The sequence below is a fragment of the Pseudomonas sp. NFACC02 genome (assembly GCF_900110765.1).
Lineage (GTDB): Bacteria > Pseudomonadota > Gammaproteobacteria > Pseudomonadales > Pseudomonadaceae > Aquipseudomonas.
The window spans coordinates 1-56,530 of record NZ_FOEO01000003.1; the positions used below are offsets into that span (position 1 = coordinate 1).

A 56,530-nucleotide genomic window follows, 5' to 3' on the forward strand; every position below is an offset into this window, starting at 1 on the left:
TCCCAACGGTCTGTACTGGCTAGAGTCAGATTCGGCTTTCCGTCCCTCCCACCCCATCAAGTCTAAACATACAAGCCGGCTTGCTGGCGAAAGCGGCGGATCGGTGACGATGACGGTGAATGACACCCCGCATTCGTCCGAAGTGCGGCCCAGACCCTCGTAACCTCGGACGGCTCCTACAGGTCTGTCGGCGCGAATAAGATGCTGATCTCGGCGTAAAAGGGGGTAGGCCGATCAGGCAACAGGAAAGACCAGCGCAAAACAGATCCGGCCAGGGGTGGGCTGGCTCACTGTCACGTCGCCGCCATGCAACCGCATGATGGCGGCGACGATTGCCAGGCCGAGGCCGTTGGAGTCTGAGCTCTGGTGGCGTGAGGCGTCGCCCCGGTAGAACCGGTCAAACAGCTTGCCCAACGCCGACTCACTCAGGATGGGCCCCTGATTCTCCACCTCGATCCGGCAGGTCTTTTCCACGTTAACGACGCGGATGTCGATCTCGCTGCTTTCATCGGCATAACGAATCGCATTGGCGACCAGATTGCTCAACGCTCTGCGCAGCAGCAGAGGGTCTGCCGTCAACTGACCGCCACCCTCGGTGCGCAAGGTCATCTGCCGCTCTTCGGCCAGGCCTTCGAAATACCCCGTCACCCGCTGCAATTCGTCCTCCAGACTCAACGTCTGGTGATTGAGCGCGGCCTGGGCATCGTCGGCGCGGGCCAGGAACAAAATGCTTTCGACCATCCGCGAAATGCGCTCAAGTTCCTCAAGGTTAGAGGCCAGCAACGCTTGATAGTCATCGGCGGTCCGGGGTTGACGCAGCGCAACCTGGCAGTGGCCCATCAAGGAGCCGACGGGCGTGCGGATCTCGTGCGCCAGGTCAGCCGAAAACTGGGTCAGGCGCTGATAACCGTCGGCCAGACGATCCAGCATGCCGTTATAGGCATCACTCAATTGCTGCAATTCTACCGGCGTGTCGCGGCTGTCCATGCGGCTGTCCAGCCGGGCCGGCGTGATAGCGGCGGCGTGATCGGCCATTCTGCGAAGGGGCCGCAAGCCTCGCCTCAACAGCAGATAACCGAGCAATGCCGTGAGCACGAACGCCAGCGCGACGGCAAACAGAATGCGGTTGCGGAAATTCGCCAGCGTCGCCATCTCCTTGACCGCCAGATGCGCGGCGGTCAGGTGCACGACCTTGCCGCCGGAAATCGCCTCGACCGTGGCGGCGCGCATCGGCACATCCGTAGCCGATCCCGCGTTGACCCTGCCACTGCGCAGGGCGTCGGCGCTGAGCGGTGCATTGGCTTTGACCACCGGCATGTCCGGTAACGGCGCGTGCAGCGGGTTGACCATGATCACCGGGGCCTTGCCGGGCTCGGTGATGATGAAAATATCGTCCTCGCTGTCGAGCATGTTTTCGAACAGTTGAGGGCTGCTGCGCAGGGTGTCGAGCGTCAGGTCGTACTGCAGCAGTTTGCGGAAGTGATCCAGCCGGGCCAGCACCGCGTGGTCGCTGCGGGTCATCACCGAGGCTTTCAGGGTCTCGTAGAGGTACATGCCGGCACTGGCCACGGCGAGCATCGCCACCACGGAAAACGCCAGGGTCGAGCGCAGGGTCAGGGATGGCTGGCGTCGGGCTCGCATGGCCGCACCTCGCAGACGTAACCGATGCCGCGCACGGTGTGAATCAGTTTGACCGGGTAGGGCAGGTCGATCTTGCTGCGCAGGCGTTTGATCGCCACGTCCACGACGTTGGTGTCGCTGTCGAAATTCATGTCCCAGACTTCCGAGGCGATTTGCGCGCGGGACAGAACGTCCCCTTCGCGCCGCAGAAACAGATGCAACAGGGAGAATTCCTTGTTGGTCAGGGTGATCACCTGCTGCTGGCGCGTGACCCGGCGTCGCAACAGGTCGAGCTCCAGGTCGGCGAGGTGAAAATGGTCGGCCTCGCGCACCACACCACGGCGCAGGATCGTGCGGATGCGCAGCAGCAGTTCGGTAAAGGAAAAGGGTTTGACCAGGTAATCGTCGGCGCCCAGTTCCAGCCCGCGAATCCGGTCCTGCAATTGATCGCGCGCGGTCAGAAACAGCACCGGCACGTCCTGTCTGGCGCGCAGGATTTCAATGATCTGCCAGCCGTCGATGCCCGGCAGCATGACGTCCAGCACCAACAGGTCGTAGCGCTGTTCCAGCGCCATGTGCAGGCCGTCGGTGCCGTGCTGTGTCCAGTCGACCTTGTAGCCGGACTCGCTAAGGCCCTTCTTCAGGTACTCACCGGTCTTGGTGTCGTCTTCGATAAGCAGGATGTGCATCGTCAGTCTGGCTCGCTTCACGTCATTGGCGGCGCGGCCGACACGTGGCATCAGGTGTTGAGTTGAAGGGCACCGAACGGCTGGGCGCCGTGTCGTACGTGCAGTGTAACCAACGGGCGCTGTCCGGTCGGTTACATTTTTGTCATCGGCACGGGGCGCCCGGGGCCAGCCCGACGAATGACAAAAATGTCATCGCCCGGTCATCGTGCAGTGCCGGTTCGCGGCACAGGATGGTCGTCATTCAACCCGCACCTCCAATCGACAAGGATCCTCACAATGAAGATGAAGACTGCTCTGTCCACCACCTTCGGCATGTTCATGCTCAGCGCTGCGGCCATTGCCTCGGCCGCCGACATGCCGGTGGTCAAACCCCTTCGCGGCACGGTGGACAGCGTTGAAAACAACACCTTGAACTTCACCACCCGTTCCGGCGCTCACCAGAGCATTGGCCTGACGGACAAAACGGGTATTCGCTCGGTGTCCAAGACCAGCGTCGACTCGATCAAGTCGGACAGTTTCATCGGTTCGGCCGCCACGCCGCAGCCGGACGGCACGCTGAAAGCGCTGGAAGTGACGGTCTTCGAAGCGAGCCTCAAAGGCAGCGGCGAAGGTCACTACGGTTGGCAGAACGCCGATGGCAGCACCGGCACCATGACCAACGGCACCGTGGGCAAGCTGACCCAGGCCAACGGCCGTACCTTGAGCGTGAGCTACAAAGGTGGTGAGAAGCAGTTGGTCGTGCCGGACGACGTGCCGATTGCCTATGTGCAGGCAGGCAAGGTAGATGAACTGGTCAAAGGCGCCAAAGTGGTGGTCTTCCCGGCCGAAGACGGCAAGACTGCTCGCGGTGTCGCCGTCGGCAAGGATGGCTTCCAGCCGCCGATGTAAGCGATTGCGGTGTGTCATCAGCACCGCGTTGCGTTCATTGTAGGAGCGCGCTTGCCCGCGATTGCGAGCTGTCTGATACCCCTATGTTTCTGACACACCGCAATCGCGGGCAAGCGCGCTCCTACAGGCGCCGGATTACCGAATTCATCCGTGATGAGCCTTACACCATGAAAAAAACCAGAATTCACCCATGGCCTATTCGCCTCACGCACTGGATCAATGCCTTCGGCATGGTCTGCATGTTCATGAGCGGCTGGGGCATCTATAACGCATCGCCGCTGTTTCGCTTCTCTTTCCCTCGGGATTTCACCTTGGGTGGCTGGCTCGGCGGCGCGCTGGCCTGGCACTTCGCGGTCATGTGGCTGCTGGTCATCAACGGCCTGATCTACGTGTTGTACAGCCTGCTCAGCAAACACTTCAAACGCGACTTTCTTCCGGTCACACCGACTGCGGTCAAACGCGACCTGGTCGATGCCTTGCGCTTTCGTCTCAAGCACGAGAAGGGCGTGTACAACGCCGTTCAGCGCTTGATGTACTGGCTGGTGCTGGCGGCAGGCGTGCTGATCGTTGCCTCGGGGCTTGCGATCTGGAAGCCGGTGCAGTTGCAGGAGTTGACCGCGCTGTTCGGTGGTTATGACTTCGCCCGCTTCGTCCACTTTGCTGCGATGGCGGCGATCGGGGCCTTCGTCGTGGTGCACCTGGCGTTGGTGCTGTTGGTGCCCAAAACCCTGTTGCCGATGATCACCGGTGGCGTCAAAACGGTTGAAAGCGGGAAGGTCGAACATGATTGAGCCGAAGAAACGCGCGAGTCAGCGAATCATTCTGGAGCCGGCGCAACGGTCCCAGCTGGAAAGCATCCAGCGCCGGAATTTCTTGAGAGGCGGGCTGACCGTGGGCGCGATGGCGATGCTCACCGGCTGCAACTTGCAGGACGGCGATCAGGTGGACAAGGTGCTCTGGGCCATGTCGCGCTGGAACGACCGGGTGCAGGCGTGGCTGTTCAGCGGACAGAAGCTGGCGCCGACCTTTCGCAAGGAGCAGATCCGCAACCCGTTTCCGTTCAACGCGTTTTATAGCGAGGACGACATCCCCGATCTGGACGTCGCGGACTGGAAGCTCGGTGTCTCGGGGCTGGTGCGCGACAAGGCGCCCTGGACGCTGGATGGCTTGCGCAAACTGCCACAGCGGACTGACATTACGCGGTTGATCTGCGTCGAAGGCTGGAGTGCGATCGGTCAGTGGGGCGGTGTCCCGCTGCGAACGTTCCTTGAGCACGTGGGCGCGGACACGACGGCGAAGTTTGTCGGGTTCAAATGCGCTGATCGGTATTACTCGAGTCTGGACATGCCGACCGCGCTGCACCCTCAGACCTTGCTGGCGCTGGACTTCGGCGAGGTTGCTTTACCGCCCGACTATGGCTATCCGCTGCGGGTGAGGGTGCCGACCAAGCTGGGGTTCAAGAATCCGAAGCACATTGTCGAGATCTTCGTGACCAATGATTATCCGGGCGGGTACTGGGAGGATCAGGGGTACAACTGGTTCAGCGGGATTTGAGGTTTTTTTGCGCTGAAGGCGGCTCTTTGATCGTTCCCACGCTCTGCGTGGTAATGCATTTGAGGACGCTCTGCGTCCACGTTGACGCAGAGCGTCGGTCGCTGCGTTACCACGCGGAGCGTGGGAACGATCTAAATCCCGAACCGCAAATAAAAAGCCCGCCTGCCGATCACTCGGCAGGAGGGCTTTTCACTGCGTTCAGACTCAGTTCAGACCGAGTTTGCCACGCATCTGCGACAGGTCTTCCGCCAGTGTGTTAACCGGACCCGCCAGGGCCTTACGGTCGTTTTCCTTGACCTTGTCATAGGTTTCGTAACCACCGTCCTTGGTCTTGTACTTGGCCAGGATCTTGTCCACGGTGGCGAAGTTCTTCTCGACTTTGGCCACGAAGGCCTTGTCCGACTTCTCCAGCTGCGGCTTGAACAGGTCGACGATTTTCTTGGAGCCGTCAACGTTGCCCTGGAAGTCATACAGGTCCGTGTGGCTGTAACGGTCTTCCTCACCGGACAGCTTGGTCGCGGCCACTTCTTCCATCAGCGCGGCGGCACCACCGACCACTTTCTCGGGCGGGAAGGTCATATCGGCAATGCGCGATTGCAGTTCCTTGACATCGGCCATCAGCTTGTCAGCGAAAACCGCCTGGTCCTTGGTGGTGTTTTGCGTGAACAGCGCGTACTCCAGACGGTGGAAGCCGGTGAAGTCGTCGGCTTTCACGCCGTTCTCGTGGTCGTCTTCACGGGAGTCGATCGAGGCGTCCAGGTCGCTGAACAGCTCGGCAATCGGCTCGATGGACTCATAGGAAACGCGAGTGGTCGGGAACAGTTTCTTTGCAGTCGCCAGGTCGCCTTTCTTGATGGCGTCGGTGAACTTCTGGGTATCTTCGGCCAGCTTGTCGACGTTTTCGGTGACGTAGATCTTGTAGTCCGAAACCGGGGTGACCAGGTCCAGCGGGGCGGTTGCCGCAAACACGGACAGTGGGGTCTGCAACAAGCCGAACGTAAGCAACAACGCGAGAGGCGACTTTTTCATGGAGCTCTTCCTGTAGGTAAGGGTTGTCAGGCAGTTTTTGTTGTTGGAGCAGAGGCAGCCAGCAGCGACCGGCCAATGAAATCGTTGCTATCCACGACGCCCGGCAGGGTGAAGAAATAACCGCCGCCGATCGGCTTCAGGTATTCCTCGAGCGGCTCGCCGTTGAGGCGGGTCTGGACGGTGATAAAGCCTTTTTCCAGGTCCGACTGATAGCAGATGAACAGCAGGCCCATGTCCAGCTGTCCGTTTTTGTTCACGCCGTTGGAGTAGTTGAACGGGCGACGCAGGATCAGGTTGCGCTGGGTTTCCGGCGTGCGCGGGTTCGCCAGGCGGATGTGCGAATCCAGTTTGGTGATCTTGCCTTCCGGGTCTTTCTTGTAATCCGGGACGTCGGTTTCGGTCTTGCCGTCCATCGGTGCGCCAGAGGCCTTGCTCCGGCCGAAGATCGATTCCTGTTCCTGCAATGGCGTGCGGTCCCAACGCTCGACGAAGTTGCGGATGATACGCACGGCCTGATAACTGCCGTTGGCGGCCCAGGCGGGCTCGTCGCTGCCTGGTTGCACCCAGACCAGCTCGTTCATGGTCTTCTGGTTGTTCGAGTCGGGGTTGGCCGAGCCGTCACGGAAACCGAGGAAGTTGCGGGCGCTTTCCGGCGGTTGACCTGGCTTGAGCGGCGCCTGGGCGGGTACGGTGCCTTCCTGTTTCCAGCGCACCAGCAGCAGGTCCGGCAGGTTCTTCACGATGTCGCGCAGCGCGTGGATGTTGCTGTCCGGGGCGTTGGAGCAGAACTGAATGCTCAAGTCGCCATGGCAGCAGTCCGCTTCCAGCGCGTCGTTGGGAAACCCGACCATGCGTTGCAGGCGTTTGGGTTTGACGTGTTCCAGGCCAAAACGCTCGTCGAACAACGAGTCGCCCACGGACACCGTGATGGTCAGGTTATCGGGCGTCACGACCGGGCCGAGGATGCCGGAGTCCAGCGGCGGCAGTTTCGGATCGACCTGGGGCACCGGGCCGCCGGTCATGAGGAACGCGATGCGCTCATTCAAGGTGCGGAACAGACGCTCCAGGTCTTCGCGATCCTGCGCGAGCACATCGAAAGCCACCATCATGCCCGCCGCCGGGCGCGGTGTGACGATGCCGCTCTGATGCACGCCATGGAAGGCGTTGTGGTCCTGGGTCTTGTCGCTTTTCGGGGCTTCGGTCACTTGCGCCGGGGCAGTGGCGGCCAGGGCGTTACCGGTCAGACTGGCACCTGCGATGGCGGCGCCGGCTGCGCCCAGGCCCATCAGGACACGACGGCGCTCAACGGAAAGGGGGGCGTTGGATGAGTCGGAGTCTTTCATGTGAATGCTTACTTCGCTGTGGTTTCAGGGCCTGGCGGCGCATCGGGCGTCCGCCAGGGCACGCTTAAAGGCCGGTGAGGCCCAGGGCCGGGTCGATGCCTTCGAGGGCATCGGCCAGCGCCTTGGCCTTGTCTGCGATTTGTTTTCGTTGTTCGGTACTGACCTGGTCGTACGGCGTGAAACCGTCGTCGGTCTTGAGCATCAGCAACTGGTCGTCCAGCGCGGTGGTCGCGTCATCGATCTTCTTCAGCACCTCGCCCGAGGTCTTGGCCAGAAGCGGACGCAGCAGTTCGATGACCTTGCGGGTGCCTTCCAGGTTGGCGGCGAAACCGTTGACGTCGAGGTGGCTGTAGCGTTCTTCTTCGCCGTTGCTGCGGATGTCGGCCAGGCTGCGCATGTTGCGCACGACCATGCTCGCCAGTTGTTCCGGGGCGATGCTTTGGGCCAGCAGCTGTTGTTTCAGGGACGCGATGTCGGCTTGCAGTTTCTGCACGACCGGCAACAGGCCGTCGACGGACTTTTGCGAGAACAGCCCGAACTCGATGCGATGGAAACCGCTGAAGCCTGGATCCTGTTCGCGCTTCTCGAAGTAGTCGGCACGGGCGTTGATCGCGTTGTCCAGTTCAGCCAGACGCTGGGCCGCCGGGGCAATGCGCTGATAGGCCGCGCGTGCTGGCGCATAGGCTTGCTGCGCGGCAGCCAGGTTGCCGCTTTCGATGGCCTGCTGCAGATCGTTCACGGCACGGATCAGGGCGCTGCTCTTGGTGCTCAGGTAGACCCGGTATTCCGAGAGCGGGCCGATGAACGCGACCATTGAAGGACGTGCCTTGGCGGCGGCCTCGGATTCGGCGGTCGCAGTCACGTGCAGTGTGCCGCGCGGGTTGCTGAGCAGGCCGCAGGTAATCGCGTAATCACCCGGCTGCAGATTGGCATTGATGATCTGGCTCAGACCTGGCGCGATGTTCTCGCGCTCTTCGATGACCAGCACGCCGTCCAGGATTTCCCATTCCACCGCGCGTTCCGAGGCGTTGACGATGCGGAAGGCATTTTTACCGGCGGGTACCGTGATCGCGTTTGGCTCACAGCTTTTGGGGTGGATGGTGACCACGGTTTCGGCGCTGTTGTTGGCCTGACGTTTTTTCTGCGCCTGCTGTGAGGCGTAGTAAAACAGGCCACCGGCAGCGATCATCAGGATCACCGATCCGGCGACAGCCATTCGCAATGCGCGGGGAGGCTTGGCTTGCTGAGAAGGAAGCCCGGTGGGACTGCTGGTCATGGATGCCCTTATTTATTCATAACTGAAGAGGAGTGGCCGTGCGCGTGCGCAGGTCGCGTGGGAAGGCTCACCACGCGTGGCTGCGGCAGGAAGAACAACACCAGCGCGAAGATCAGGTAGGCGACGTACACCGTCAGCACGCTGACGGTCGGCGCGTCCTGGTAACCGAACATGCCGGCGAGCACCGAACCCGTCGGGCCGTCCATCGGCAGGATGGCGCTGATGTCGAAGACCACCGTCTGGAAATGGTTCCAGAGGCCGGCCTCATGCAGGGCTTGAACCGAGTTGGCCAGAATGCCGGCAGCGACTACCAGAATGAACAAGCCGGTCCAGCGGAAGAAACGTCCGAGATTCAGGCGCATGCTGCCTTTGTAGATGGCAAAGCCAATGCCCACGGCAATGATCAGGCCGAGGAGGGCGCCGATCGGGGCGCTGGCGCCTTCGCTCTGCTGGAAAATCGCCAGCAGAAAAAACACGGTTTCCAGGCCTTCGCGGGCGACGGCGAAGAACACCATGCCGATCAGGGCGTAGGTCTGGTTTTTCGACCCCGCGAGCGCGGCGTCCAGTGATTCGTGGAGCTCATGCTTGATCGAGCGCGCGACCTTGCGCATCCAGAACACCATGGAGCTGAGGATGATCACGGCCAGCAGTCCGACCAGACCTTCGAACAGTTCCTGTTGCTTCTGCGGGAATTCAGCACTGACCAGTTCCAGACCGCCACCGACGAACAGCGCCAGCGCTGCGGCGAGGAAAACCCCGATCCAGACGGCCGGCATCCACTCGCCACGGCCGGTCTGACGGAGGTAGCTGGCAATGATGCCAACGATAAGCGCGGCTTCAATCCCTTCGCGCAGCATGATCAAAAAAGGAACGAGCATTTATCACCGGTGCAAATCTGATAGGGTGTGAGCCGTGAACGCTTCGGTAAGTCATTCGCATTCAGGCATGTGTAACATAATGATACTCATTATTGAATGAGCATACTTGTTTTTTTGCTTTTTTCCGGTTTTGTGCAGGTGTTCAGGTGACGTTCAGCTACGGCATTTCGCAGGACCTGTCAGGGCCTGTGTAAGAGCGCGCTTGCCCGCGATTGCGGTGTGTCATTCAGTGAAGAGGTGACAGGACGGACGCATCGCGGGCAAGCGCGCTCCTACACGGGGTGCGTTGACATGGCGTCTTTCATTATCTCGACGAAGCGCGCTGCCGCAGGACTCAACTCCAGACCTGCACGCGTGATCAAGCCGATCTCCCGGTTCACGCCGTCATGTTCGATACGGACCTGGACCAGATCGCCACGGCCTTCGTCGGCAGATTCCGGTAACAGCGTCACACCCAGTCCCTGACGCACCATCGCCATGACCGTCGACATGTAATTCGCTTCCAGGCCCGGCGTCAGCGTCAGCCCTTCCGCTGAAAACAGTTGTTCGACCCGTTCGCGCACGCTGCTGTCGCGTCCGGTGAGGATGATCGGCTCGCCCGCCAGTTCCGACAGGGTGATCGATGGGCGGCTGGCGAGTGGATGCTGGGCCGGCACGAACACCGTCAAGCGATCAACCATCACCACCTGAAAATCCAGCCCGTGGCTCATTCGCGCCCGAACGCCGACGCCGAAATCCACTTCCCCCTCACGCACCAACGCATCGATACGCTGCGCCACGACATCGCGCAGCCGTATTTCCACGCCGGGGAACTGGTCACGGAAGGTTTTCAACACCGGCGGCAGCGCCCCGGAACACAGCGAAGGCAGGGCGGCGATGGTCACCACGCCGCGGCGCAACGCGGCCAGATCCCGTGAGCCGCTGACGATGTTATCCAGGTCCAGCAGCAGTTTTTCCATCGGCCCACGATTGTTCTGCCCGGCGTTGGTCAGGCTGACGTGACGCGGGCTGCGTTCAAGCAACGTGACACCTAGCCATTGCTCCAGTTGCTGGATCTGCACGGTCAGGGCAGAAGGTGACAGGTTCAGTTCGGTGGCCGCCTTGGCAAAACTGCCGCTGTCGGCCACGGCCAGAAAGGCGCGGATGTGCTGGATGGCGTTCTTCATGACGAGTGTCCGTGAGGTAACCGGTGATTCAACGTTCGGTTTTTCAGAACGTAAGACCCTGAACATTTCAATTTACAACGTCCGGGGCTGTTTCGATACTCGCTGAAAACAACAACAGTTCATTCCGCCGCCTGCCGGTCAGGGATGACGAAAGGATCCCTTCATGCTCGCCACTCTGGGTGTCATCACCATTCTCTGTTTGCTCGCCGCTGTCATGAGCAAACGTCTCTCGCCTCTGGTTGCACTGATCGCTTTACCGATCATTGCGGCATTGATCGGTGGCTTCGGCCTTCAAACCAGCGGTTTCATCATTACCGGCATCAAGAACGTTGCGCCCGTGGTCGGCATGTTCGTGTTTGCCATCCTGTTTTTCGGGGTGATGACCGACGCTGGCATGCTCGATCCAATCATCGACCGAATCCTGCGTACGGTGGGCACACGTCCGACACGCATTGTTGTAGGCACTGCACTGCTGGCCTTGCTGGTGCATCTGGACGGTTCGGGCGCCGTGACCTTTCTGGTGACGATTCCGGCGATGCTGCCGCTGTACACGCGACTGGGCATCGATCGGCGGATCCTGGCGTGCGTCGCCGCAATGGCGGCGGGGGTCAATTTCCTGCCATGGACCGGCCCGGTGCTGCGCTCTTCGGCCGCCCTGCATGTGCCGGTGGCCGACCTGTTCCAGCCCCTGATTCCGGTGCAGATCGTCGGCCTGGCGTTCGTGTTCTTCAGTGCCTGGTGGCTGGGGCGCCGTGAAGAGAAACGTTTGGGGTTGGGCGCCGGGGCCAAGGTCGATGTGGTGCCGGAACGGACGCTGTCCGAGCAGGAAGCGGTGCTGCGCCGTCCACGCCTGTTCTGGCTCAACCTGTTGCTCACCATTGTGGTCATGGCGGTGATGATCGCCGGCTGGGTGGATCCCGTGGTGATGTTCATGGTCGGCACGGTGCTGGCGCTGTGCATCAACTACCCGAACGTGGACGCACAACGCGCTCGTATCGATGCCCACGCCAAAACCGCGCTGACCATGGCCAGCATTCTTCTGGCAGCCGGCGTGTTCACCGGCATCATGCAAGGCACCGGCATGCTCAAAGCGATGGCCGAAGTGGCGGTGGCGCAGATTCCGGCGGGTCACGGCAAGCTGATTCCGATGGTCGTGGGTTTCCTGTCCATGCCGTTGAGCCTGCTGTTTGACCCGGACTCCTTCTATTTCGGCGTGATGCCAGTGATTGCCGAAGTCGGTCGTGCGTTGGGTGTGGATCCGTTGCAAGTGGCGCAGGCATCTTTGCTGGGCGTCCACACCACCGGTTTCCCGGTCAGCCCGCTGACCCCCGCGACCTTTCTGTTGGTGGGCTTGTGCAAGGTCGAACTGGCCGACCACCAACGTTTCACCATCCCCTTTCTGTTTGGCGCATCGGTGCTGATGACCCTGACCGCATTGCTGCTGGGAGTGTTCTGAATGACAACCTTACGTATCGGCTCGGGCGCCGGATATTCCGGTGACCGCATCGAGCCGGCGGTGGAACTGGCCGATAAGGGCAATCTGGATTTTCTGGTGTTCGAATGCCTCGCCGAACGCACCATCGCCCTTGCGCAGCAGGCTCGATTGGCCGACCCCGACGCCGGGTTTGACCCCTTGCTCAGTGAGCGCATGCGCCAAGTGCTGCCGTTCGTGGCCCGAGGGCGTGAAAACGGACAGCGACGGTTGCGCATCATCAGCAACATGGGCGCGGCGAATCCCCTGTCGGCGGCCCGTGAGGTACGACGTATCGCGGCCGAACTGGGTCTGCAGGGGCTGAAGGTCGCTGCGCTGACCGGTGATGACGTGCTGGCGGCGCTGCACAACGACCCCCAGGCGTTGCTGGACAACGGCGCGACGGTGGGGTCGTTGGGCGCTCGACTGATCTCGGCCAACGCCTATCTGGGCGCCGAGGGCATCATCGAGGCGTTGAAAGCCGATGCCGACGTGGTGATCACCGGCCGCGTGGCCGATCCTTCGTTGTTTCTCGCCCCGCTGGTATTCACCTTTGGCTGGGCCCCGGACGACTGGACACGCAGGGGGCGCGGCACACTGATCGGGCACTTGCTCGAATGTGCCGGGCAGATCACCGGCGGTTACTTCGCCGATCCGGGCGTGAAGGAGGTGCCTGACCTTGCCCGATTGGGTTTTCCGTTGGCCGAAGTGGATGCCGAGGGCAGGGCGGTGATCAGCAAGGTGGCAGGGTCCGGCGGACGAATCGACACCGCCACCTGCACCGAGCAGATGATCTACGAGGTACATGATCCCAAGGCGTATTTGACGCCGGACGTGACCGCCGACTTTTCGAACGTCTCGTTCTCGGTTGTGGGGGCCAACGAGGTCCGTGCTGTCGGCGCAGAGGGCCGCGCGCGCCCCGACACGCTGAAAGTATCGGTCGGCTACCTGGATGGCTGGATCGGCGAGGGGCAGATGTCCTACGGCGGGCCGGGCGCGTTGGCGCGAGCCCGGCTGGCACGCGAAGTCGTCCTGGAACGCTTGAAGCTGACCGGTGTGGTGGCCGATGACGTCCGCGCGGAACTGATCGGTGTGGATTCATTGCACGGTGCGACGTTGGGTTCGCGCACGCCTGCCGAACCGTGGGAGGTCCGTTTGCGCGTGGCGGCCCGGTGCGCCGACAAATCAGAAGCCATACGCGTCGGCAACGAAGTCGAAACCCTCTACACCAACGGCCCGTATGGCGGTGGCGGTGCGACCAAGAGCGTACGGCAAGTGGTGGCGGTGGCGTCCTTGTTGCTGCCCCGTGATGCGGTCACACCGCAGGTTCATCTGGAGGACGCCTCGTGAGCACGATCAGACTGCGGCAACTCGCGCATTCGCGGACCGGTGACAAGGGCGACACGTCGAACATCTCCGTGATTGCGTTCAAGCCGGAAGATTACCGGCGTCTGGTGGAGCAACTGACGGTGGAGCGGGTGACGGCGCACTTTGCCGAGTTACTCGACCCGACGGCGGGACCGGTGCGGCGCTACGAATGGCCGAACGTCCATGCCCTTAACTTCGTGCTGCCCGGCATCCTCAAAGGGGGCGTGACCCGCTCCCTGGTGCTGGATGCCCATGGCAAAGCGCTGGGAGCCGCGTTGCTGGACATCGAGATGACCGAATAGGCGCGCCGTCTGCCGTGGGTTTGGCATGACAACGTGGTGGGCGAGGTGAGTCGGGAAGGGTAAGCTGTCGCGTCATCGTGCGCTGTTTCTGCCCCACGCCGTCGCGTTTATCAGGACGATTGCCCCGTAATGAGTTCACCCGCTCCGTTTGCTCCAATCCCCTCGCTGTTCTTGCCGCTGACCGAAGAGACGGCCAAAGGTCTGGCGGCCGGCGAGTCGCTGGACGATTTTCTCGCCGAAGCGACCCGGGCGCAGCTCTCCGCCCTCATGCTGTTGATCAACCTCAACGCACTGGTCGAGCAAAACACCCCCATCGAGAAACTGGAGCGCATGCTCGACGATGTCATGCGTGCCGCGCTGTCGATGGAAGAGGCGGGCGGGGCGTTCGCCGATCTGCTGCGCATGCGCTTCAACCCTGGCAACCTCGCGCAAAGCCTGAGTGTTCTGGAAGTGGCAGGCATCAGCTTGCTTGAAGCCCACGAAGTCGAACAGGAGGACTACCTCGATCAGGATGGTCATTGGGACTTCGGTTTTGGCAAACGCCATCGACGCACGCTTGAGCCCCTGACCCGCGAAGTGGTTTTGCCGTCGGGTGACCTGTTGTACCTGAGCGACCAGCAGAGCCGGATCTTCGACGAGTTTCGCGGCTGCCAGGATGAGTCGTTTCATTTGCAGGCCTACGCGGGCGTTGGCAAGACCTTCCTGCTGGCGAAGTTCTTCGAAACGCTGCCCGCTGAAACGACGCTGCTCATGGCGACCTATCCGCAACAAGTCAAGGCGCTGGAGGATCGCGTCAGGCAGAGTGATCCGGGTCGAAAACTTCACGCCTGCACGTTCGGTCACATGGCCAACCTGCTGCTCAATCGCGACCAGACCTCGGCCGGATGGCGCAACACGGGCAGACAGCGCACCGGCGCCGACTCGCTGGTGTCCGATCAGCAAATCGCCCAGTGGCTCAACCTGCAAACGGTCGGCAGTCTGTCTCCACGCCAGGTGGCCTGGGTCTGTCGTACCACCGTCTACAGTTTCTGCCTGTCGCCGCTGCACACCCTCGAGTCGCGGCACCTGCCGTCGCTGGGGTATGCCGCCAGTCAGGCGGACATCGCCATGCTGCTGGAGTACAGCCGGTTGCTTTGGCGCGAAACCGTCAGGCCCTCTGCACCGCACATAGGTTTGCCGGTGCGTAACAGCCATCGCATCAAGTTCCTTTCGATGACCTCGGAGGTGGTCTTCGAACGCTTCACCCACATCATTGTCGATGAAAGCCACGAACTGACCGCGCCCATGGTGCAGATCCTCGACCGCAGCCCGCAAGCGGTGATCACGCTAGGCGATGAGTTTCAGCAGCTCAGCGGCAAAGCACCACGCCATGGTGGCTCGATTCGTCAGCGTTTCATGACCCAGTCGATTCGTGCCGGACGGCAGATGGCCGACGTCTTGAACCCGCTGATCCAGTTGCACCCCAGCGACATCAAGGAAGGCTTTGTCGGGCGCGCGCCTTACCCGACCCGGATCATCGGCCACAGTGTCATGCCGATCCCGGACAAACCCACCACGATTCTGGTCGCCAACGAATGGGGCCTGTTCGCCTGGTTCAAGCGTTTGACCGAGGCCGGCGCACGGTTTCAGTTGCCGGCCGGCACGGCACAGAACCTGACCCTGTTCGTCAAGGGATTGGTGCTGCTTTACCGTGAAGACCTGCGGCCGCAACATCGCCTGATCTTTCGTTACACCCATTGGGACGCGCTGGCATCGGCCATGGGCGGCAGTCATGAGTTCAAGGCGATGCACGAGTGGCTGGGGCAGGGCAACACGGAGCAGCAGTTCGCCGATACGCTGCAACGTTTCTGCAGCGATCCTGGCGCCATCCTCACGCTGGCAAAGGTCGAAGACGTGAAGAACCAGGAGTTCGACACCGTGCTTTTGTCCCGCGACCTGATGCGTCCGCCGCGCTCCGGTTCTGCGCATTCATTGGCCAGCGTCTGCTCGCTGCTGTACACCGCCAGCTCGCGGGCGCGGCACGAACTGTTGTTGCCGGGAAACCTGAATGACTGGCTGCAGGACATCGGGCGCAAGGCGTCGTGAGTCTGTCCCACCGCCGATGGCAGAAAGCCCTGAGCGAATCCTGAGTAACGAAAAACTGAGCCACCCCTCAGTTTCGCCGCCGCGGTCGCAGCTTAAAAGGGCGTACTCCTTTTCGACCGATTGCTGTCACAGGAAATCAGCCGCAACATGGGCATGCTTGGCGTGTGCTCGCTGGACGAATTGGCTTGATCCTGGCTTCTGAATTCGAACGCTTGGCGCTGCAGGCTATTGATTGCCATATTGGCAATCATGAACCACCGACTTCGATTCTGAAGAACATCCTGCAGGACTATCTGGAGACCGCAGATGACCCAACCTTCTGATCGCCACATTCTTTCTGAAGCATTGGACAGGCTAGGCAAAGGCCCATTGAGTCTGGCCGATGATCAGACCTTGATAACTGCCGCCCAAGAGGTTTGGTATGAGCATTCGAGCCTTGAATCCGAACTTCGGCTTTTTCTTGCGCGTAGCCCCGATGAGGTAGCGGTGCGCAGAGCGGGTTATTTTTTGGAGAAACTGACGCGATTTACTTGCCTCAGTAATGAACGCGCTTCTGAAGCGCTCTACTCACTGAGTTTGCTGCTCAAGCGTTATCGCAGCCAGGATGAACCGAGTGACACGCCTGGAACGCGGCTACGTGAGCGGCGTGACAAGCTTGCCTTCTGTTGGGGGTTGGATGAAGGACTTGGATTGAAAATCCAGACCCTGTTGCCTTACCAGACCCGCCACTACGCAGCCTCTCGGAACAACGCGTTCAAGTAACCTCTGGGTTTTCGTCTGCGTTGCACCGTCCAGAGCTGCTTTTCGGTGATCACGATTGGCGACCCACGTGGCGTGCGCCGTTGCGCCAGCCTGATCGCCGAACTCGACGAGAGGCATGGCATAAGGTGCCAATGGAGTCGCCCGCGCCCCTATTGAGTATTGATAGCCGCGCTGCGCCACTGCTTCGGACTCAACCCGAACCAGCGCTTGAACGCCCGAGAGAAAGCGCTGGTCTCGGAGTAACCCAGTAGGGAGGCGAGTTGGGTGACGCTGAGATGCTGTTGTTTGAGATGGGCGATGGCCGAGTCCTGGCGGATCTGGTCCACCAGTTGGGTGAAGCTCAGGCCCTGTTCGCGCAGCTTTCGCTGCAGGGCCCATTCGGCAAGGCCAAGGTGGTGGGCGATTTCCTCCAGGGCAGGTTCACCCAGGTGCAACGTCGCGAGAATGGTCTGCCGCGCACGATCCAGTAGCGTGATTTCGCTGCCGTTGTCGCCCAACTGGCGAATGGCGTCCTTGATCAGCATCAGAAGGATCGGATCGCTGCCTGGCATGGCCTTGCCGATCAGTTCCTGCTTGGGAATCAGCAGCGAATTACAGCCTTGGCCGAAGCTGACGTCGGCTCTAAAAGTGTCGCGGTGTTCGTGCCATTCATGAGGTCTGGCATGCTCGAAGGCCACTTGCCGAGGCGCCCAGTCTGGGCCCAGCACATGGCGCACCAGATTCATGGCCATGCCCATGGTCAGTTCGGCGTCCTGGCGACGTTCATGGATGGCGCCGTGTCGGACCTGATAGTCGAAGCGGTAGCAGTCCCCTTGATCCACCAGCTCGATCAAGGTGCTGTGCTGGTGAAACGGAAAGGCCTGCGAGAAGTTGATGAGGGCATCTTCCAGCGTAGCGGAGCACAACCCGATGTAGCCCAGAAGGCCCAGTGCCTGAGGTTGAAATTGCTGGCCGTAACGCAGGCCGAAGTTATCGCAACCGGTTTGCCGGGCGGCTTCTTCGAGCACGTTGCAGTAGTTGGTCAGTGGCAGGCTGAGGGTGGGGTGAAGCAGTTGCTCAGGGTCGATGCCCGCGCAGCCGAAGACCCGATCAAGGTCGCCGCCGTGTTGCACGATGAAACCGTCCAGACCGTTGGCGGCAGCCGACAGCACGCCGCGATTGCTGGCGGCGGGGGAGGTCGGTGCAGCGCTGGGAATGAAGGTCTGAAGCATCGAGATCAAGGGTCGTCAGGGGCTGTATGAATTTTATTCAAGCAAATGTCGTACCTTGTTACGAATGACGGGAGCGTATCGCGATTTTCTGTAGGAGCGTGGCTTGTCCCGCGATCGGCTGCGTAGCAGTCGTAAAACCGACGCACGCTGTACGTCCTGTATGTCGTGGTTATCAGGTTTACGACGACTTCGTCGCCGATCGCGGGACAAGCCACGCTCCTACAAATGGCCTGCACTTCGCTAACTGCTACGCAACCACTCACCCATCTGGGTAGTGTGGTGTCATAAATCGTGACCTCCTATAAAGCACATCACCCATTTCACGCGCCGCCTTGGCGCACCCGGACCCATCAGCCCGAAAGTTGACCGCACATGACAACCGGCGTCCTGTAAGGTCAAGCCTTGCCGGTAAATCAGTGGCTATGCTCGACCTTACGCAAATACCGTCGCTTGGCTACCGGAGTGCACGCTCATGACCGCTACACAACTCAAACCGACATTGGGAACCCTGCATCTGTGGGGGCTGGCCGTCGGCCTGGTGATTTCCGGCGAATACTTCGGCTGGAGCTACGGCTGGGGCACGGCGGGGACGCTGGGTTTCCTGGTGACCACGCTGATGGTCGCGGTGATGTACACCTGCTTCATTTTCAGCTTCACCGAACTCACCACGGCAATCCCTAATGCTGGCGGTCCCTTCGCCTACAGCCTGCGTGCCTTCGGCGTCACCGGCGGGATGATTGCCGGGCTCGCGACCCTGATCGAATTCGTGTTCGCGCCGCCGGCCATCGCCATGGCCATTGGCGCCTACCTCAACGTGCAGTATCCATCCCTTGATCCTCGCGTCGCGGCGATCGGGGCGTACATCGTTTTCATGACCCTCAACATCCTCGGCGTCAGCATCGCCGCGACGTTCGAGTTGGTGGTGACCGTGCTCGCCGTCGCTGAATTGCTGGTGTTCATGGGCGTGGTCGCGCCGGGGTTCAGCTTCAGCAATTTCGTACTCGGCGGCTGGGCCGGTTCCGACACGTTCAGCCTGCCCGCGATCAGCGGCATTTTTGCGGCGATTCCGTTTGCCATCTGGTTCTTCCTCGCCATCGAAGGCGCAGCCATGGCGGCTGAAGAAGCCAAAGACCCGAAACGCACCATCCCGCGTGCGTACGTCGCGGGGATTCTGACCCTGGTGGTGCTGGCGATTGGCGTGATGATTTTCGCCGGTGGCGTGGGCGACTGGCGTGCGCTGTCGAACATCAACGACCCGCTGCCGCAAGCAATGAAGGCCGTGGTCGGTAACAACTCCAACTGGATGCACATGCTGGTGTGGATTGGCCTGTTCGGTCTGGTCGCCAGTTTCCACGGCATTATCCTTGGCTATTCGCGCCAGTTCTTCGCACTCGCTCGGGCCGGTTTCCTGCCACCCAGCCTGGCCAAACTCTCGCGCTTCCAGACCCCGCACCGTGCCATTCTTGCCGGGGGCGTCGTCGGCATCCTGGCCATTCTGAGCGACGGTCTGGTCAACCTGCAGGGGATGACCCTGACAGCGGCGATGATCACCATGTCGGTATTTGGCGCTATCGTGATGTACATCGTCAGCATGCTGAGCCTGTTCAAACTGCGTCGCAGCGAGCCGGATCTGGAACGCAGCTTCCGTGCACCGGGCTACCCGATCGTGCCGGGCATCGCGTTGGTGCTGGCGGTGGTGTGCCTGATCGCGATGGTCTGGTTCAATCTGGTGATCTGCGGCATCTTCCTGTGCCTGATGGCAGTGGGTGCGCTGTTCGTCAAAGGGGTGCGCAGCCGTGGCGCAGTGGTTGCAGTGGCCCGTTGAAGTCACTGTCGTGGCCGGTTAATCAAGTGAGTCGATAGAAGGAAGGTTACGCATGAGCTTTTCCCACAGCATCGGTGGCATGGTCTGGCGCTTCGACAGCCTGCGGGAACTCATGGCCAAGGCCAGTCCTGCGCGTTCCGGGGACTTTCTTGCCGAAGTCGCCGCCACCAGTGACGCCGAGCGTGCGGCGGCGCAAATGGCTCTGGCCGAGGTGCCGCTCAAGCGCTTCCTTGACGAGGCATTGATTCCGTACGAGCAGGACGAGGTCACGCGCCTGATCGTGGACAGTCACGACCTGGCGGCGTTCTCGGTGGTCAGTCACCTGACGGTCGGCGGTTTCCGTGACTGGCTGCTGGGCGATGAAGCCACCGAGGCCAGCCTCAAGGCACTGGCGCCGGGATTGACCCCGGAAATGGCGGCGGCGGTGTCGAAGATCATGCGCGTGCAGGATCTGGTGCTGGTGGCGCAGAAAATTCGCGTGGTCACCCGTTTTCGCAACACCGTGGGCCTGCGCGGGCGGATGTCCACCCGCTTGCAGCCCAATCACCCGACCGACGACCCGGCGGGCATCGCGGCCAGCGTGCTCGACGGTTTGCTGTATGGAAACGGCGACGCCATGATCGGCATCAACCCGGCGACGGACAGCATCAGTGCCATCACCGAATTGCTGAAAATGCTCGACGGCGTGCTTCGCCGCTACGACATTCCCACCCAGTCCTGTGTGCTGACTCATGTCACCTCGTCGGTGGCGGCCATCGAGAAGGGCGTGCCGGTCGATCTGGTGTTTCAATCCATCACCGGCACCGAAGCGGCCAACAGCAGCTTCGGCATCAGCCTGGAAATACTGCGCGAAGGCTACGAAGCGGGCCTGAGCCTGAACCGTGGGACGCTGGGCAACAACCTGATGTATTTCGAAACGGGGCAGGGCAGCGCGCTGTCGGCCAACGCTCATCATGGTGTCGATCAGCAGACCTGCGAGGCGCGCGCCTATGCCGTGGCTCGGCATTTCAACCCGTTCCTGGTCAACACCGTGGTCGGCTTCATCGGGCCGGAATACCTGTACAACGGCAAGCAGATCATCCGCGCGGGGCTGGAAGATCATTTCTGCGGCAAGCTGTTGGGCGTGCCGATGGGCTGTGACATTTGCTACACCAATCATGCCGAAGCCGATCAGGACGACATGGACATGTTGCTGACACTGCTCGGTGTGGCCGGCATCAACTTCATCATGGGCATTCCCGGCTCCGACGACGTGATGCTCAATTACCAGACCACCTCCTTCCATGATGCGCTGTATGCGCGCAAGACACTGGGCCTGCGTCCGGCACCGGAGTTCGAGGCGTGGCTGACGCGCATGGACATCCTGCGTCAGGACGATGGCGGCGTGCGTCTGGGGCAGGGCGTGCCGCCGTTGTTCCGACAGGCACTGGCGCAGTTGAAATAATCTACGTACTCGATCCGACAGTGGCAGTGAACAGAGAGAAGAATGGGCCATGAGCGATGACGACCGTAAACCACCCGCGCAAGCCGATGCCTGGCATCAGTTGCGTTCGCTGACTTCGGCGCGGATTGCCCTGGGGCATGCGGGCACGAGCCTCCCGACCGCCGCGCAACTCGATTTCCAGTTTGCTCACGCGCAAGCCAGAGACGCGGTGCACTTGCCTTTCGATCACGCCGCCCTGAGCGAACAACTGGCAGCGCGCCAGCGCGAAACGCTCACGGTCCACAGTTCCGCGTCGGACCGTAACGTCTACCTGCAACGGCCCGACCTGGGACGTCGTTTGTCGACGGACTCGGTCGAGCAACTGCGCGCCTACTCCGAAGCACATCCTGACGGCTTCGATCTTGCGGTGGTCGTGGCAGACGGCTTGTCGTCGCTGGCCGTGCAACGGCATAGCCCGGCGATGCTTGAACGCATCGATGAACTGGCGGCGGCCGAGGGCTGGAGCGTTGCGCCGGTGGTGCTGGTCGAGCAGGGCCGGGTCGCGGTGGCGGATGAGGTGGCCGAAGTGCTCAAGGCGCGGATGGTGGTGATCCTGATCGGTGAGCGGCCGGGACTGAGTTCGCCGGACAGCCTGGGTCTGTATTTCACTTACGCGCCTCGGGTCGGCCTCAACGACGCAGCGCGCAATTGCATCTCCAACGTGCGTCTGGAAGGCATGAGCTACGCCATGGCCGCGCACAAGTTACTGTACCTGATGCGCGAAGCCTGGCGGCGGCAGTTGTCCGGCGTGAACCTCAAGGACGACGCGCAGGTGCCGGTGCTGGAAGCGGGCGAAGGGGGGCGGTCTGGTAACTTCCTGATTGGCGAGTGACAGTCGACAGTCTGCTGCCCGATGAGGCTTGTAGGCGCTGGCGCGCAGCGGGCCGGCGCCTAAAAAACGCCTCCACGTTCGGGCCCTCACCGCTGCAACACCCATATCCGTGACAACAATTCATCCCGATCCACGTAGCACCCCTGAAAATGCCGCGCGCCGCTGGCAGGGTCGAAGGCGTCTCGGGCGTGAAGGGTGCGGCGGTTGTCGAAACACCACAATTGCCCGGCCTCCAGGCGCTGACGAAATTGGAAGCGTGCCTCGCGGGTCATTTCTATGAAGCGCCGATACGCGCGGTAATACGGCAGCATCAGCTCAGGTGTGAGATTCAGTGGTCCGCGAAGGAAGTTCGCCATACGGATTTCAGCGACCTCGCCCGTGGCGTCCAGCGCGATCACAGGGGCCAGGCAGCGGTAGTCGCTGCGCCGGTCCTTGTTGCGAAACTCCACCGGAATTTCGCACAGCAAGCGGTAGGCGTCCGGATCCTCCAGACGCAGTGTCTCGGCAATCGCGAAGCCATCGACGAACCGACTGTCACCGCCCTTGGCGTCGTTCACCAGGCAATGCAGAAACTGCAAGCCGGGCTGCAATTCACGGGTCGGCAGGTCGGTGTGCAGCGGCAGGTTGAAGGCGGTGTAGGCGTTGCTGTCGGCATCGGCCCTGGATTGCACGTTGAACAGCACGCCGAAATTGCTTTCGCGAATGAACGAGATGCGCTGCGCCAACAGACTGAGCGAACCCGGCGCGGTGGGCACGCCGCGCACCTGCGTCAGCCCGATGTCGCGCACCGCCAGCAGCCAGTCGAGCAAGGCCTTGGAGTCTTCCATCACCGCCTGATACTCGAACACGGGCAATTGCAGTCCAGCGACCCAGCGCTGCTTGCTCCCGCGTCCTGCCTGTTGTTCGGCGCGCGATGCTTCGTCGTAGGCATGGGCGCGTAACCAGCCGGGGTCAAAACGGCTTTCGTGACCGTCCTCCCATTGAACGTGCAGTGCGCCTTCGCGATCGACTTCGACGCTCAACGCCTGAAGGTTTTCCGGAACGTCGGCAATCTCGAACACTTGTTCTCGGGTGACGCTGTACACGCACTGCGGACACGGACAGTTGTCACGCAACCACAAGTGATGAAAGGGGCTACGGCGTTGATCCGCCCACGTCACCTCGATCAGGTCGGGTGCCAGCGTTGCGTGAAGCAGCGGGCTGATCAGCGGATAAGTGCGGTAATCGGCGATGGCGTTCATGGGTTGAGCTCCCGGAGCGGTGTTTTTCAAGTGAGCCTGATCGCGGGCATCAGTGGACGGCGGGTCGGCAGGTCTCGGATCGCCGAGGCCCGAGGATGATGCGCACCGAATACACGGTGCCAAACAGAATCAGCGCCAGGCCGATGGCTTCAGCCAGGGTGGGTAAACGCCCGTGAAACGCCAGGCCCAATACGGTGGCGAAAAACGACTCCAGTGCAATCAATTGCCCGGACAGCACCATCGGCAGACGTCGGGACGCGAGGTTCCAGGCCCAGGCGCCAATCACGGAAGAGAGCAGCGCGATCAGCAGCGCCCAGCCGTACAGGCGCAGCGCGGCAGGGGTGTCGATGCCTTGAACGGGAAGTTGCAGCCAGTCCCAGGCCCACGCCATCGGTGTCAGCAGTAAGGCGGCAAGGCCTGCGCCGATCATCATCAGGCAGGTCCAGGCGCTGGTGGCATGGGTGTGCAGGTGTTCCATGGCGGCCTGATTGAAGACGCTGAACGAGAGCCAGATCAGCACGGCACCCAACGAAAAGGCCAGCCCCGCCCACAGATAAGTATGGGCATCCGCCGGGTCGCGAAGCACTTGCAGGTTGATCAGTCCCAGACCCAGACACAGCAGCGAAATCGGCAGCAGCAACTGGCCCCAGCGCAACGCCCGGTCGCGGGCGTTACCCAGCAGCGCCTGCAACACCGGGACAGCGCCGATGAAGGCGGCGATCATCAACGGACCGCCGTAGATCACGCCGCCTGCGATGCAGCTGCTGTAGGCCAGATACCCCAATGCGCCCAGCCCCATGCCGGTCAGCCACTGGCGCAGACTCAGGCCGCGCAGTTGCGAGCGATACAGAGGCAACAGCAAGAGGCCCAGCGCACCGGCCATCATGAAACGCACCAGCATGAAGTCCTGAATGCTGTAACCCTGCAGCACGTACGGGGCGATGAAGTTGCAGGCCCAACTCAACGTCGCCAGCACTGCGAATGCCACGCCTTGCAAGAGGATTGAACGGGGTGAGGTCATGTGGACTCCTTTGAACACCCGGGCGGTGAATCATCTGTGAGCAAGCTCACTCACACAGGTTTTGCGTACACTCAGGGGCATCGCAGTGACGGTCATCTTGCCGATCCAGACCGGTGTGCTACAAATGATGTCTTCGTCACGATGCATTACTGGACATTATGAATAAGCTCGGTAAATCCTTGCCTCCGCTGGCAAGTCTTCTGCCATTCGAAGCCGCTGCCCGGTTGTTGAGTTTTTCCCGTGCGGCCGAAGAACTGAACCTGACCCAGGCGGCGGTGAGCCGACAGATCCGGGCGCTGGAGGAGGATTTGGGCGTCAAGCTGTTCCAGCGGCGCAACCGGGCGGTTTTTCTGACGGATGCCGGGCGCGAGTTCAGCCTCACCCTGGGTAATGCATTGCGCGATGTGGGCAGGACGGCGGATCGCCTGCGAGGGGTGGCAAGGAAGAATGAAGTGGTGCTGCTGTGTCAGCCCTGCGAAGCCTTTCACTGGTTGATGCCCAGGCTGTCGAATTTCCATCAGCAGTACCCGGAAATCGAACTGAAGATCGTCACTTGGGCCCCTCCGCTCACGGACTTCCAGGGCTATTTCGACGTTGCGATGCAGAGCAGCAACCGCGACCACGGCTTGCATCCCTTGCTGTTCACGGCCGCGGACGAGGTCTTCCCGGTGTGCAGCCCGCGCTATTTAGAAAGGTCTGCCTCCCTCGTCGCGCTCGATAAGCTGGGGGCTCACACCTTGTTGCATCACGACGCCTTGCCCGCCTATCAACTGGAGTGGGATACCTGGCTGGCGACGTTCGGCCACGAAGTGCCACGCCATGCCCGTGGGCTGGCCTTCGACAATTATTCGCTGATGCTGCACGCCGCCGTTGAGGGACACGGTCTGGCGATGGGCTGGCGGCGCACCGCGCAACGCATGCTCGACAGCGGCGTGCTGATTGCGCCGTTCGCCGAAAGCGTTCACTTGAGCGAGGCGCTGTCGGTCTATCGCCGCCACGGGCAGGCGCGCCGGGAAGAGGCGAACCTGCTGGTGGAGTGGTTGCGCGCTGAATTGAGCTGAGCGCGGATTCAGAAGCCGGCGATCATCAGGTCCAGGTTCTGCACGGCGGCACCGGCAGCGCCTTTGCCCAGGTTGTCGAACACGGCGGCCAGCAGCACGTGTCCGGCGTTTTCGAACACCATCAGACGCAGCTTGTCGGTGTCGTTCATGACCCGAGGGTCCAGCCCGGTCAGCGCCTGCGAGGCGTCCATCGGCATGACCTCGACAAAATCACTGCCCGCGTAGTGCTGCGCCAGGCACGCATGCAACCGGGCGCCCGTGACACCCGATTGCAGCAAGCGCAGTTGCAAGGGGATGGTGAGTACGATGCCCTGACGGAACGAGCCGTAGGCCGGGATGAACATCGGGCGTTCGCTGAGACCGCTGTATTGCTGGATTTCCGGGACGTGTTTGTGCGCCAGGCTCAAGCCGTAGACCTGAAACGGTGTCGCCTGACTGGCGTCCGGCCCCTCGAATTCATCGACGCCGGAACGGCCTTTACCTGAATAGCCTGACACCGCGTTGATGCTGATCGGGTAGTCCCGAGGCACCAGGCCGTTATCCAGCAAGGGGCGCAGCAGTCCGACAGCGCCGGTCGGGTAACACCCAGGGTTGGTCACCCGGCGTGCGCTGGTGATGAGCGCTTTCTGCTGTTCGCTCATCTGCGCGAACCCATAGACCCAGTCCGGGTGCGTACGGTGGGCAGAGCTGGCGTCGATCACGCGCACGTCGGGATTTTCAATGCTTGCCGCGGCGTCGCGGGCGGCATCATCGGGCAGGCACAGGATCGCGATATCGCAGGCGTTGATCGCCGCTGCCCGGCTTTCCGGGTTTTTGCGCTGCGCGGCGGGCAACGTCACGACTTGCAGGTCGGTCCGGCCGTGCAGTCGCTGGTGGATTTGCAGGCCGGTCGTGCCTTGGTCACCGTCGATGAAAACAACAGGTAGGGTCATGAGGTGCGCTCGCAGTCAGTCATTCATGGCGAGCATCTTCGAACAGGGCGTAAGATAGGGAAAGTTGAATTTATTGACGATTAGATTCAGGTTTCATGAAGGAGAAATGTTGTGCGTGAGATCAGTCTCGACCGTTTGCGCACACTGGTGGCAATCGCCGACCATGGTTCGTTTGCCGAAGCCGCGCGGGTGTTAAACCTGGCGCCACCCACGGTGAGCCTGCACATTGCAGACCTGGAGCAGCGCGTCGGCGGGCTGTTGTTGTCACGCACCCGGGGTCGCGTCCAGCCTTCGGCGATTGGGGAAACCCTGATCGAGCGAGCCCGGCGCTTGCTGGCCGATGCCGAACAGGCGCTCGAAGATGTGGAACGTCAGGTTCAGGGGTTGGCCGGGCGGGTCAGACTGGGCGCGTCCACCGGCGTCATCGCGCAACTGATACCGCAAGCGCTGGAAACCCTCAGTCACGCGCACGCGGGCATCGACGTGCAGGTGGCGGTGCTCACCTCCCAGCAGACCCTGCAAAAACTGGCCGATGGCAGTCTCGACATCGGCGTGATTGCGCTGCCGCAATCGCCGGTCAAGGGCCTGCAGATCAAGCCGTGGCGACGTGACCCCGTCATGGCGTTTCTGCCGGCGCGCTGGGCGTGTCCGGACGTTGTTACGCCCGCCTGGCTGGCAGCCCAACCGCTGATTCTCAACGACAACAGCACGCGCCTGTCGCGTCAGGTAGGGGAGTGGTTCGCAACAGAGGGGCCGCAGCCGACGCCGCGCATTCAGCTCAACTACAACGACGCGATCAAGAGTCTGGTGGCGGCCGGGTATGGCGCGACGGTACTGCCCCACGAGGCCTCCACGCCGTCGCCGGAGCACCGCATCGTCATGCGTCCCTTGCAGCCGGCGTTGTGGCGGGAACTGGGCATCGCCCACCGGGCCGGAGAGGTCGAACGTTCGACCCGGCATGTGCTGGAGGTGTTATGGGGGCTGGAAGCGTTGTAACGATGGAGGGGGGACCTGTGAGAGCAACGGCAGTGACACGCCGCCTCCCACAGGTGGATCAGCGGTCAATCAGAACTTGAATGCCTGACGACCGATCAGTTGCCATTTCCCGTGCTGCTTTTGCCAGACCTGGAAGTTTTCGATCTCGGTCGGTACTTCGACGCCGCTGTTTACGGCCTGGGCGGAGAAGTGGTTGCGAACCAGCGCGGTGTCGCCGTCCATGGTGATTTTCTGATTGAGCATCTGCAGGGTCTTGAAACCGCTGCGGCCGGTTTCGATGTCAGCGATGAATTCCTGCTTGTTCTGAATCTTGCCGCTGGAATGGCCGTAGGTGACGTTGTCTGATGTCAGTGCGTTCAGGGTCTTGAGGTCTTTGTGCAGCATCGCCTGGGTCATCTGGTCGACGGCCTTGGCGACATTTTGTTCATCCGCAGACGGTGCAGCGAAGACATAGCCTGAAAACAGGCACACAAAACCTACCGCCAGTTTGAGCTTGGTCATGGATGTTTCCCTTTTTATTGTGATCGGACAGAAACAGAATCCCCGTCCGGGCGCCGGCAGAGCGACCCATGAGACGAGTTTTCGTACGTTATCATACAACTGCAAAACACGGGTCAGTGTCCGCTGAGCCCTGACGCGATCAAGCACCTCACGCCTGCCACGCTCCCCCGGAAAAGCCGCATCCCGCCTTGGGAGACATCCGAGGTTACGAGGGCAGCGAGTGCGGTGGTTCATTCAGCCTTGATGGTGCCAAGCTGTCGCCTTCGAGCAAGCTCACTCCTACAGGTGTGAGGTCCACACGGAGGATGTGCTTCAACCCGCTTGATCTGCCGAGGGGGTTAAACACTGCTTTAATGAACGTTCTTGACGCGCCAGCGAGCCGTAAGGCCGGCCACGGTGACCACACGACAATCAATGAGGAAGTGCACAGATGACCCGTCTCACGGCCAAGGATTTCGCCCCTGAATTGCTCGAGCTGTATGACTTCTATGTTCACGGGAAGATCAACCGGCGTGAGTTCCTTGATCGGGCGGCGGTGTTTGCCCTGGGTGGACTCACGGCGACCGCGATTCTGTCGTCGCTGAGCCCGAATTACGCGCTGGCTGAACAAGTCGAATTCACCGACCCCGACATTGTCGCCGAGTATATTTCCTACCCATCCCCCAAGGGGCACGGCCAGGTTCGTGGGTATCTGGTGCGTCCGGCCAAGGCCGGCGCGAAAGTACCGGCGGTGCTGGTGGTGCATGAGAACCGGGGTCTCAATCCTTACATCGAGGATGTCGCCCGTCGTGTGGCCAAGGCCGGGTTCATCGCCCTGGCACCCGATGGCCTGTCCTCGGTCGGCGGCTATCCGGGCAATGACGATAAGGGGCGCGAACTGCAGCAGAAGGTCGACCCCGAGAAACTGATGAACGACTTCTTTGCGGGCATCGAATGGTTGATGGCGCACCCCGCATCGACCGGTAAAGTCGGCATCACCGGGTTCTGCTATGGCGGTGGCGTGGCCAATGCGGCGGCCGTTGCTTATCCGGAGCTGGCGGCGGCGGTGCCGTTTTACGGGCGGCAACCCAAGGCGGAGGACGTCGCGCGTATCAAGGCACCCTTGCTGCTGCACTACGCTGAACTGGACAAACCCATTACCGACGGCTGGCCTGCGTACGAGCAGGCGCTGAAGGCTGCCGGCAAGACCTATCAGGCGTACATCTATCCGGGGATGAATCACGGCTTCCACAACGACTCGACGCCACGCTATGACGATGCAGCGGCGCGGTTGGCGTGGGGCCGGACGCTGGAGTGGTTTCGCAAGTACCTGGTGTAGCGTGTACCTGATGAATAACGGGAGGCACCAAAACCACGCACGGTTGCCTTCTTGGCGGGCATTTCCTTGTAGGCTGCCGCAGTTGAAATTGTTCTAACGTCCCGTAAAACGAGGTCTTGACCCAGATGGCCTGCGTTTTGCTTTTGCTGGATTCAAACTTGGATACAAGATGGAATCCACAATGCGCAACGCTCAAAACCCCTTGTTTGGCTGGACCGTAAACGAATGGATCGCTGCGTATCAGCGCGGTGAGATGACCCCAAGCGGCCTGCGGGACCTGCTTGATGCCTTTCCCGCAGCGGATAACGCCTGGATCTCTCGCGTCAGCCCTGCTCAGCTCGATGCGCAACTGGCCGAACTGTCCGCGCTCCTGGAGGCCGTCGGCGGCGATATCGCGAAGCTGCCGCTGTATGGGGTGCCGTTCGCCATCAAGGACAACATTGATGCGGCAGGCTGGCTCACGACTGCGGCGTGTCCGGAATTTGCCTACACCGCCAGCGCTGACGCGACCGTGGTCGCCAGGCTGCGCGCGGCCGGTGCGATTCTGATAGGCAAGACCAACCTCGATCAGTTCGCCACAGGGTTGGTCGGTACCCGTTCTCCCTACGGCGCGGTGGCGAACAGCTTCAATCCCGATTACGTCAGTGGGGGTTCCAGCTCGGGCTCGGCGTCTGTCGTGGCGCGGGGGCTGGTGGCGTTCTCTCTTGGCACCGACACCGCCGGTTCCGGCCGGGTACCCGCCGGGTTCAACAACATCGTCGGCCTTAAACCCACCAAAGGGCGGTTATCGAATACCGGGTTGGTGCCAGCGTGCCGCACGGTGGACTGCATCTCTGTCTTCGCCCTGACCGTTGAGGATGCCGAGTGCGTGGCCGGGATCGCCGAAGGGTACGACGCCACCGACGCCTATTCCCGTGCCAATCCCGATACCGCGCCCGTTGGCTTCGGCGCGTCGATCAAACTGGCGGTGCCGGCAACGCTGGAGTTCTTTGGCGATGCGCAGAATCAGGCCGTCTATGAGCAGGCATTACACACCCTCACCGACATGGGCGCCGAGATCACGCGCATCGACTTCACGCCTTTTCAGGCGCTGGCCGAGCAGCTGTATTACGGCCCGTGGGTCGCGGAGCGGACCGTGGCCCTTGAAGCGATGCTCGCCTCCAGCCCGGAGGCGATCAACCCGGTGGTGCGCGGGATCGTTGAAAATGGTCTGGCCTACAGCGCCTGCGATGCCTACAAGGCCGAGTACCTGCGCGCAACGCTGAGCCGGCAGATCAACGACGCACTGGCCGGTTTCGACGCCCTGGTCGTGCCGACCTCGGCGACGATTCGAACGCTCGCCGAGATGGCGGCGGAGCCGGTGCTCTACAACTCCCAGTTCGGTTTCTACACCAACTTCACCAACCTGGCGGACCTGTCCGCACTGGCGCTGCCTGCGGGTTTGCGCGCGGACGGCTTGCCCGCCGGCATCACCCTGATCGCCCCGGCCTGGCATGACGCGGCGCTCGCGCGTTTCGGCAAACAGTGGCAAGCGCATCTCAACCTGCCGATGGGCGCAACAGGACGCCCGCTGCCTGCGCCATCCACCGCAGCGCAACCGCGTGGCAGTGTCCGCGTGGCCGTGGTCGGTGCACACCTGACCGGCATGCCGCTGAATGTTCAACTGACCCGTCGCGATGCGGTGTTCGTCGAGCAGACGTTGACCGCGGGTGACTACCGCCTTTATGCGCTCCCCGGTACGGTGCCGCCCAAACCCGGACTGGTCAAGGCTGACGGCGGGCAGTCGATCATCGTCGAGTTGTGGGACATTCCGCTGGCGCGTTTCGGCGAGTTCGTTGCCGAGATTCCCGCGCCGCTGGGCATCGGCAACCTCACACTGGTGGACGGGCGCAGCGTGAAGGGTTTCATCTGCGAGCCGTGGGCATTGGCAGACGCAAAGGACATCACCGCATTCGGTGGCTGGCGCGCTTACATCGCCAGCTTGAACAATGGCTGACGCTCGTCAATACACATCGGCACGTCCTCGTGTCGACCCGGATAACCGCTCGGACAACACCATGCAGATCGCCACGTCGCAAAAGCCCAAGGGCCGCCCGGAAAACATGGTCGAGCGGATCTATCAACAGCTCAAGGACGACATCTTCGAGTTCCGGTTGTTGCCGGGCGATCGCTTCAGCGAAAGTGAGGTGGCCGAGCGTGTTCAGGCCAGTCGCACGCCGGTGCGTCAGGCGCTGTATCGGCTGGAACGCGAAGGTTATCTGCAGGTGTATTTCCGCAGCGGCTGGCAGGTGAGGGCGTTTGACTTCCAGTATTTCGAAGAGCTCTACGACCTGCGGATCGTGCTGGAAAACGCGGCGGTTGCACGCCTGGAACAAATGGATGTCGAGGCCCACCCGGTGATCGCTGAACTGACACGCACCTGGCGGGTGACAGAGGCGGAGCGCTTGCAGGAGGGGGCACGGGTCTCAGCCCTGGATGAGCGATTCCATTGCGCGCTGGTCGAGGCCGCAGGCAACCGCGAAATGGCGCGCGTGCATTTCGAGATTACCGAAAAAATCCGCATCATCCGGCGTCTGGATTTCACTCAGGCCCCACGCATCGACGCGACTTACGTCGAGCACGGACAGATCCTCGAGGCGATCCTGCAACGGCGCACTGAACGGGCCCAACACCTGCTGAAAAACCACATCGACATCAGCAAACAGGAAGTGCGCAAAATCACCCTTCACAGGCTGCATATGGCGCGGCAGCGCAATGCACACCAAGCGGCTGATGAGGGCAACTGAAAAAGAGGTCAAAGGTTCCAATGCATTCGCGAGCAAGCTCGCTCCCACAGATGCAGCGCCAGCCGCGAGTGCGGATAGCGCCGCCATGCCCAGGGATAACGGCGAGTATCAAACCGGGTTACGACGCTCCGCGACTTCGGCCAGGACCGCGAGGTCCATTTCACCCTGGCCGTGGTCGACGGCGTCCTGCAGGTTGGCGCGAATCATGTCCGCGGTCGGCATCTGCACCGACACCTGACTGGCCGCCGCCAGGATCAGATCCACGTCCTTGAGTCCCAGCACGGCCTTGAACGCGGCGGGCTCGTAGCGGCGTTCTCCGATCAGTGCGCCGTAGCCGGCATACACCGGGCCGGTGAAGAGGGTGTTCGACACCAGGTTCACCAGGTCCGCCGACTGGAGGCCGTGGCGGGTCACCAGTACGGCGGCTTCGCTCATGGCTTCGACCGCCGACACCAGCAGGAAATTGACCGCCAGTTTCATCGCATTGGCAGCCGAGGCCTTTTCGCCGAGGCGCCACGTCTTGCGGCCGATCAGGTCGAACAGCGGCTGAACGGTGTCGATGGCCTGTTCGGGGCCGGCTGCTAGAAGATTCAGCTGAGCCGCCGCCGCGACATTCGGCCGGCCCATCACGGGCGCTGCGATGTAGTCGATGCCTTGAGCCTTGTGCAGCTCGGCCAGTTCATCAGCAAACGTCACCGATACGGTCGCCAGGTTGACGTGAATCAGCGGCGCCTTGATGTGCTTGAGCAGGCCCGAATCCAGCAGCACCGAGCGCAGCGCCTTGTCGTCGGCGAGCATGCTGAACACCACGTCGGCGTCGAACGCCTGTGCGGGTTCCGTCACCGCCTTGGCGCCGAGCTCGACCAGCGACCGGGTCGCCTGCGGCGAGCGGTTCCAGACCCGAAGTTCATGTTCGCCTTTCAGCAGATTGGCGGCGATGGCCTGACCCATGTTGCCCAGACCCAAGAAACCGATTTTCATCCGATGTACTCCTGTGAGCGGTGTAATGAGTGTCACCTGTGTGGCGAAAGACTCTAGCACCGCACGCCCTTACAAGGGTCCCTGCAAACGTGCTATCGCGTCATAGGTGTTCTTCCGGCCCGTCATGCAACAGATGAAAAATATTGCGCTTCATGCGGATGAATTCAGGGTCCATGACCATGTCCAGGTTGCGCGGGCGGCCAATCGGCACATCGAGCACTTCCTTGATACGGCCAGGGCGTGCGCCCATGACGAAGATCCGGTCGCCCAGCAGAATGGCCTCGTCGATGTCGTGAGTCACGAACAACACCGTCTTCTTGCTGTGCTCCCAGACCTTGAGCAGCAGTTGCTGCATCTGCAGACGCGTCTGGCTGTCGAGAGCGCCGAACGGCTCGTCCATCAGCAGGATCTGCGGGTCGTTGGCCAGGGCGCGGGCTATCGCCACGCGTTGCATCATCCCGCCGGACAACTGCTTGGCGTAGTTATCGGCGAAGCGCGACAGACCCACTTCGTTCAGGTAGAACTCGACGATTTCCTTGCGTTCGGCCGCGGGCATGCCACGGCGCTTGAGGCCGAATTCGATGTTCTTGCGTACGGTCAGCCATGGGAACAGCGTATAGCCCTGGAACACCATGCCGCGATCCGCGCCGGGGCCGTCGACCTGTTGGCCGCCGACGTAGATGTCGCCCGATGTCGGTTCGGACAGACCGGCGGTGAGGTACAGCAGGCTGGACTTACCGCAACCTGAGGGGCCGACCAGCACGGCGAACTGCTGATCGGGTACGTCGAACGACACCTTGTCCAGCGCCGTGAACGTGCTCCCTGACGGCGTTTTGTATTGCAGCGTGACGTTATCGACACGCAAGCGTGGCGTGGCGGCAGTGGCCACGGCAGCGGGGCGTAGCTGAATCGGCGAGGTTGCGGTTACTGAGCCCATGCGGCCACCTTCAAGCGAAGAAATCTGAACAGTTGATCGGTGATCAGGCCCAACAGCCCGATCACGGCGATCGCCAGGAAAATCACGTCAACCTGAAAACCTCGCATGGCCTTGAGACTCAGGTAACCCAGACCGCTGGACGCTGCGACCAGCTCGGCGACCACCAGGTAGGTCCAGGCCCAGCCCATGGTCACGCGCAGCGTGTCCAGCACACCGGGCAACGAGGCGGGTGCGATGACATGCAATACGGCGTCCGAACGGCTGGAGCCGAGGGTGTAGGAGGCGTTGATCAGGTCTTTGGAAATGCCCTTGGACACATCGGCAATCATTACCAGTTGCTGGAAGAACACGCCGAAAATGATGATCGACACCCGTTGCTCCAGACCGATACCGATCCACAGGATGAATAACGGTACGAACGAGGTGACCGGCAGGTAGCGGATGAAATTGACCAGCGGTTCCAGGAACGCTTGCACGACCCGGAAGCTGCCCATCATCAGGCCGATCGGCACCGCGACCACCGACGAGATCACGAAGCCGACCATCACCACTTCCACGCTGGCCCACACATGCGGGCCGAGCGTACCGTCACGGGCCAGGCGCATCGCAGCATCGAAAACCGCACCGGGTGTCGGCAGGAACATCGCCGGCACCACGCCGCCATAGGAAAGAAAAGCCCACAGGCCGATCAACAACGCCCAGGCCAGGCCGCTGGCGCTCCAGATCACCTGGATCGGCAAGCTGGTCTTGGGCGTCAGGCAGCGGTTGAGCCACGAATTGCGCTTGGACATGACGTGCTCCTGGTTATTTCGGGCTGATGAAACGGTTGTCGATCAGGTCGCTGTAGCTGACGTTGTACGGCTTGCCCTGCAACTCGCTGGCGGTTTCGTTGGCCAGTTTGATCACGGCGGCGGCATCGCCGGTGCTGCCGTTGCTGCCCAGCAGTTTTTCGCTCATGGCCTGATCGTAGAAACGCACGCCTTTGGCCGCGGCCTCCAGCTCGGCCGGGTCGGCCAGGTAACCACCGACGCCTTTGGCCATGATCGCGTAGGCTTCTTTCGGATGGTCCTTGGTGTACTGAACGGCTTTGTACAGGCCGGCCACCAGTGCCTTGACGTCAGCCTGCTGTTTGTCGATCACATCGCAGCTCAGGGCCACGACATCGACGATCACGCCGGGCGTCGTGCTGCTGTCGACCAGCACCTTGCCTTGCTGCTTGTTGCGCACGGTGGTCAGGTGCGGTTCCCAGGTCACGGCGGCCGGTACACGACCGGCAATGAACGCGGTGGCCGCGTCGTCGGCGGTCATGTTCTGGATGGTCAGGTCGCTCATTTTCATGCCGGCGTTTTTCAGCAGGTAGTTGAGCCAGAATTGTGAAACCGAGCCTTCGTTGACGGCGACGGCCTTGCCTTTGAGGTCTTGCAGGCTGTTGATGTCCTTGCCGACCAGCACGCCGTCACCGCCATGGCTTTCGTCCAGCGCCGCGACCGCCTTGAAGCAGAACTGAGGGCGGTACTTGAGGATTTCATCCAGGGTTGAAGCTGAGCCGGACAGCTTGCCCGAGGCCTGAGCGGCCATGTACATCGACGCTTCTTCGATGGTCGGCAACTCAACGGTCAGGCCGTTTTCCTTGAAGTAGCCCAGGTCCTTAGCCAGGTACAGGGTGCCGTACCCCACCCAGGTGGTGTGCCCGATGGACAGGGTGCCGGCCTGAGCGCCGCTGGCGATGCCGGCCGCCAGTGCAGTCAGGGCCAGCGGACGCACACAGCGCGATACGAAAGACTTGATCATGGAACACTCCCGGATGGTGGTTTTTTAATTCGACGTTGTCTCGGGGCAGTGGGGGCTAGACGCCATAACTTGAACCGCTCGCGGCCTCTGACGGACCTTTTGCCTCTGTAGGGCGAGGTCGATGTTGGCCGATGTCGCGGGATACGAAAATTAGTAAATATGTGGTCCCTGACGAGGAAAAAACTGGGGTGGAAAAAGGTGTTCGAAGCTGGGGCAGGCGCACAAAAAACGCCGCTTCCTAGTGCAGGAAAGCGGCGTTTCATCGGGTGCCGAGCGGAGCACGAAATGTTGATCGTTCCCACGCTCCGCGTGGTAACCCAGCGACTGACGCTCTGCGTCAACGTGGACGCGGAGCGGCCTGGAAGGCATTCCCACGCAGAGCGTTGGAACGATGCCACAACTGCTACGCCCGCTGAACAGAGGCGGTGTCGTGCCCCACGATCCCACAGGGCTGTGTACTGTTGTTGAGGATCATATCCGCCGCCTTTTCCCCGATCATGATGCACGGCGCGTTGGTGTTGCCGCTGATCAGTGTCGGCATGATCGAGGCGTCGACCACTCGCAAGCCTTGTATCCCATGCACTTTCAGGTCCGGCCCTACGACGCTCATCGGATCGATGCCCATCTTGCACGTGCCGACCGGGTGGAACACGGTTGCGGCGTAGTCGCGCACGTAGGTCATCAGTTGTTCGTCGGTCTGCACCTGCTTGCCGGGAAGCATCTCGGTGCCGCGAATGCCATCGAACTGCTGATCGGCGAGGATCTTGCGTGCCAGCTTCAAGCCTTCGATCAGCACCCTGGCGTCTTCCGGATCGGCGAGGAAATTGAAATCGATCACGGGTTTGCCGTCGCGACCCAGGCGTATTTCGCCAATGCTTTTCGGGCGCAGCACGCAGGTGTGCACCGCGTAGCCATGGCCCCATTCGAACAGCCGGCCGCGATGGCTGCGGTAACCCGGGACAAAGTGAAACTGCACATCGGGCAGCGACTCAGCCAGCGGTGTACGGGCAAAGCCACCGGCCTCGACGTAGTTGGTGGTCAGCCAGCCTTTTTTGCCGAACAGATAACGCAGCGGCGAGGTCAGGATGCTCGGCAGCGATCCCAGTGAAAAGCCCAGGGTCAACCGGCTTTTCGAGCGCACGGTGATCAACCCGTCGAGGTGATCTTGCAGGTTCTTGCCGACGCCGGGAAGGTCATGTTCGACCTTGATGCCTGCGTTCGTCAGGTCGTTCGCCGGCCCGATGCCGGACGCCAGCAGTAAGCCCGGACTGCCCAGCGAACCCGCAGACAGAATCACCTCGCGACGAGCCGTCAGGGTGGTTTGCTGACCCTCGGATTCGACCCGCACGCCTTGGGTCACTCGTCCCTCAATCACCAGTGACTGCACCGAGCAGTCGGTGATTACGGTCAGGTTTGGACGGGCGAGCACCGGTGCGACAAACGCGCGGTAACTCGACAGGCGTCTGGCGTCTTTCTGCGTGAGGTTGTAGATGCCGCAGCCTTCCAGTTGATCGCCATTGAAATCGTCGTTGCGGCGAATGCCCGCGTTTTGCGCGGCCCTGACGAACAGCTGTGACACCGGGTTGGGATCACGCGCAGCTTCCACGTTCAACTCGCCGGTCGTGCCATGCAGACGTGGGTCCTGGCCCAGCCGGTTGTTCTCGGATTTCTTGAAGTAAGGCAGCACGCTGTTCCAGTCCCAACCGGGGCAGCCGGCCTGCGCCCAGCGATCATAATCGCTGGCGTGACCGCGGATGTAGATCATGCTGTTCATCGAGCTTGAGCCGCCCAGTGCTTTGCCGCGTGGTGTATGCAGGCTGCGACCGTTGAGGTTTTTCTGCGGCGCGGAAAAGAAATTCCAGCTGTACTTTTTGCTCTTGTACAGCGTGATGGTCCCGGCGGGCGTCTGGATGCGCAGGCTGTTGTCGTGGCTCCCCGCTTCGATCAAACACACACTCACGGCAGGGTTGGCGCTCAGACGATTCGCCAGCACGCTGCCAGACGAACCGGCGCCAACGATGATGTAGTCGTAATCGGTTTTCATGGGGTTCTCCCGAGGGCGCTCACCGAGACTCAGCGCAACTGAAACCAGGTGGTTTTCAGCTGGGTGTATTTGTCGAATGAGTGCAGTGACAGGTCGCGTCCGAACCCGGACTGTTTGCCACCGCCGAACGGAACGGTCACGTCCAGAGCATCCACGGTATTGACCGAAACAGTGCCAGCGTTCAAGCGACCGGCGACGCGGTGCGCGCGATGGAGGTCATCGCTCCACACGGACGCGGCCAATCCGTACACAGAGTTATTGGCCATCTGCACCGCCTCATCCTCGGTGTCGAACGGGGTGATCGCAAGCACCGGGCCGAACACCTCCTCGCGTGATAAACGCATGTCCGGGCTCACGTGAGTGAACAACGTGGGCTGAATGAAATTGTTCGAGCCATTGATCACCACTTGGTTGCCGCCTGCGACCAGCCGTGCCCCGCTGGCACTGGCCTCCGAGATGTATTCCATCACCCGCGCGGTCTGCGTCGCGTCTACAATCGCGCCCGCCCGGCTGGCAGGGTTCAGCGGGTCGCCGGGCTGCCAGTGCCGTGCCTGCTCGACGAGGCGCTCCACGAACTCATCATGAATTGACCGCTGCACCAGCAACCGTGAGTTGGCCGAGCACACTTCGCCCTGATTGAAGAAGATGCCGAAAGCGGCTTTCTCAGCGGCCAGGTCGAGGTCCTGGCAGTCGGCGAACACCAGGTTCGGGCTCTTTCCGCCGCACTCCAGCCACACCTGCTTGAGGTTGGACTGCGCCGCGTACTGCATGAAGTATTTGCCGACTTGCGTCGACCCCGTAAACGCCAGCGCATCGACGTCTGGATGCAGCCCCAGGGCGCGACCGGCCTGCTCACCGAGGCCTGTGACCACGTTGAAAACACCCTCGGGAACACCGGCCTCCAGCGCCAGTTCGGCCAGACGCAACGCCGAAAACGGTGACTGTTCGGCGGGTTTGAGGATCACGCTGTTACCGGCGGCGAGGGCGGGTGCGAGCTTCCAGGCGGCCATGTCCAGCGGGAAGTTCCAGGGTACGACGGCGGCGATGACGCCCAACGGTACCCGCGTGATGGTCGCCAGCATGCCGGGGCCGGTGGGGGCGACCTGGTCATACAGCTTGTCCAGGCTCTCGGCGTACCAGGCGAACACATGCGCGGCGCCGGGGACATCGATGCCGTAAGCGTCCATCACCGGCTTGCCCATGCTCAGCGAGTCAAGCAAGGCCAGTTCTTCGCGGTGAGCCAGGATCAGTTCGGACAAACGCAACAGGACCGCCTTGCGCTCCTTGGGCTGCATATGTGGCCAAGGCCCGCTTGCAAAGCTTTGACGGGCAACACGGACGGCCTGGTCGACCTCCGCATCCGAGCAGGCTGCGACGTTGGCCAACACCGCGTTGGTGGCGGGATTGACGACGGTGAAGGTTTCGCCCGTGCGGGCCTGATGAGGGCTGCCTGCGATCAGGGCCTTGTCGATGAATCGCTGATGCTCGGCACGCTGTTGCCAGTGTTTAAAGTCCGTCACTGCACACACTCCTCAATGGCCTCTGCGGGCCGTGCTCACGATCGATGGTGCCGATAGTGGGCGATGTGGTGAGGTCAGGAAATGAGTAAAAATGTGTTCGCTGCCGATAAAAAAACTCGGCAATAACGCACTTTTACGGTGCGTGCACGCACTGTTTTGAGGTCAGTTTTTTTAGCGTCACTGGACAGCAAATTGCTTGTTTATCATGTGTTGGGAACACCACAGAATACCGCGCAAGCTCTGGTCTGACGGTTCACCGATTTCGAGGTAGCAATGGCCGCGTACAACCTGCGACAACTCAAATATTTCGTCACCACGGTGGAGTGCGGCAGTGTCGCCGAAGCGTCGCGCAAGCTCTACATTGCACAGCCTTCGGTCTCTACCGCGATCAAAAACCTTGAAGAAAGTTTTGCCGTGCAGCTGTTTATTCGGCATCACGCGCAAGGCGTGTCGTTGACGCCCAGCGGCGCGCGCTTCTATCGCAAAGCGCAGGAGTTGCTGCGCGTGGCGCACGAATTCGAGCAGAACGCGCTCGCGGACAACGACGTGGTCGCCGGGCAGATCGACATTGGCTGTTTCGAAACCGTAGCGCCGTTGTACCTGCCGCGCTTGATCGCGGGGTTTCGTGATCGCTGGCCGGGCGTGGAAATTCGCATCCGCGATGGCGAGCAGCAGGAGCTGGTGCAGGCCCTGACCTCGGGCAGTATCGATCTGGCGATTCTGTATGAGCACGATCTGGACAGCACCATCGACACCGTGCCGCTGATGGCGCCGCAACAACCTTATGCGCTGTTGCCCGAGGGACATCGCTTTGCCAGCCAGGCCAAGGTTTCGCTGAACGATCTGGTGCTGGAACCCATGGTATTGCTGGATGTGCAGCCGAGCCGGACCTATTTCGTGAGCATTTTCGAAGAGCGGGGATTGACCCCGCACATTCAGTTCAGCTCACCATCGATCGAGATGGTCCGGGGCATGGTCGGTCGTGGGTTCGGCTTTTCGATTCTGGTGACACGCCCTAAATCCGAATACACCTACGACGGGCAGAAGCTGGTGTGCGTGCCGTTGGCCGAGCACGTGACGGGCTCAGGGCTGTCCGCGGCCTGGCTGCGTCGTTCGCAGTTGACCAAACCGGCGCAGTTATTCGTGGATCATTGTCGGGAAGAACTGGCGCCGAAGATCGCAGACTGATGCTCTGTCGGCTCGAAGCTTCACGCAAAGCTGTGGAAGCCGGCTTGCTGGCGAAAAGCGTAGTGTCAGATGCCTCACACGGGCTGACCCCACGCATTCGCCAGCAAGCCGGCTCCTACAGGTCTGGCATTTCTCGCAACGCTTCCATCATCCGCCGCAACATCGCGTCACACGCTTCCAGCTGCGCCACGCTCACAAACTCATCCGGCTTGTGCCCCTGATCCATGCTGCCCGGCCCACACACCACGGTGGGAATGCCGATGGCATCGAACAAGCCACCTTCGGTCCCGAACGCCACGGTGGTGAATGCCTCCGAGCCACAGAACTGCGCAATCAGCTGTGCTGCCTGGCTTTTCTCATCGGTCACCAGACCCGGATAGGCTGAGAGCTCGGAAAAGCTGATATCGCTGTCCGGATTGACCGCCTGCATGCGCGGCAGCACCTGGTCTTTCGCGTACTGCTGCAATTGCTGAGCGACTTCAAGCGGGTCCTGGGCAGGCAAGGCGCGCACTTCGAAATCGAAGCGGCAGTCGGCCGGTACGATGTTCAGCGCCTTGCCGCCTGTGATCACACCGGTCTGTACCGTGGTGAAGGGTGGGTCGAAGCGTGGATCGTGCAGGTCGACTGCGCGCAGCGTCGTCCCGATGCGCCCCAATTCGCCGATGAGTTCGGCGGCAAACTCGATGGCGTTCACCCCCTGCGGCGCATACGCCGAGTGGCAGGCCGCGCCGTGGACATCGCAGCGCATGGCCAGCTTGCCCTTGTGACCCAACACCGGCTTGAGTTCGGTGGGTTCGCCGATGATGCACAGCAGCGGTTTGACCGGCCGTTGTTCAAGTTCCGCCAACAGTGAGCGCACGCCGAGGCAGCCGACTTCCTCGTCATAGGACAGGGCGATGTGCACTGGCATCCTCAAGGGCGCCGCCAGCAGGTCCGGTACCGCCGCCAGTACGCAGGCGATATAGCCTTTCATGTCAGCCGTGCCGCGCCCGAACAGCTTACCGTCGTGTTCGCTCAGCTCGAAGGGCGGCACGGTCCACGGCTGACCGTCTACCGGCACCACGTCGGTGTGGCCGGACAGCACAATGCCCGGACGATCCGCCGGGCCGAGGGTGGCGAAGAGGTTGGCCTTGCTGCGCTCGGCGTTGTAGATCAGTTCGCACGGCACGTTGAGTTGTGCCAGGTAGTCGCGAACGAACTCGATCAGTTGCAGGTTCGATTCACGACTGGTGGTGTCGAACCCGACCAGTGCGGCCAACAGTTCCCGGCTTTTGCTCATACCTTGATCCTTGCTGGGTTCAGAGGCGCGTAAGGGATCGCCGTTTCATTCGTCACCGGGAACGCCATAGCTCGGCGCTTTGGTCGGGTCGAGGGCGCGGGTGATGTAGTCCTGCAACTGAGGGCGATAGTCGGTCCACAGTTGTGCGAGTTGACCGATCGGGTCTTCATCGGCCCAATCCACGCGCAGGTCGACGATAGGCCAGGTCAGCTCACCGACCACCACCAACGCGGCGGAGTGCACAGGACCCGCTTCCCCGCCGGCCGCGACTGCCGCCTGCATGGCCGCGATCAACCGGTCTGCGAGTTGACCGCCGCTGTTTTCGAAGGTCTGCACCAGTGTTTCGATGACGGCACGATCGGCCAGCATGTTGCCGGCGCCCACACACTGTTCACCCGCCAGCGCATTGTGCGTGCCAAGGGTTTGACTGCCGCTGAAATGGGCGGTCCGGCCGAGGTGGTCGATGGCGGTCAACTGCCGAAACTGGCTATAGCCGTTGCTGGTCAAGGCCTTGTCCAGCGCCTCGGCAGGGGACAGGCCTTGCTCCAGTTGATCGAGTACGTGCGGACCCAGGGCGGGAAGAGTGATGTTCTGTGTGGCGACCGCGCCGACGCCGGGACGCAACCAGGGGCAGCGCGCGCCCACCGCAATGCTGGATGAGCTGATGGCGATGCCCAGTTGTCCGGTTTCGGCGCAACGGCCAACGATTGAAAACGTCATGGTGTGTTCGTCCTGTTCCGTCCTGACCCGCCATCCGGCGCCGGGCGAGCGTGCTTGACGCTGCCCGGGCGTGGATGGGACATGACTGCATTCTGTCCATGCGTTGCGGTTGGCGAAACGAGGTTTTTTGTGGAGCCTGATTACGAAAAAACGTGCCAGTGCCTCACCGTGTTTTACAGTCGGCCGTACTCGCGCGCGGTGCGATCCACCGCGATGCGGGTCTTGTCCACCAGTTCGTCCAGCTCCGTGCGGGTGGCGACCAGCGCGGGCGCCATGATCATGCGCCCCAGCGTGGAACGAATGATGACGCCTTCTTCGAAACCCAGGGTGCGGCAGCGCCAGGCGATGTCGTTCTCGTTAGCGAAGCGTTTGCGCGTGGCTTTGTCTTCTGCGAACTGCAGCGCGGCGACCAGACCGACGCCTTGTACTTCGCCCACCAAAGGGTGGTTGCCGAAGACTTCGCGCAGGCAGTTCTGCAGGTAAGGGCCGGTGTCGCTCTTCACCTGAGTGACCACGCCTTCGTCGCGCAGTGCCTTGAGGTTGGCAATTGCCACGGCGGCGGCGACCGGGTGCCCGGAGTAGGTCAGGCCATGGGCGAATACACCGCCTTTTTCCACCAGCGCTTCGGCCATGCGCCGGGACAGGATCAAGCCGCCCATGGGGATGTAGCCCGAGGTCAGGCCCTTGGCGATCGACAGTGTGTCGGGCTCGAAACCGAACGCTTGATGCGCGAACCATTCGCCGGTGCGACCGAATCCGCCGATCACCTCGTCGGCACACAGCAGCACGTCGTGCTTGCGGCAAATACGCTGAATTTCCGGCCAGTAGGTCGAGGGTGGAATGATCATCCCGCCCGCACCCTGGAAGGGTTCGGCAACGAACGCCGCAACGTTCTCCGCGCCCAGTTCGAGAATCTTCTCTTCCAACTGGCGAGCGGCACGCAGGCCGAAGGCTTCGGGGCTCAGATCGCCTTCATGGGCAAACCAGTAGGGCTCGTCGATGTGTGCGACATCCGGAATCGTGCCGCCCATTTCGTGCATGAATTTCATGCCGCCCAGCGCGGTCGCCGCCAGGGTAGAACCGTGATAACCGTTCCAGCGCCCGATCATGACTTTCTTCTCGGGCTTGCCCATAACCTGCCAGAACCTGCGCACGGTGCGGATCAGTACCTCATTGGCTTCGGAGCCGGAGTTGGTGTAGATCGCGTGGCTGTAGTGGGGCGGCAGCAGGCTGAACAGCAACTCGGACAGCTCGATTACCGCCGGGTGGGTCGTGTGAAAGAACATGTTGTAGTAGGGCAGTTGCTCCAGTTGGGCGCTGGCGGCGGCCGCCAGGTCTTTGCGCCCGTAACCGAGGTTGGTGCACCACAGGCCGGACATGCCATCCAGATACCGCTTGCCGTCGTTGTCCCACAGCGTCAGCCGGTCGCCTCTGACCATCACCCGCGGGCCTTCCTCGTTAAGCGCTTTCTGGTCAACGAAGGCGTGAATGTGATGGGCGGCATCCGAGGCCTGATAGTCACTCGTGGTGCGGGATGTATCGAGGTTGATGGACATGACGCGTCTCCAGGGTCGATGGCGCCCGACATCTGCGATCACGTTTTGCAGTGCGTGGGGGTGGGATGCCGGCTTCGTTGGTCATAAGTTTTGTCATTGAAAAATATTTTTGTAAAGAAAATATTTGTTGGGAAAAACATATGCCCGTAATCTGAACGGCATCGCTCACCCACCTCAGGAGCAACATGACTGGGCTTAGAGAACGGCAGAAAGAACAACGCCGACAGCTGATCGCGGACGCTGCCTTGACGTTGTTCAAAGCCAATGGTTTCGGCGCGACCACGCTGGAACACATCGCCAACGAGGCCGGCGTTTCTGCGCCGACCGTGGTGAATTACTTTGGTGGCAAGCAGGAGATTCTGCTCGCGCTGCTCAAGGCGCCGGACGAACAGGCGATGCGCGAGGCGCGGGCCAACCTGGACGAAAACACCGATCCGCTCGACGCATTGTGTGAGCTCGAAGGGTTGATGACCCGTTACCAGTTGCGTGCCATGCCTGCTTCGTTATGGCGGGAGCTGGCGCCGTTTCTGTTTACCGGCGAACTGGCGCAGGCGTTCCATCCGTGGAATGCGGCGGTGGTTGAAGAGGCCAAGGCGCTGCTCAAACATTTTCAGACGCTGGGCAAAGTGCGCGACTCGGTCGATATCGAGGTGGCCGCCACGGTGTTCAATCAGTACGCCAACCTGGCGTTTATCCGCCTGGCCACCGAAGCCGTGCCGGATCGCGAGGCCCACGCCGCCCACATGCGCAGCGTCCTGAGCCTGATGTGCCACGGGATGTTGAGCTAGGCAGCGCCATTCACAGGCCTAGCTTTTTCCTGCTTTGCGACGACAAAAATCATAATTTCGCTATCCCCTGATCCTGCACAGAATGCGCTCACACCCGCCTTCGTGAAGGACACAGGTATGACAGCTGGAAATACAGAAATCGATACGCTTGTGGTCGGTGCCGGTCAAGCCGGCGTGGCCATGAGCGAGCACCTGAGCAAGCTCGGAATCCCTCACCTGGTCCTTGAGCGCAACCGCATTGCCGAAGCCTGGCGCAGCGGCCGTTGGGATTCACTGGTTGCCAACGGACCCGCCTGGCACGATCGGTTTCCGGGCCTGGAGTTCGACGACCTCAGCCCGGACGGTTTCGCACCCAAAGAGCGGGTCGCCGATTATTTCGAAGCGTATGCGCGCAAGATCAAGGCACCGATTCGGACCGGCGTGGATGTGCGCAAGGTTGAGCGTAACTTTGGTCGGCCTGGGTTCACGGTCGAAACGTCCGACGGTGTGATCGAGGCCCATCGTGTGGTCGTGGCGACCGGGCCGTTTCAACACCCGGTGATTCCGTCCATTGCGCCAAACGACGAACGTCTGACGCAGATTCACTCCGCCCAGTACCGCAACCCGCAGCAACTGCCGGAAGGCGCCGTGCTGGTCGTGGGCGCCGGGTCGTCCGGTACGCAGATCGCGGATGAACTCCAGCGCGCCGGCAAGCAGGTGTACCTGTCGGTCGGCCAGCATGATCGTCCTCCGCGCGCATACCGCAATCGGGATTTCTGCTGGTGGCTGGGCGTGCTCGGCGAATGGGACCAGGCCGCGATGAAGCCGGGTCGCGAGCACGTGACGATCGCGGTCAGTGGCGCCCATGGTGGCCGTACCGTGGACTTCCGTGAACTGGCGCAGCGCGGCATGAAGCTGGTCGGCGTGACGCGTGCGTTCAACGATGGTGTGGTGACCTTTCAACCGGACCTTGCCGAGAACCTGGCGCGCGGCGATGAGAACTATCTGGCGGTGCTGGACGCCGCGGACGCCTATATTGAACGCAATGGCCTGGACCTGCCGCTTGAGCCCGAAGCGCGTCGGGTGTTTCCTGACCCTGAATGCGTGAGCACGCCCATTCTTGAGCTCGATCTGGCCAGGGCCGGCATCACCACCGTCATCTGGGCGACGGGTTTTGCCAACGATTACAGCTGGCTGAAAGTCGATGCCTTCGACGCCAAAGGCAAGCCCCTGCATCAGCGTGGGGTGTCCACCGAGTCGGGTCTCTACTTCCTCGGTTTGCCCTGGCAGTCACGGCGCGGGTCTTCGTTCATCTGGGGAGTCTGGCACGACGCCAAATACGTGGCTGACCACATCGCGATCCAGCGCGCCTACCTGGAATACCGTGACGCCGCCCAACGCGAGGCCGCGCCCACCGTGGCGCCGGTAACACCGACGCAAGGGCAATCGGTCGTCACCGCCTGATCGTGTATACCCGTGCCGTCGCATCGTTCGGCGGCACGTCCCGTCTTGTGTTTTCGAGGAGTTTTACATGGCCCAGCCAACCCACACCCGCATTCGCATGTTCAACACCAAAGAGACTTACCCCAACCAGTCGCTGGATAATGATTTGTGCCAGGCGGTCCGCGCCGGCAACACGATCTATGTGCGTGGCCAGATCGGCACCGACTTCGAGGGCAATCTGGTTGGCCTTGGCGACCCGCGCGCGCAAGCCGAACAGGCCATGAAAAACGTCAAGCAACTGCTGGAAGAAGCCGGTTCCGACCTGTCGCACATCGTTAAGACCACGACCTACATCATCGACCCTCGCTATCGCGAACCGGTGTATCAGGAGATCGGCAAGTGGCTCAAGGGCGTGTTCCCGATTTCCACGGGGCTGGTGATTTCCGGGTTGGGCCAGCCCCAGTGGCTGATGGAAATCGACGTGATTGCGGTGGTCCCGGACGACTGGCAGCCGACACAGGCTTAAACCACGCTGAGATGCGAAAGTTCGTGGCGGTGCCTCGGGCGTTCCTATCGTTTCGCGACCAGCGTTCACTATCGCTAGCGATGAACCTGTTGGGAGTGTCGCATCTGTGTCCACGGTTGCCCGCAAATACGGGCGGATGTATCACGCTGAAGCTGTACAGAGCGATATACGTTTAGTTTCGGCCTGCTTCCGGGTTCGGCGGCAGCCTGTCCTCACGCGGGCGTTGGGGCTATACAGGGCAGGGTGGAAGTGGGTAACGTTTCCACCTGACTCAAGAGGCAGCGCCGACATGCAGAAAACCACCACCCGACTGGTTCTACGGCCGCCTGTCCTTGACGACCTCAACAGCCTCTTCGCCATTTATGGCGATCCGGCGACCAACCGCTTCAATCCATCCGGGCCTCTGTGCAGCATCGAGCAGGCGCAATGGCTGCTGGACGGGTGGATGGCTCACTGGGAAGCGCATGGCTACGGACAATGGGTGATCTGCACACGCGACTCGCCCACTGAGATCATCGGCTTCGGCGGGATCGACACGCGTAAATACCTTCAAGTACAACGCCTGAACCTGGGTTACCGGTTCGGCACGCAGGCATGGGGCAAAGGCTTCGCGACAGAACTCAGTCAGGCGGCGCTCGACTATGCGTTCGCCGAGCTGCACATGCCGGAAGTCTTCGCGGTGGTCAGACCTCACCACCAAGCGTCGATACGCGTCCTGGAAAAAGTCGGCATGCTGCGTATCGACACCCTGGACGATGTGCCGGGGCAGGCGGCGAGTCTGGTGTATCGATTGGGGCGGGAGGACGCAGCGGTGGGGCGGCGCTAGCACGCTGGCATCTGCCTGCCGGAGGCTTGGATCCGTGTCACTGCAGCGCCTTTGTCGCAGAGCATTTAGCCGCCAGTCCCGCGACTACGGAGGAGCGTCCCAACTTCGTCGCGACTTACTTCCAGGAGTCATAAGGCACGCCGAATTTTTCGACATACGCCTTGGATACGTCGGAGAGTGAATCGTATTTCCCGTTGGATTTACCTTCGTAAGGGCCTCTGGGATCAATTTCAGCTTTGACCGTCGTCACTTCGATAGGATTTAGGCACGGGCCGGTTACCCAAACTTTGGCGATACCTCCGGGAACTAGTCTTATGGAAATTGCTTCTCGGAAATCGGTTATAACCTTGCCGTCAAAAGCGCAGAAAACTTGTTCTTCCTTGCGCATAATTTCCCGGGTCCATTCAGGTATATCGATGACCATTTTGTAGGTTTGCGGCTCGACGAGCGATTGCCAACGGACGTAGATCTTTTTCGGTAGGTCTGCGCCTGTTACGTATTTGCCCTTACCCCATCCTGCTCTTTTCGGCCACCCGATGGGATTGCCGGAATTATTGGGAGGCGTAATTATTGAAGAGGTGCCGCTCATGGCGCGGCGAAAGACTTGCCCATGAATATCAATGACGTCTGCCGTCTCTATCCAGACTTCCATATAGGCAGGGGCCGAAAACCCTAAACGCCAAGCTTTGTAAGGCATTGACCGGCTATTGGCAGATGTACAGCTGGTAAGCACCAACACGATAAGCGCCGCGCCCATGAGATTAATCATTGAGGTGTACTGTCCGCACACGAGTTCTTCTGGTGGATTCATGCATCGGGCCCTTTACTCCCAAGATTCATAAGGCACGCCGAATTTTTCTACATACGCCTTGGATAATGCCGAGAGAGGTCTATGTTTGCCGCCAGACTTTCCTTCATAAGGGCCTCGAGGATCAATTTCGGCTTTGACCATCGTTACTTCGATGGGATTCAAGCACGGGCCGGTGACCCAAACTTTGGCGATACCTCCAGGAACCAGCCTTATGGAAATTGCCTCTCGGTAATCGGTTATCACCTTGCCGTCAAAGGCGCAGAAAACCCTTTCTTCCTTGCGCATAACCTCCCGCGTCCATTCCGGTATATCGATAACCATTTTGTAGGTTTGAGGCTCGACGAGCGATTGCCAACGGACGTATATCTTTTTTGGTAAGTCGGCGCCTGTAACATACTTGCCGCCGCCCATTCCTGCTCGTTTGGGCCAGCCTCGGGGATCGCCTGAATTGTTTGGCGGTGTTAGCAACGCCGCAACGCCACTCATGGCGCGTCTGTAGACTTGCCCTTGAATATCAATCACGTCAGCCGTTTCGATCCAGACTTCCATATAAGCTGGGGCCGAGAAGCCTAGATGCCAGGATTTGTAGGGCATCGACTGGGTTTTGGCCGATGTGCAGCCTACCAGTAGAAACACCATGAGTGCGGTGCGTATTAGATTAATCATTAGGATGTACCGTGCGCATATAATTATTGTCGGGTCTATTGATAAAAACCACGTTTAAATCGCTGTTATTGCGATTTTTCGCGGCGTTCCAATTGTCGGAGATATGAACATAGCTCTGGAACAGCAGCTGTTCTTCCTGCGCGCTCAGTCTTAGCGTTGTGCTTTTCCCCAATGCGTAGGGCATCAATTTCTCGTAAATGGGGATTAGCTCGGCTGGCAGCGCCAGTCGTGGTTCGGTTTCGTCGACTTCACCAAAAGGCACTCCATGCTCTACAGCAAGCTCGCGCATGATCCTGAAGTAAATCAACGACAGGTCACCGCGAACCTCGCGTTGGCTACTTACCGCCGCATAAACATGTTTCATGTCTCTGCGTTTTCTGTCTTCTGTGAAGGTAAAAGGCACCTCCCACGCCCTGATTTCAAGGGCAAGGTCATAGCGGGCCAGTTGACGCTGAAGGCGACGCAAGTCGTTTTGAGCCAGTTTGTAACTGTTGGCCTCAGTAAAAGGAACACGTTCATCCACCTCGCTTCGGTGGGGTTTGCTGAGGAGAATGCGTTCGATTGCTTTGGGGAGGTAACCACCTCCAAGGTCCGAATGGGCGCCGGGTAACACGATATCGGCGGCGCCGAGGCTGTTCAGGGCGAAGTTGTAGCGTCGTTCATTCTGGGCGACCAGATGCACAATTTTTTTGGCAGCGTCGGGCGCTAGACGGATGTTGATTCCAGGGTTGTAGGCGTTGTGTCCGTCGACGTCTGCTAGCAAGGGATTGGAAATGGCCGCAACGGTGTCGTAGACGCCAATGAAGTTTATGGATACCTCATCTTGTGTCTTCCAACTGAAACTGTCTGCTAATCCGAGAGTTCCGGCGGGCACTGCATTGGCGAAAATGCTTTTCTTACCCTTGACTACTTCATTGGCAAAGTCTCGTGCAGCTGCGGCTCCGCGGCTGAACCCAAAAATATCAAATTCAATTCGTTCAATAGTTTTGCCCGGGTTGTTTGCCAAAAACGACCGGAGGGCTTTGACGATTAATGCAGGAGTTTCTTCCACTCGGGCTCGAACACCTTGCGCGCCCAATCCTGTCGCTTGGGAAAAAATTGAGTCCTCGTCTGCGCTGCTGGTACCAATGCCCTCCACATATACGCGCAAGCTGCCCGACTCAGCATTGATCGGCAGCGCTTCATCTCGCTGGTCGATATAAAGATCATGCAACCTCGCAATATTGCTTACATCATTCCCATAACTGTTATCCGGCGAGCTCCCGTTGCCGTCATAGCCATGCCTGGCGCAGAACGCACGAAGATCGTCAGCGGCCTCTTCCAGATTGACGTCACGCGCAAAACAACCGTAGACACGCTCGCTATTGCTGCGGTTATTGCCTGTGCCGTCGAAAAACACCCCGATCCGCAGGGTGATGTCTTCCACTTCAACTTCTTCTTCCTCTTCTTCAAGCGGCTCTTCGACTTCCGGAGGCAGTGGGGTCGGGGTGGGGGTGAGCGTGTTTTTCGGTGGAGGTTTCAGCAGGTGTCCGGCTCTCGCCGCGGCGGCGATGCCTGGTAACAGCGGGCCGAGAATCTGAATGCCGGAGCCAACGCCCGGCGCACCGCCTGCGTTCAGCCTCACCCTGGGACCGTCTACCTTCACGCCCCCGGCATCCAGTTTGATGAAGCTGCCGCCCGCCTTCGCGGTCAGTTCCATGCTGGCGTCAATCACCACCTTGTCGCCCGCGTAGATGTGAATCTCTTTGCCTGATTCGACCAGATACCGGGTGCCAACGCGTATATGCTGGCTGCCGCCTACCATCAGGTGGTCGTCGGCCTTTAACTGGGTCTTACGATCCAGATGAGTGATGCGGTGTTCTTGCGCCTTGCGCTCGCTGAATACAAAGCCTTCAACGGTGTCGTGCCGTTCGTGGCCAACATGGATCTTCTGGTCGTGCCCGATGTTTTCTTCCCAGTCGCGCTGGGCGTGGAGGTAGATCTGTTCGGCGCCTTTTTTGTCTTCGATGCGCAGTTCGTTATAACCCTTGCCGCCGGGTGAACTGAGGGTCTTGAAGGTGCTGCGGGTCTTGTGCGCGGGCAGTTCGTATGGGACATCGTTGGTCTTGTGGTACAGGCAACCGGTGATCAGGGGTTGGTCGGCATCGCCCTCCAGGTAGGTGACCAGTACTTCCATGCCGACACGGGGGATGGCGATGCCGCCATAGCCACTCCCGGCCCAGCCGGAGGCGACACGCAGCCAGCAGGTGCTGTGATCGTTGCGCTGACCTTGGCGGTCCCAGAAGAACTGCACTTTGACGCGGCCGTATTCATCGCAGTGAATCTCTTCCCCGGGAGGACCAGTGACCACAGCCGTCTGGCTGCCGCCGATTCTGGATTTGGGGTGGTTAAGGGGAGGGCGGTAGGGCGTGTTCCACGGGATGGCGAGAAAATGGTTGCGATAGCCCTGAAGAAAATCGGTGTCGTCGTCAAAGACGTCAAGGGTGGGGTATTCACCCAGCACCTGCGGCTGCTTGCCCTCGTGGATCACTTCCAGCAACAGCCACAGGTCGTTCCATTCGGCACGGGGGTGCTCTTCGAGGGGCAGGTAGTGACCGCTGAGCAGCGTGGGTTCGTCGCTGTCGCCTTCGGCCAGTTGGTAGTCGCTGCGATGACGCTCCAGAGCGCGGGTCGCCAGGTGCCTACCGCGCGTGCGGTCGGTGAAGCGACCGGGGTAATCGTAATCTTCCAGGTCAGGGGTGAAGGTGCTCGTGGCGTCGGCTTCGAGCTGCAGGCTCGGCCGTTCGAAGTTGTAGTCGCGCCGAGTCACGCGAGTGGTACGGGCTTCCAGGCGCAGGTCGAAGTGCTTGATCACCCGTGTTTCGGCTGCCATGCCGCAGTCTTGCCGATAGGTCACGGGCTGGAGTTTGCGAAACATCGCCTGGTTGTCACTGAACACCAGCGTGTGGCCGCCCGGGCTGTGCAGGAAGTGAAAGTGAATACCTTCCTCTTCGCACAGGCGCTGGATGAAATGCAGGTCGGATTCGTCGTATTGCACGCAGTATTCGCGGGGCGGGTACGTCGCGCGCAGTTGAAAGCGATAGGCATCGGCCAGGATGCCTTTGGCTTCCAGTACCTGGGCGATGATGTCGGGCACGGTCAACTGCTGAAAGATCCGTTGACCCTGGTTGTGGCGCAGGTACGCGAGTTGGGGAACAAGGGTGATGCTGTAACGGGTCAGGCGGTTGCCGCCTTCTCGGTGTGCTATGCGGTAGACGAGGCCGTGGATGATGCCTTTGCCGGGGCCGCCGAAGGACAGGACGGCGGGTGTGTGCATCAGCGCCTCGATATCCAGGTTCGGGCGGGTACTGACCAGCTCGATGTCGAAGGTGTACGGTTGGCTGAGCGCTTCCCGGCCTATGAAGCTGAGTACCTGAAGGTCCTCCGAGAACCCTTGAAGGGTGAGAGAAATATGGACTTCATTGGCATTCGACATGTAGGGGTTTCATCCTTTGAAACGATTCCGTTTTCAAGGATGGTGACGGCTTGGCGGTGGGCGCTCAATGCGAAAACTGACATCGGGAATAGTCGCAATAAAGAAACAGAAGCTTCCTACAGCGCGCCATGGGGCTGCTCTTTTTGTGCGCAGGCGGTGCAAACCGCCGGCCAAGTGAATGACGTCGATTCCTGGCCGGGGCGGGGAGGCAAGAAAAGCAGCGATATTTAGATGAATGCATTGGGCGTTGCTGCGAGGTTGTCGAGCAACCTTGAAATGGTGTTGCTAAACCGCACCGTCATTCGGCAATTTCGCAATGACCTTGATCTCGAAATCAAACCCATACAGCCAGGTCACGCCGACGGCCGTCACGGTCGGGTGCGGGGCCTCGCCCCAGAATTCCGGCACTACCTCCCAGATCTTTTCGAACCGCGATGCCGGGTCGACGATGAAGACGGTGACGTCGATCACGTCGTCGAAGGTGCAGCCCGCTGCATCGAGAATGGCATTGAGGTTGTTGAATGCGAGCCTGACCTGCGCTTGCAGGTCAGGTTCGGGGGAGCCGTCTTCGCGGCTGCCGACCTGTCCCGAAACGAACAGCAGACCGTTGGTTTTGATCGCCGGCGAATACCGGTTGATGTCGTAAAGCGCTTGGCGTCCAGCCGGGTAAACCACGTTGCGAACTGTCATGTGCAGCCTCCATCAGTGAGTCGGGTGCGACCCGTGATTAACGATAAAGAAGACTGTACGGGGCTTGCGCGCCGCCGATAAACGAGCAACCTTGATCAGGACTGTTTGTGAATCCCAAACAATCCCCTTCATTTTCGGGAGTTGCAATGGACCGTTTCGATGCAATGCAGGCCTTCGTCCGAGTGGTCGAAACCGGCAGTTTCACCAAGGCCGCCGGGACGCTGCACATGAGCAAAACCAGCGTGACGCAACTGGTGCAGCAACTGGAGGCCCGCTTGCGGGTCAAGTTGCTCAACCGCACCACGCGCAAGGTCAACGTAACGGCCGATGGCGCCGTGTATTACGAGCGTGCGGTGCGGGTATTGGCCGACCTGGACGATGCTGAAACCAGTCTGTCGGGCGCCGCAGCGTTGCCACGCGGGCGGTTGCGCGTGGACGTTCCCAGTCCGTTCGCGCGTTTGATCCTGATTCCGGCGCTGCCTGCCTTTCACGCCCGCTATCCCGACATCCAGATTGACCTGGGTGTGAGTGATCGCATGGTCGATTTGATCGGTGAGAACGTGGACTGTGTGGTGCGCGGCGGCGAACTCGCCGATCAGTCGTTGATGGCGCGGCGTATCGGCGATCTGCAACTGGGGGTTTATGCGGCGCCCGATTATTTGGCGCGAGCAGGACGGCCTGCACACCCCGGAGAGCTGGAAGGCACGGATCATCGCATCGTTGGCTATCGCTGGGCCCGTACAGGCAAGCTGTTTCCGATAGTCATGCACAAGGGCGAAGAAACCGTACAGGTGCAGGGCCGCTACGTGTTATCCGTGGACGACGGTAATGCTTACATCGCGGCTGGAGTGGCCGGCATGGGCATACTCTGGTTGCCGCATTACATGGCCAGAGCGCCGCAGGCGAGTGGTGAACTGCTGGCGTTGTTTGAGGACTGGCGGCTGGACACACTGCCCCTGTTCGTCGCGTTTCCACCCAATCGGCATATCAGCATCAAACTGAGGGTTTTCATCGACTGGATGATCGAGTTGATGGACGCGGATGCGCCGGTTGTCGGCTGACGACGCGCAGGACGCGAGAACCCTTCGCCGTTGATGGATCGGGCATTCGTTTTCCTGACCAATGCGCTAAGATCTGTCGCGTTGTGGCTAATAGCCTCCTGATTTATCCACCCTGCAGGCGAGTCGATGTCTGAAAACGATGTGTTTACCCAGGATATCGCCGCCGTCGCCAGGATCGACGCCGTTCCGATCATTCTGGACATGGTCAAGCACGTAACCGGCATGCGCTTCGCGGCGGTCGCCCGGGTTACGGACACCCACTGGGTAGCATTGGCGGTTGATGACGCCATCGACTTCGGACTGAAGCCCGGCGGCGAATTGCTCCTTGAGTCGACGATCTGCCATGAAATCCGACAAAACCGTCAACCGGTGGTCTTCACTCATGCCAGTGAGCATCCGGTGTACGCGCACCATCACACGCCGAAAACCTACCGGCTGGAAAGCTATGCGTCGATCCCGATCGTCAAGGCCAATGGCGAGTTTTTCGGCACCCTGTGTGCCATCGACACCGTCCCGGCGCATTTCGACGAGGGCGCTGTCCTTAAGACGCTGGGGTTATTCGCCCAGTTGATCGCGATGCACCTGGACTTGCGCGGCGATCTGGAAAGGTCCGAAAACGCGCTGGCCGACGCCACCCAGACCGGGCGTCTGCGCGAACAGTTCATTGCCGTGCTTGGCCACGACCTGCGCACGCCGCTCAGTGCAATACGCATGAGCGCTGACCTGCTTGAGTCCAGGCTTGAGGATAAACGCGAACGAGGACTCGCCAGTGCGATCCGCAAGAGTTCACAGCGGATGGGCGCCTTGGTCGAGGACGTGCTGGACTTCGCCCGTGGCCGACTCGGCGGCGGGATCCCGGTCAGGCGCACGCGCGTGGACGATCTGCAAGGGGTGTTCAGTTCGGTCATCGCGGAGGTCCAGGCATCGGAACCGGATGCGCAGATTGAACAAGACTTCTCGATTCCTTCGGGTGTCTATTGTGACCCGACGCGCATTGGGCAATTGCTGTCCAATCTGGTGGGCAACGCCGTGACCCATGGCACTCGCGAATCGCCGGTCAGGATCGTGGCGAAAACCGAGGGCGATGAGGTTGTCTTGTCGGTGACCAATCACGGGGCGTGCATTCCCGATGCACTGGTGCCGCTGCTCTTTCAACCCTTCAAGCGCTCGGATGGAGGGCAAAGGGGAGAAGGACTGGGCCTTGGGCTTTACATCGCGTCGCAGATTATCGAGGGGCATGGCGGCACCCTTTCGGTCAGTTCGTCGCCGGATCAGGGAACATGCTTCGTGGCGCGGTTTCCGGCACATCGCTGATGCGCTCGATCGACTGACGACGATTGCAGCATGAACCGGGTTGAGTCGGCCTGGTCCGCGTGCACGGAACGGTGATTCTCGGGCGTTATGCCAGCGAAGCAGTCGATCCTATGCCGCCATTAACCGATGGAAAAAAGGAAAGAGATTTGAAGGCGTCATTCAACATTCGCGAGCTGCGCTGTACCGATACCGAAGCACTGCTGGCGTTCGAGAAGCAGAACCGCGCGTGGTTTGAATCGCACATCGACGCCCGCGCGCCTTCGTTCTACTCCGAGCAAGGCGTTGCCGAGCACATCGACGGGTATCTGTCCGATTTTGCACGAGGTGTCTGGCATCCCTTTGTGATTGAGGACGCAGTTGGAAGCATCGTCGGCCGCGCGAACTTGAAGGGGATCGACACGGCTTCGGGCGTTGCGGAGGTCGGCTACCGGATCGCCCAAACCGCTTGCGGCCAAGGGTTGGCGACTCAGGCGCTGGAACACTTGATCCGGCAGGCGCAGACCCGTTGGGCACTGACGCAACTGGTGGCGTATGTGTTTCCGGAAAACGCAGGTTCAAGAAAGGTCCTGGAGCGCTGCGGGTTTGTGCCTGAGCCCCCGTTGCAAAGCGAAGCGGCGGCCGAACGCCGGTTCGTCCGTGCAATCCAGCGCTGATCCCATGAAAAAGGCCGCCGTCAGTGATGACCGCGGCCTTTTTCGTCTGTGGCGGGTTACCAGCGACCGTCGCCTCGGCGAGGATCGTAGCCTCGATCATAGCCTCGGTTATCCCAGCCCCGGTGATCATAGCCCCCATGGTAATAGCGATGAGGCGCAGGCGGGGCGAAGCGGCGGCATTCAACCCGCGTGGCCACCGGCACGTAAGCGACCGGTTGGTACTGATACTGCGGTTGATAACGCGGCTGCGGCCGGTATGCCTGGTACTGAGGGCGATAGTGATCCTGGCTCGAATAGCTGATTGCGGTGGCCAACACGGCACCGACGGCGGCCCCGGCGATGACGGGCACTATCACGTTGCGTTCACCGGCGGATGCTGCACCCGCAGCGACCAGGCAACCGGACAGGATCAAGGCTTGGGTCATCTTCGAAAACATGGTGTCTCCTCAGGCGATGTGTTTGGGTTCGCCATGAATGCATGAAACACCCGTTCCGTGTAAACGAACGTCCACAGTCAGTAAATGTTGAGTAAATGGTCAGGATTTTTGTTTCACATCATCACTTCAGGCAACCACGGGGTGATCAGAAACTCGTTACTCCCCCCAGACGGCGTTAGTGAACGCGGGGTGCCAGTCGTCGTCCAA

At 60.9% G+C, this 56,530-nt stretch carries 52 protein-coding genes (1 of these 52 cut by a window edge); 26 read left to right on the forward strand and 26 right to left on the reverse strand.

Going from position 1 to position 56,530, the window contains the following annotated elements:
* Positions 1–234: 234 nt before the first annotated feature.
* Both BMY73_RS03750 and BMY73_RS03755 read right to left on the reverse strand, forming a co-directional pair.
* Positions 235–1,641 carry a heavy metal sensor histidine kinase gene (locus BMY73_RS03750; RefSeq protein WP_092405149.1) on the reverse strand — a complete coding sequence of 469 codons (1,407 nt, stop codon included), beginning with the start codon at positions 1,639–1,641 and terminating at the stop codon, positions 235–237.
* Positions 1,614–2,309 (reverse strand): heavy metal response regulator transcription factor, encoded by a 696-nt coding sequence (locus tag BMY73_RS03755; protein WP_092405463.1) that lies wholly within the window; start codon positions 2,307–2,309, stop codon positions 1,614–1,616. Before BMY73_RS03755 ends, BMY73_RS03750 begins: the two co-directional genes overlap by 28 nt.
* A 282-nt stretch (positions 2,310–2,591) precedes the next feature.
* On the opposite strand from BMY73_RS03755, the gene BMY73_RS03760 reads away from it, so the two are divergent.
* The 3 genes from BMY73_RS03760 (at position 2,592) to BMY73_RS03770 (ending at position 4,751) form a co-directional block, all read left to right on the forward strand.
* Positions 2,592–3,197 carry a hypothetical protein gene (locus tag BMY73_RS03760; protein ID WP_062382345.1) on the forward strand — a complete coding sequence of 202 codons (606 nt, stop codon included), beginning with the start codon at positions 2,592–2,594 and terminating at the stop codon, positions 3,195–3,197.
* Positions 3,198–3,364: 167 nt separating this feature from the next.
* Positions 3,365–3,988 (forward strand): cytochrome b/b6 domain-containing protein, encoded by a 624-nt coding sequence (locus tag BMY73_RS03765; protein ID WP_092405465.1) that lies wholly within the window; start codon positions 3,365–3,367, stop codon positions 3,986–3,988.
* Complete coding sequence (locus BMY73_RS03770; RefSeq protein ID WP_062382087.1) at positions 3,981–4,751, forward strand: molybdopterin-dependent oxidoreductase; 771 nt, start codon at positions 3,981–3,983, stop codon at positions 4,749–4,751. The genes BMY73_RS03765 and BMY73_RS03770 overlap by 8 nt, the downstream gene beginning before the upstream one ends.
* 204 nt (positions 4,752–4,955) lie before the next feature.
* Here the strand turns inward: BMY73_RS03770 and efeO (BMY73_RS03775) are convergent, their stop codons facing one another.
* From efeO (BMY73_RS03775) to BMY73_RS03795, 5 genes are all read right to left on the reverse strand, one after another.
* Complete coding sequence (gene efeO, locus BMY73_RS03775; protein WP_062382088.1) at positions 4,956–5,780, reverse strand: iron uptake system protein EfeO; 825 nt, start codon at positions 5,778–5,780, stop codon at positions 4,956–4,958.
* 26 nt (positions 5,781–5,806) lie between these two features.
* Positions 5,807–7,123: an iron uptake transporter deferrochelatase/peroxidase subunit gene (efeB, locus tag BMY73_RS03780; RefSeq protein ID WP_062382089.1), complete on the reverse strand. Its 1,317-nt coding sequence runs from the start codon at positions 7,121–7,123 to the stop codon at positions 5,807–5,809.
* A 64-nt stretch (positions 7,124–7,187) separates the two neighbouring features.
* The gene (efeO, locus tag BMY73_RS03785) at positions 7,188–8,399 is read right to left on the reverse strand and encodes an iron uptake system protein EfeO (protein ID WP_092405151.1); all 1,212 of its coding nucleotides are present in this window, start codon (positions 8,397–8,399) and stop codon (positions 7,188–7,190) included.
* A gap of 8 nt (positions 8,400–8,407) precedes the next feature.
* On the reverse strand, positions 8,408–9,277 hold the full coding sequence (gene efeU / locus BMY73_RS03790) for an iron uptake transporter permease EfeU (protein ID WP_092405153.1): 870 nt from the start codon (positions 9,275–9,277) through the stop codon (positions 8,408–8,410).
* Between the two features lie 272 nt (positions 9,278–9,549).
* Positions 9,550–10,443 carry a LysR family transcriptional regulator gene (locus BMY73_RS03795; protein ID WP_092405155.1) on the reverse strand — a complete coding sequence of 298 codons (894 nt, stop codon included), beginning with the start codon at positions 10,441–10,443 and terminating at the stop codon, positions 9,550–9,552.
* A gap of 163 nt (positions 10,444–10,606) precedes the next feature.
* On the opposite strand from BMY73_RS03795, the gene BMY73_RS03800 reads away from it, so the two are divergent.
* The 5 genes from BMY73_RS03800 to BMY73_RS03820 all read left to right on the forward strand — a co-directional run bounded on the left by BMY73_RS03800 (position 10,607) and on the right by BMY73_RS03820 (position 16,431).
* On the forward strand, positions 10,607–11,899 hold the full coding sequence (locus BMY73_RS03800) for a CitMHS family transporter (RefSeq protein ID WP_092405157.1): 1,293 nt from the start codon (positions 10,607–10,609) through the stop codon (positions 11,897–11,899).
* Positions 11,900–13,264, forward strand: coding sequence for an acyclic terpene utilization AtuA family protein (locus BMY73_RS03805; RefSeq protein WP_092405159.1), 1,365 nt, complete (start codon positions 11,900–11,902; stop codon positions 13,262–13,264).
* Complete coding sequence (locus BMY73_RS03810; protein WP_092405161.1) at positions 13,261–13,584, forward strand: AtuA-related protein; 324 nt, start codon at positions 13,261–13,263, stop codon at positions 13,582–13,584. Before BMY73_RS03805 ends, BMY73_RS03810 begins: the two co-directional genes overlap by 4 nt.
* A gap of 129 nt (positions 13,585–13,713) precedes the next feature.
* Positions 13,714–15,669, forward strand: coding sequence for a hypothetical protein (locus BMY73_RS03815; RefSeq protein ID WP_092405163.1), 1,956 nt, complete (start codon positions 13,714–13,716; stop codon positions 15,667–15,669).
* A gap of 306 nt (positions 15,670–15,975) precedes the next feature.
* Positions 15,976–16,431: a hypothetical protein gene (locus BMY73_RS03820; protein ID WP_062382097.1), complete on the forward strand. Its 456-nt coding sequence runs from the start codon at positions 15,976–15,978 to the stop codon at positions 16,429–16,431.
* Between the two features lie 149 nt (positions 16,432–16,580).
* Here the strand turns inward: BMY73_RS03820 and BMY73_RS03825 are convergent, their stop codons facing one another.
* Positions 16,581–17,642 (reverse strand): AraC-like transcriptional regulator QhpR, encoded by a 1,062-nt coding sequence (locus BMY73_RS03825; RefSeq protein WP_092405165.1) that lies wholly within the window; start codon positions 17,640–17,642, stop codon positions 16,581–16,583.
* Between the two features lie 472 nt (positions 17,643–18,114).
* Between BMY73_RS03825 and eat the strand changes: the two genes are divergently transcribed.
* The 3 genes from eat to eutC are packed head-to-tail and all read left to right on the forward strand — an operon-like array spanning position 18,115 to position 21,782.
* Positions 18,115–19,467: an ethanolamine permease gene (gene eat, locus BMY73_RS03830; RefSeq protein ID WP_092405167.1), complete on the forward strand. Its 1,353-nt coding sequence runs from the start codon at positions 18,115–18,117 to the stop codon at positions 19,465–19,467.
* A gap of 52 nt (positions 19,468–19,519) precedes the next feature.
* The gene (locus BMY73_RS03835) at positions 19,520–20,911 is read left to right on the forward strand and encodes an ethanolamine ammonia-lyase subunit EutB (RefSeq protein WP_062382100.1); all 1,392 of its coding nucleotides are present in this window, start codon (positions 19,520–19,522) and stop codon (positions 20,909–20,911) included.
* A gap of 49 nt (positions 20,912–20,960) precedes the next feature.
* A complete protein-coding gene (eutC, locus tag BMY73_RS03840; protein ID WP_092405169.1) occupies positions 20,961–21,782 on the forward strand; it encodes an ethanolamine ammonia-lyase subunit EutC in 822 nt (273 codons plus the stop codon).
* Between the two features lie 86 nt (positions 21,783–21,868).
* Here eutC and BMY73_RS03845 read toward each other — a convergent pair whose 3' ends face one another.
* Both BMY73_RS03845 and BMY73_RS03850 read right to left on the reverse strand, forming a co-directional pair.
* Entirely contained in the window at positions 21,869–23,023 is a 1,155-nt protein-coding gene (locus BMY73_RS03845; RefSeq protein ID WP_092405171.1) for a gamma-butyrobetaine dioxygenase, read from the reverse strand.
* Positions 23,024–23,072: 49 nt separating this feature from the next.
* Positions 23,073–24,044, reverse strand: a complete 972-nt coding sequence (locus BMY73_RS03850) for a DMT family transporter (protein ID WP_092405173.1) — start codon at positions 24,042–24,044, stop codon at positions 23,073–23,075.
* Positions 24,045–24,202: 158 nt separating this feature from the next.
* On the opposite strand from BMY73_RS03850, the gene BMY73_RS03855 reads away from it, so the two are divergent.
* Positions 24,203–25,105 carry a LysR family transcriptional regulator gene (locus BMY73_RS03855; RefSeq protein WP_092405175.1) on the forward strand — a complete coding sequence of 301 codons (903 nt, stop codon included), beginning with the start codon at positions 24,203–24,205 and terminating at the stop codon, positions 25,103–25,105.
* An 8-nt stretch (positions 25,106–25,113) separates the two neighbouring features.
* Here BMY73_RS03855 and argC read toward each other — a convergent pair whose 3' ends face one another.
* Positions 25,114–26,037 (reverse strand): N-acetyl-gamma-glutamyl-phosphate reductase, encoded by a 924-nt coding sequence (argC, locus tag BMY73_RS03860; protein ID WP_092405177.1) that lies wholly within the window; start codon positions 26,035–26,037, stop codon positions 25,114–25,116.
* Between the two features lie 111 nt (positions 26,038–26,148).
* On the opposite strand from argC, the gene BMY73_RS03865 reads away from it, so the two are divergent.
* On the forward strand, positions 26,149–27,033 hold the full coding sequence (locus tag BMY73_RS03865) for a LysR family transcriptional regulator (protein ID WP_092405179.1): 885 nt from the start codon (positions 26,149–26,151) through the stop codon (positions 27,031–27,033).
* Positions 27,034–27,102: 69 nt separating this feature from the next.
* Here the strand turns inward: BMY73_RS03865 and BMY73_RS03870 are convergent, their stop codons facing one another.
* Positions 27,103–27,534 carry a nuclear transport factor 2 family protein gene (locus tag BMY73_RS03870; RefSeq protein WP_092405181.1) on the reverse strand — a complete coding sequence of 144 codons (432 nt, stop codon included), beginning with the start codon at positions 27,532–27,534 and terminating at the stop codon, positions 27,103–27,105.
* Between the two features lie 430 nt (positions 27,535–27,964).
* Here BMY73_RS03870 and yghX point away from each other — a divergent pair, with 430 nt between their 5' ends.
* The 3 genes from yghX (at position 27,965) to BMY73_RS03885 (ending at position 31,638) form a co-directional block, all read left to right on the forward strand.
* Positions 27,965–28,852, forward strand: coding sequence for a YghX family hydrolase (gene yghX / locus BMY73_RS03875; RefSeq protein ID WP_092405183.1), 888 nt, complete (start codon positions 27,965–27,967; stop codon positions 28,850–28,852).
* A 181-nt stretch (positions 28,853–29,033) separates the two neighbouring features.
* Positions 29,034–30,848 carry an allophanate hydrolase gene (gene atzF / locus BMY73_RS03880; protein WP_092405185.1) on the forward strand — a complete coding sequence of 605 codons (1,815 nt, stop codon included), beginning with the start codon at positions 29,034–29,036 and terminating at the stop codon, positions 30,846–30,848.
* Positions 30,849–30,909: 61 nt separating this feature from the next.
* The gene (locus BMY73_RS03885; RefSeq protein WP_062382346.1) at positions 30,910–31,638 is read left to right on the forward strand and encodes a GntR family transcriptional regulator; all 729 of its coding nucleotides are present in this window, start codon (positions 30,910–30,912) and stop codon (positions 31,636–31,638) included.
* Between the two features lie 108 nt (positions 31,639–31,746).
* Here BMY73_RS03885 and BMY73_RS03890 read toward each other — a convergent pair whose 3' ends face one another.
* The 6 genes from BMY73_RS03890 to BMY73_RS03915 form a co-directional block, all read right to left on the reverse strand.
* A complete protein-coding gene (locus BMY73_RS03890) occupies positions 31,747–32,679 on the reverse strand; it encodes an NAD(P)-dependent oxidoreductase (protein WP_370588172.1) in 933 nt (310 codons plus the stop codon).
* A 40-nt stretch (positions 32,680–32,719) separates the two neighbouring features.
* The gene (locus BMY73_RS03895; protein ID WP_062382111.1) at positions 32,720–33,556 is read right to left on the reverse strand and encodes an ABC transporter ATP-binding protein; all 837 of its coding nucleotides are present in this window, start codon (positions 33,554–33,556) and stop codon (positions 32,720–32,722) included.
* Positions 33,544–34,347 carry an ABC transporter permease gene (locus BMY73_RS03900; RefSeq protein ID WP_062382112.1) on the reverse strand — a complete coding sequence of 268 codons (804 nt, stop codon included), beginning with the start codon at positions 34,345–34,347 and terminating at the stop codon, positions 33,544–33,546. Before BMY73_RS03900 ends, BMY73_RS03895 begins: the two co-directional genes overlap by 13 nt.
* Positions 34,348–34,360: 13 nt before the next feature.
* The gene (locus tag BMY73_RS03905; RefSeq protein WP_062382113.1) at positions 34,361–35,347 is read right to left on the reverse strand and encodes an ABC transporter substrate-binding protein; all 987 of its coding nucleotides are present in this window, start codon (positions 35,345–35,347) and stop codon (positions 34,361–34,363) included.
* A 403-nt stretch (positions 35,348–35,750) separates the two neighbouring features.
* Positions 35,751–37,391, reverse strand: a complete 1,641-nt coding sequence (locus BMY73_RS03910) for a GMC family oxidoreductase (RefSeq protein ID WP_092405187.1) — start codon at positions 37,389–37,391, stop codon at positions 35,751–35,753.
* Positions 37,392–37,420: 29 nt separating this feature from the next.
* Entirely contained in the window at positions 37,421–38,911 is a 1,491-nt protein-coding gene (locus BMY73_RS03915; protein WP_092405189.1) for an aldehyde dehydrogenase, read from the reverse strand.
* 273 nt (positions 38,912–39,184) lie between these two features.
* Here BMY73_RS03915 and BMY73_RS03920 point away from each other — a divergent pair, with 273 nt between their 5' ends.
* Positions 39,185–40,099: a LysR family transcriptional regulator gene (locus BMY73_RS03920; protein ID WP_062382115.1), complete on the forward strand. Its 915-nt coding sequence runs from the start codon at positions 39,185–39,187 to the stop codon at positions 40,097–40,099.
* A 115-nt stretch (positions 40,100–40,214) separates the two neighbouring features.
* On the opposite strand, the gene argE is transcribed toward BMY73_RS03920, so the two are convergent.
* From argE to BMY73_RS03935, 3 genes are all read right to left on the reverse strand, one after another.
* Positions 40,215–41,378, reverse strand: a complete 1,164-nt coding sequence (gene argE, locus BMY73_RS03925) for an acetylornithine deacetylase (protein ID WP_062382116.1) — start codon at positions 41,376–41,378, stop codon at positions 40,215–40,217.
* Positions 41,379–41,423: 45 nt separating this feature from the next.
* Positions 41,424–42,098, reverse strand: coding sequence for a DUF1028 domain-containing protein (locus BMY73_RS03930; protein WP_092405191.1), 675 nt, complete (start codon positions 42,096–42,098; stop codon positions 41,424–41,426).
* A gap of 173 nt (positions 42,099–42,271) precedes the next feature.
* The gene (locus BMY73_RS03935) at positions 42,272–43,654 is read right to left on the reverse strand and encodes an aspartate aminotransferase family protein (protein WP_092405193.1); all 1,383 of its coding nucleotides are present in this window, start codon (positions 43,652–43,654) and stop codon (positions 42,272–42,274) included.
* A gap of 185 nt (positions 43,655–43,839) precedes the next feature.
* On the opposite strand from BMY73_RS03935, the gene BMY73_RS03940 reads away from it, so the two are divergent.
* The 4 genes from BMY73_RS03940 (at position 43,840) to BMY73_RS03955 (ending at position 47,216) form a co-directional block, all read left to right on the forward strand.
* Positions 43,840–44,442, forward strand: a complete 603-nt coding sequence (locus BMY73_RS03940; RefSeq protein ID WP_062382119.1) for a TetR/AcrR family transcriptional regulator — start codon at positions 43,840–43,842, stop codon at positions 44,440–44,442.
* Positions 44,443–44,559: 117 nt separating this feature from the next.
* The gene (locus BMY73_RS03945; protein WP_092405195.1) at positions 44,560–45,885 is read left to right on the forward strand and encodes a flavin-containing monooxygenase; all 1,326 of its coding nucleotides are present in this window, start codon (positions 44,560–44,562) and stop codon (positions 45,883–45,885) included.
* Positions 45,886–45,952: 67 nt separating this feature from the next.
* The gene (locus BMY73_RS03950; protein ID WP_062382121.1) at positions 45,953–46,390 is read left to right on the forward strand and encodes a RidA family protein; all 438 of its coding nucleotides are present in this window, start codon (positions 45,953–45,955) and stop codon (positions 46,388–46,390) included.
* Between the two features lie 289 nt (positions 46,391–46,679).
* Entirely contained in the window at positions 46,680–47,216 is a 537-nt protein-coding gene (locus BMY73_RS03955; protein ID WP_062382122.1) for a GNAT family N-acetyltransferase, read from the forward strand.
* A gap of 115 nt (positions 47,217–47,331) precedes the next feature.
* Here BMY73_RS03955 and BMY73_RS03960 read toward each other — a convergent pair whose 3' ends face one another.
* The 3 genes from BMY73_RS03960 to tssI are packed head-to-tail and all read right to left on the reverse strand — an operon-like array spanning position 47,332 to position 52,168.
* A complete protein-coding gene (locus BMY73_RS03960) occupies positions 47,332–47,985 on the reverse strand; it encodes a DUF2931 family protein (protein ID WP_062382123.1) in 654 nt (217 codons plus the stop codon).
* Positions 47,986–48,039: 54 nt separating this feature from the next.
* Positions 48,040–48,693, reverse strand: coding sequence for a DUF2931 family protein (locus BMY73_RS03965; RefSeq protein WP_092405197.1), 654 nt, complete (start codon positions 48,691–48,693; stop codon positions 48,040–48,042).
* A complete protein-coding gene (gene tssI / locus BMY73_RS03970) occupies positions 48,686–52,168 on the reverse strand; it encodes a type VI secretion system tip protein TssI/VgrG (protein WP_062382125.1) in 3,483 nt (1,160 codons plus the stop codon). The genes BMY73_RS03965 and tssI overlap by 8 nt, the downstream gene beginning before the upstream one ends.
* Between tssI and BMY73_RS27810 the strand changes: the two genes are divergently transcribed.
* Positions 52,145–52,399 carry a hypothetical protein gene (locus BMY73_RS27810; RefSeq protein WP_139214097.1) on the forward strand — a complete coding sequence of 85 codons (255 nt, stop codon included), beginning with the start codon at positions 52,145–52,147 and terminating at the stop codon, positions 52,397–52,399. The two genes, tssI and BMY73_RS27810, sit on opposite strands and share 24 nt — an antisense overlap.
* A gap of 54 nt (positions 52,400–52,453) precedes the next feature.
* Here the strand turns inward: BMY73_RS27810 and BMY73_RS03975 are convergent, their stop codons facing one another.
* A complete protein-coding gene (locus BMY73_RS03975) occupies positions 52,454–52,858 on the reverse strand; it encodes a RidA family protein (RefSeq protein WP_062382126.1) in 405 nt (134 codons plus the stop codon).
* Between the two features lie 146 nt (positions 52,859–53,004).
* Here BMY73_RS03975 and BMY73_RS03980 point away from each other — a divergent pair, with 146 nt between their 5' ends.
* The 3 genes from BMY73_RS03980 to BMY73_RS03990 all read left to right on the forward strand — a co-directional run bounded on the left by BMY73_RS03980 (position 53,005) and on the right by BMY73_RS03990 (position 55,886).
* Positions 53,005–53,919, forward strand: coding sequence for a LysR family transcriptional regulator (locus BMY73_RS03980; RefSeq protein ID WP_062382127.1), 915 nt, complete (start codon positions 53,005–53,007; stop codon positions 53,917–53,919).
* Positions 53,920–54,045: 126 nt separating this feature from the next.
* A complete protein-coding gene (locus BMY73_RS03985; protein ID WP_062382128.1) occupies positions 54,046–55,233 on the forward strand; it encodes a GAF domain-containing sensor histidine kinase in 1,188 nt (395 codons plus the stop codon).
* A gap of 146 nt (positions 55,234–55,379) precedes the next feature.
* Positions 55,380–55,886: a GNAT family N-acetyltransferase gene (locus BMY73_RS03990; RefSeq protein WP_238591784.1), complete on the forward strand. Its 507-nt coding sequence runs from the start codon at positions 55,380–55,382 to the stop codon at positions 55,884–55,886.
* Between the two features lie 56 nt (positions 55,887–55,942).
* Here the strand turns inward: BMY73_RS03990 and BMY73_RS03995 are convergent, their stop codons facing one another.
* Complete coding sequence (locus tag BMY73_RS03995) at positions 55,943–56,323, reverse strand: hypothetical protein (protein WP_062382130.1); 381 nt, start codon at positions 56,321–56,323, stop codon at positions 55,943–55,945.
* A gap of 178 nt (positions 56,324–56,501) precedes the next feature.
* Between BMY73_RS03995 and BMY73_RS04000 the strand changes: the two genes are divergently transcribed.
* Positions 56,502–56,530: the beginning of a hypothetical protein gene (locus BMY73_RS04000; protein ID WP_062382131.1), read on the forward strand. It continues 178 nt past the right edge of the window; 29 of the gene's 207 nt are visible here — the first part of the coding sequence; its start codon is at positions 56,502–56,504; its stop codon lies beyond the right edge, outside the window.

Excerpts from the sequence above, each read along its gene's own strand:
- BMY73_RS03850 (WP_092405173.1), bottom strand. The coding sequence starts at position 24,044 with ATGACCTCACCCCGTTCAATCCTCTTGCAAGGCGTGGCATTCGCAGTG.
- BMY73_RS03940 (WP_062382119.1), top strand. The coding sequence starts at position 43,840 with ATGACTGGGCTTAGAGAACGGCAGAAAGAACAACGCCGACAGCTGATC.
- BMY73_RS03975 (WP_062382126.1), bottom strand. The coding sequence starts at position 52,858 with ATGACAGTTCGCAACGTGGTTTACCCGGCTGGACGCCAAGCGCTTTAC.
- BMY73_RS03895 (WP_062382111.1), bottom strand. The coding sequence starts at position 33,556 with ATGGGCTCAGTAACCGCAACCTCGCCGATTCAGCTACGCCCCGCTGCC.
- BMY73_RS03760 (WP_062382345.1), top strand. The coding sequence starts at position 2,592 with ATGAAGACTGCTCTGTCCACCACCTTCGGCATGTTCATGCTCAGCGCT.
- atzF (WP_092405185.1), top strand. The coding sequence starts at position 29,034 with ATGCGCAACGCTCAAAACCCCTTGTTTGGCTGGACCGTAAACGAATGG.
- BMY73_RS03935 (WP_092405193.1), bottom strand. The coding sequence starts at position 43,654 with ATGTCCATCAACCTCGATACATCCCGCACCACGAGTGACTATCAGGCC.
- BMY73_RS03980 (WP_062382127.1), top strand. The coding sequence starts at position 53,005 with ATGGACCGTTTCGATGCAATGCAGGCCTTCGTCCGAGTGGTCGAAACC.
- BMY73_RS03800 (WP_092405157.1), top strand. The coding sequence starts at position 10,607 with ATGCTCGCCACTCTGGGTGTCATCACCATTCTCTGTTTGCTCGCCGCT.
- tssI (WP_062382125.1), bottom strand. The coding sequence starts at position 52,168 with ATGTCGAATGCCAATGAAGTCCATATTTCTCTCACCCTTCAAGGGTTC.
- BMY73_RS03795 (WP_092405155.1), bottom strand. The coding sequence starts at position 10,443 with ATGAAGAACGCCATCCAGCACATCCGCGCCTTTCTGGCCGTGGCCGAC.
- BMY73_RS03885 (WP_062382346.1), top strand. The coding sequence starts at position 30,910 with ATGCAGATCGCCACGTCGCAAAAGCCCAAGGGCCGCCCGGAAAACATG.
- argC (WP_092405177.1), bottom strand. The coding sequence starts at position 26,037 with ATGACCCTACCTGTTGTTTTCATCGACGGTGACCAAGGCACGACCGGC.
- eutC (WP_092405169.1), top strand. The coding sequence starts at position 20,961 with ATGAGCGATGACGACCGTAAACCACCCGCGCAAGCCGATGCCTGGCAT.
- BMY73_RS03765 (WP_092405465.1), top strand. The coding sequence starts at position 3,365 with ATGAAAAAAACCAGAATTCACCCATGGCCTATTCGCCTCACGCACTGG.
- BMY73_RS03805 (WP_092405159.1), top strand. The coding sequence starts at position 11,900 with ATGACAACCTTACGTATCGGCTCGGGCGCCGGATATTCCGGTGACCGC.
- BMY73_RS03950 (WP_062382121.1), top strand. The coding sequence starts at position 45,953 with ATGGCCCAGCCAACCCACACCCGCATTCGCATGTTCAACACCAAAGAG.
- efeO (WP_092405151.1), bottom strand. The coding sequence starts at position 8,399 with ATGACCAGCAGTCCCACCGGGCTTCCTTCTCAGCAAGCCAAGCCTCCC.
- BMY73_RS03845 (WP_092405171.1), bottom strand. The coding sequence starts at position 23,023 with ATGAACGCCATCGCCGATTACCGCACTTATCCGCTGATCAGCCCGCTG.
- BMY73_RS03905 (WP_062382113.1), bottom strand. The coding sequence starts at position 35,347 with ATGATCAAGTCTTTCGTATCGCGCTGTGTGCGTCCGCTGGCCCTGACT.
- efeU (WP_092405153.1), bottom strand. The coding sequence starts at position 9,277 with ATGCTCGTTCCTTTTTTGATCATGCTGCGCGAAGGGATTGAAGCCGCG.
- BMY73_RS03930 (WP_092405191.1), bottom strand. The coding sequence starts at position 42,098 with ATGACGTTTTCAATCGTTGGCCGTTGCGCCGAAACCGGACAACTGGGC.
- yghX (WP_092405183.1), top strand. The coding sequence starts at position 27,965 with ATGACCCGTCTCACGGCCAAGGATTTCGCCCCTGAATTGCTCGAGCTG.
- BMY73_RS03870 (WP_092405181.1), bottom strand. The coding sequence starts at position 27,534 with ATGACCAAGCTCAAACTGGCGGTAGGTTTTGTGTGCCTGTTTTCAGGC.
- BMY73_RS03900 (WP_062382112.1), bottom strand. The coding sequence starts at position 34,347 with ATGTCCAAGCGCAATTCGTGGCTCAACCGCTGCCTGACGCCCAAGACC.
- argE (WP_062382116.1), bottom strand. The coding sequence starts at position 41,378 with ATGAGCAAAAGCCGGGAACTGTTGGCCGCACTGGTCGGGTTCGACACC.
- BMY73_RS03955 (WP_062382122.1), top strand. The coding sequence starts at position 46,680 with ATGCAGAAAACCACCACCCGACTGGTTCTACGGCCGCCTGTCCTTGAC.
- BMY73_RS03750 (WP_092405149.1), bottom strand. The coding sequence starts at position 1,641 with ATGCGAGCCCGACGCCAGCCATCCCTGACCCTGCGCTCGACCCTGGCG.
- BMY73_RS03755 (WP_092405463.1), bottom strand. The coding sequence starts at position 2,309 with ATGCACATCCTGCTTATCGAAGACGACACCAAGACCGGTGAGTACCTG.
- BMY73_RS03995 (WP_062382130.1), bottom strand. The coding sequence starts at position 56,323 with ATGTTTTCGAAGATGACCCAAGCCTTGATCCTGTCCGGTTGCCTGGTC.
- BMY73_RS03855 (WP_092405175.1), top strand. The coding sequence starts at position 24,203 with ATGAATAAGCTCGGTAAATCCTTGCCTCCGCTGGCAAGTCTTCTGCCA.
- BMY73_RS27810 (WP_139214097.1), top strand. The coding sequence starts at position 52,145 with ATGGACTTCATTGGCATTCGACATGTAGGGGTTTCATCCTTTGAAACG.
- BMY73_RS03965 (WP_092405197.1), bottom strand. The coding sequence starts at position 48,693 with ATGATTAATCTAATACGCACCGCACTCATGGTGTTTCTACTGGTAGGC.
- BMY73_RS03770 (WP_062382087.1), top strand. The coding sequence starts at position 3,981 with ATGATTGAGCCGAAGAAACGCGCGAGTCAGCGAATCATTCTGGAGCCG.
- BMY73_RS03985 (WP_062382128.1), top strand. The coding sequence starts at position 54,046 with ATGTCTGAAAACGATGTGTTTACCCAGGATATCGCCGCCGTCGCCAGG.
- BMY73_RS03835 (WP_062382100.1), top strand. The coding sequence starts at position 19,520 with ATGAGCTTTTCCCACAGCATCGGTGGCATGGTCTGGCGCTTCGACAGC.
- BMY73_RS03815 (WP_092405163.1), top strand. The coding sequence starts at position 13,714 with ATGAGTTCACCCGCTCCGTTTGCTCCAATCCCCTCGCTGTTCTTGCCG.
- BMY73_RS03825 (WP_092405165.1), bottom strand. The coding sequence starts at position 17,642 with ATGCTTCAGACCTTCATTCCCAGCGCTGCACCGACCTCCCCCGCCGCC.
- BMY73_RS03910 (WP_092405187.1), bottom strand. The coding sequence starts at position 37,391 with ATGAAAACCGATTACGACTACATCATCGTTGGCGCCGGTTCGTCTGGC.
- BMY73_RS03920 (WP_062382115.1), top strand. The coding sequence starts at position 39,185 with ATGGCCGCGTACAACCTGCGACAACTCAAATATTTCGTCACCACGGTG.
- BMY73_RS03820 (WP_062382097.1), top strand. The coding sequence starts at position 15,976 with ATGACCCAACCTTCTGATCGCCACATTCTTTCTGAAGCATTGGACAGG.
- BMY73_RS03945 (WP_092405195.1), top strand. The coding sequence starts at position 44,560 with ATGACAGCTGGAAATACAGAAATCGATACGCTTGTGGTCGGTGCCGGT.
- eat (WP_092405167.1), top strand. The coding sequence starts at position 18,115 with ATGACCGCTACACAACTCAAACCGACATTGGGAACCCTGCATCTGTGG.
- BMY73_RS03960 (WP_062382123.1), bottom strand. The coding sequence starts at position 47,985 with ATGATTAATCTCATGGGCGCGGCGCTTATCGTGTTGGTGCTTACCAGC.
- efeB (WP_062382089.1), bottom strand. The coding sequence starts at position 7,123 with ATGAAAGACTCCGACTCATCCAACGCCCCCCTTTCCGTTGAGCGCCGT.
- efeO (WP_062382088.1), bottom strand. The coding sequence starts at position 5,780 with ATGAAAAAGTCGCCTCTCGCGTTGTTGCTTACGTTCGGCTTGTTGCAG.